Origin of the sequence: Paraburkholderia sp. RL17-373-BIF-A, from assembly GCF_046030175.1 — a bacterium.
Taxonomy (GTDB): Bacteria; Pseudomonadota; Gammaproteobacteria; order Burkholderiales; family Burkholderiaceae; genus Paraburkholderia.
Map to the genome: position 1 here is coordinate 57,543 of NZ_JARESO010000030.1, position 53,503 is coordinate 111,045.

42 protein-coding genes and 2 pseudogenes (1 of these 44 running past the window's edge) are annotated in these 53,503 nt (G+C 56.8%); 16 read left to right on the plus strand and 28 right to left on the minus strand.

What is annotated here, in order from left to right:
- On the minus strand, nt 1-925 hold the 5' portion of the coding sequence (locus P0D80_RS30500) for a metal-dependent hydrolase family protein (RefSeq protein WP_408289390.1). Its footprint begins 335 nt before the window's first position; only the first 925 of its 1,260 coding nucleotides appear in the window; its start codon is at nt 923-925; its stop codon lies beyond the left edge, outside the window.
- Between the two features lie 313 nt (nt 926-1,238).
- Between P0D80_RS30500 and P0D80_RS30505 the strand changes: the two genes are divergently transcribed.
- The gene (locus P0D80_RS30505) at nt 1,239-1,427 is read left to right on the plus strand and encodes a hypothetical protein (protein WP_408180348.1); all 189 of its coding nucleotides are present in this window, start codon (nt 1,239-1,241) and stop codon (nt 1,425-1,427) included.
- Between the two features lie 482 nt (nt 1,428-1,909).
- Nucleotides 1,910-2,161 carry a hypothetical protein gene (locus P0D80_RS30510; protein ID WP_408180347.1) on the plus strand — a complete coding sequence of 84 codons (252 nt, stop codon included), beginning with the start codon at nt 1,910-1,912 and terminating at the stop codon, nt 2,159-2,161.
- Nucleotides 2,162-2,603: 442 nt separating this feature from the next.
- Here the strand turns inward: P0D80_RS30510 and P0D80_RS30515 are convergent, their stop codons facing one another.
- Both P0D80_RS30515 and P0D80_RS30520 read right to left on the minus strand, forming a co-directional pair.
- The gene (locus P0D80_RS30515; RefSeq protein ID WP_408289468.1) at nt 2,604-2,789 is read right to left on the minus strand and encodes a GGDEF domain-containing protein; all 186 of its coding nucleotides are present in this window, start codon (nt 2,787-2,789) and stop codon (nt 2,604-2,606) included.
- 196 nt (nt 2,790-2,985) lie between these two features.
- Nucleotides 2,986-3,918: a LysR family transcriptional regulator gene (locus P0D80_RS30520; protein ID WP_408289394.1), complete on the minus strand. Its 933-nt coding sequence runs from the start codon at nt 3,916-3,918 to the stop codon at nt 2,986-2,988.
- Between the two features lie 78 nt (nt 3,919-3,996).
- Here P0D80_RS30520 and P0D80_RS30525 point away from each other — a divergent pair, with 78 nt between their 5' ends.
- The 3 genes from P0D80_RS30525 (at nt 3,997) to P0D80_RS30535 (ending at nt 6,980) form a co-directional block, all read left to right on the plus strand.
- On the plus strand, nt 3,997-4,992 hold the full coding sequence (locus P0D80_RS30525; protein ID WP_408289397.1) for an LLM class oxidoreductase: 996 nt from the start codon (nt 3,997-3,999) through the stop codon (nt 4,990-4,992).
- A gap of 172 nt (nt 4,993-5,164) precedes the next feature.
- Nucleotides 5,165-5,671 (plus strand): nuclear transport factor 2 family protein, encoded by a 507-nt coding sequence (locus P0D80_RS30530; protein ID WP_408289400.1) that lies wholly within the window; start codon nt 5,165-5,167, stop codon nt 5,669-5,671.
- 178 nt (nt 5,672-5,849) lie between these two features.
- The gene (locus P0D80_RS30535) at nt 5,850-6,980 is read left to right on the plus strand and encodes an alkene reductase (protein WP_408289403.1); all 1,131 of its coding nucleotides are present in this window, start codon (nt 5,850-5,852) and stop codon (nt 6,978-6,980) included.
- 132 nt (nt 6,981-7,112) lie between these two features.
- On the opposite strand, the gene P0D80_RS30540 is transcribed toward P0D80_RS30535, so the two are convergent.
- From P0D80_RS30540 to P0D80_RS30565, 6 genes and pseudogenes are all read right to left on the minus strand, one after another.
- Complete coding sequence (locus P0D80_RS30540) at nt 7,113-7,802, minus strand: EthD domain-containing protein (protein ID WP_408180342.1); 690 nt, start codon at nt 7,800-7,802, stop codon at nt 7,113-7,115.
- 49 nt (nt 7,803-7,851) lie between these two features.
- The gene (locus P0D80_RS30545; RefSeq protein ID WP_408180341.1) at nt 7,852-8,562 is read right to left on the minus strand and encodes an ABC transporter ATP-binding protein; all 711 of its coding nucleotides are present in this window, start codon (nt 8,560-8,562) and stop codon (nt 7,852-7,854) included.
- Nucleotides 8,563-8,573: 11 nt separating this feature from the next.
- Entirely contained in the window at nt 8,574-10,358 is a 1,785-nt protein-coding gene (locus P0D80_RS30550; RefSeq protein WP_408289408.1) for a branched-chain amino acid ABC transporter ATP-binding protein/permease, read from the minus strand.
- Nucleotides 10,355-11,263: a branched-chain amino acid ABC transporter permease gene (locus P0D80_RS30555; RefSeq protein WP_408289471.1), complete on the minus strand. Its 909-nt coding sequence runs from the start codon at nt 11,261-11,263 to the stop codon at nt 10,355-10,357. Before P0D80_RS30555 ends, P0D80_RS30550 begins: the two co-directional genes overlap by 4 nt.
- 231 nt (nt 11,264-11,494) lie before the next feature.
- Nucleotides 11,495-12,532: pseudogene (locus P0D80_RS30560) on the minus strand (ABC transporter substrate-binding protein); the annotation flags it as partial.
- Nucleotides 12,533-12,595: 63 nt separating this feature from the next.
- A complete protein-coding gene (locus tag P0D80_RS30565; protein WP_408289411.1) occupies nt 12,596-13,807 on the minus strand; it encodes a porin in 1,212 nt (403 codons plus the stop codon).
- Nucleotides 13,808-14,350: 543 nt separating this feature from the next.
- Here P0D80_RS30565 and P0D80_RS30570 point away from each other — a divergent pair.
- Nucleotides 14,351-15,127: an SDR family NAD(P)-dependent oxidoreductase gene (locus tag P0D80_RS30570; RefSeq protein ID WP_408180338.1), complete on the plus strand. Its 777-nt coding sequence runs from the start codon at nt 14,351-14,353 to the stop codon at nt 15,125-15,127.
- 96 nt (nt 15,128-15,223) lie between these two features.
- Here P0D80_RS30570 and P0D80_RS30575 read toward each other — a convergent pair whose 3' ends face one another.
- The 3 genes from P0D80_RS30575 to P0D80_RS30585 form a co-directional block, all read right to left on the minus strand.
- Nucleotides 15,224-15,487 carry a BON domain-containing protein gene (locus tag P0D80_RS30575; RefSeq protein ID WP_408180386.1) on the minus strand — a complete coding sequence of 88 codons (264 nt, stop codon included), beginning with the start codon at nt 15,485-15,487 and terminating at the stop codon, nt 15,224-15,226.
- 586 nt (nt 15,488-16,073) lie between these two features.
- Nucleotides 16,074-16,868, minus strand: a complete 795-nt coding sequence (locus tag P0D80_RS30580) for an IclR family transcriptional regulator (RefSeq protein WP_408289415.1) — start codon at nt 16,866-16,868, stop codon at nt 16,074-16,076.
- Between the two features lie 175 nt (nt 16,869-17,043).
- Entirely contained in the window at nt 17,044-18,804 is a 1,761-nt protein-coding gene (locus tag P0D80_RS30585) for an FAD-dependent oxidoreductase (RefSeq protein ID WP_408289418.1), read from the minus strand.
- A gap of 425 nt (nt 18,805-19,229) precedes the next feature.
- Between P0D80_RS30585 and P0D80_RS30590 the strand changes: the two genes are divergently transcribed.
- Nucleotides 19,230-19,883, plus strand: coding sequence for an EthD domain-containing protein (locus tag P0D80_RS30590; RefSeq protein WP_408289421.1), 654 nt, complete (start codon nt 19,230-19,232; stop codon nt 19,881-19,883).
- Nucleotides 19,884-20,531: 648 nt separating this feature from the next.
- Here P0D80_RS30590 and P0D80_RS30595 read toward each other — a convergent pair.
- From P0D80_RS30595 to P0D80_RS30620, 6 genes are all read right to left on the minus strand, one after another.
- Complete coding sequence (locus P0D80_RS30595) at nt 20,532-21,875, minus strand: MFS transporter (protein ID WP_408289425.1); 1,344 nt, start codon at nt 21,873-21,875, stop codon at nt 20,532-20,534.
- A gap of 261 nt (nt 21,876-22,136) precedes the next feature.
- Nucleotides 22,137-23,204: a porin gene (locus P0D80_RS30600; RefSeq protein WP_408289428.1), complete on the minus strand. Its 1,068-nt coding sequence runs from the start codon at nt 23,202-23,204 to the stop codon at nt 22,137-22,139.
- 256 nt (nt 23,205-23,460) lie between these two features.
- Nucleotides 23,461-24,396, minus strand: a complete 936-nt coding sequence (locus P0D80_RS30605; protein WP_408180331.1) for an ABC transporter permease — start codon at nt 24,394-24,396, stop codon at nt 23,461-23,463.
- Nucleotides 24,397-24,485: 89 nt separating this feature from the next.
- Nucleotides 24,486-26,960: an ATP-binding cassette domain-containing protein gene (locus P0D80_RS30610; protein WP_408180330.1), complete on the minus strand. Its 2,475-nt coding sequence runs from the start codon at nt 26,958-26,960 to the stop codon at nt 24,486-24,488.
- Nucleotides 26,961-27,103: 143 nt separating this feature from the next.
- A complete protein-coding gene (locus P0D80_RS30615) occupies nt 27,104-28,225 on the minus strand; it encodes an alkene reductase (protein WP_408289475.1) in 1,122 nt (373 codons plus the stop codon).
- A gap of 135 nt (nt 28,226-28,360) precedes the next feature.
- A complete protein-coding gene (locus P0D80_RS30620; protein ID WP_408180328.1) occupies nt 28,361-28,867 on the minus strand; it encodes a nuclear transport factor 2 family protein in 507 nt (168 codons plus the stop codon).
- A gap of 688 nt (nt 28,868-29,555) precedes the next feature.
- On the opposite strand from P0D80_RS30620, the gene P0D80_RS30625 reads away from it, so the two are divergent.
- Complete coding sequence (locus P0D80_RS30625; protein WP_408180327.1) at nt 29,556-30,506, plus strand: helix-turn-helix domain-containing protein; 951 nt, start codon at nt 29,556-29,558, stop codon at nt 30,504-30,506.
- Nucleotides 30,507-30,678: 172 nt separating this feature from the next.
- On the opposite strand, the gene P0D80_RS30630 is transcribed toward P0D80_RS30625, so the two are convergent.
- From P0D80_RS30630 to P0D80_RS30645, 4 genes are all read right to left on the minus strand, one after another.
- Nucleotides 30,679-31,437: an SDR family NAD(P)-dependent oxidoreductase gene (locus P0D80_RS30630; protein ID WP_408180326.1), complete on the minus strand. Its 759-nt coding sequence runs from the start codon at nt 31,435-31,437 to the stop codon at nt 30,679-30,681.
- A gap of 103 nt (nt 31,438-31,540) precedes the next feature.
- Nucleotides 31,541-33,052 (minus strand): aldehyde dehydrogenase family protein, encoded by a 1,512-nt coding sequence (locus P0D80_RS30635; protein ID WP_408180325.1) that lies wholly within the window; start codon nt 33,050-33,052, stop codon nt 31,541-31,543.
- A 104-nt stretch (nt 33,053-33,156) separates the two neighbouring features.
- Nucleotides 33,157-34,800: a GMC family oxidoreductase gene (locus tag P0D80_RS30640; protein ID WP_408180324.1), complete on the minus strand. Its 1,644-nt coding sequence runs from the start codon at nt 34,798-34,800 to the stop codon at nt 33,157-33,159.
- Nucleotides 34,801-34,964: 164 nt separating this feature from the next.
- Nucleotides 34,965-36,233 carry a substrate-binding domain-containing protein gene (locus P0D80_RS30645; protein ID WP_408289436.1) on the minus strand — a complete coding sequence of 423 codons (1,269 nt, stop codon included), beginning with the start codon at nt 36,231-36,233 and terminating at the stop codon, nt 34,965-34,967.
- A gap of 186 nt (nt 36,234-36,419) precedes the next feature.
- Here P0D80_RS30645 and P0D80_RS30650 point away from each other — a divergent pair, with 186 nt between their 5' ends.
- A complete protein-coding gene (locus P0D80_RS30650; protein ID WP_408289439.1) occupies nt 36,420-37,601 on the plus strand; it encodes an MFS transporter in 1,182 nt (393 codons plus the stop codon).
- Nucleotides 37,602-37,796: 195 nt separating this feature from the next.
- Here the strand turns inward: P0D80_RS30650 and P0D80_RS30655 are convergent, their stop codons facing one another.
- From P0D80_RS30655 to P0D80_RS30670, 4 genes are all read right to left on the minus strand, one after another.
- Nucleotides 37,797-38,924, minus strand: coding sequence for an alkene reductase (locus P0D80_RS30655; protein ID WP_408180322.1), 1,128 nt, complete (start codon nt 38,922-38,924; stop codon nt 37,797-37,799).
- A gap of 129 nt (nt 38,925-39,053) precedes the next feature.
- Nucleotides 39,054-39,557, minus strand: a complete 504-nt coding sequence (locus P0D80_RS30660; protein ID WP_408180321.1) for a nuclear transport factor 2 family protein — start codon at nt 39,555-39,557, stop codon at nt 39,054-39,056.
- 81 nt (nt 39,558-39,638) lie between these two features.
- Entirely contained in the window at nt 39,639-40,727 is a 1,089-nt protein-coding gene (locus tag P0D80_RS30665) for a substrate-binding domain-containing protein (RefSeq protein WP_408289444.1), read from the minus strand.
- Nucleotides 40,728-41,135: 408 nt separating this feature from the next.
- Nucleotides 41,136-41,972, minus strand: a complete 837-nt coding sequence (locus P0D80_RS30670) for an IclR family transcriptional regulator (RefSeq protein ID WP_408180319.1) — start codon at nt 41,970-41,972, stop codon at nt 41,136-41,138.
- Nucleotides 41,973-42,078: 106 nt separating this feature from the next.
- On the opposite strand from P0D80_RS30670, the gene P0D80_RS30675 reads away from it, so the two are divergent.
- Nucleotides 42,079-42,888 (plus strand): IclR family transcriptional regulator, encoded by an 810-nt coding sequence (locus P0D80_RS30675; RefSeq protein ID WP_408180318.1) that lies wholly within the window; start codon nt 42,079-42,081, stop codon nt 42,886-42,888.
- Between the two features lie 2 nt (nt 42,889-42,890).
- On the opposite strand, the gene P0D80_RS30680 is transcribed toward P0D80_RS30675, so the two are convergent.
- Nucleotides 42,891-44,648 (minus strand): FAD-dependent oxidoreductase, encoded by a 1,758-nt coding sequence (locus P0D80_RS30680; protein ID WP_408289449.1) that lies wholly within the window; start codon nt 44,646-44,648, stop codon nt 42,891-42,893.
- A 318-nt stretch (nt 44,649-44,966) separates the two neighbouring features.
- Between P0D80_RS30680 and P0D80_RS30685 the strand changes: the two genes are divergently transcribed.
- The 5 genes and pseudogenes from P0D80_RS30685 to P0D80_RS30705 all read left to right on the plus strand — a co-directional run bounded on the left by P0D80_RS30685 (nt 44,967) and on the right by P0D80_RS30705 (nt 51,568).
- Entirely contained in the window at nt 44,967-45,923 is a 957-nt protein-coding gene (locus P0D80_RS30685; RefSeq protein WP_408180316.1) for an MBL fold metallo-hydrolase, read from the plus strand.
- A gap of 79 nt (nt 45,924-46,002) precedes the next feature.
- Nucleotides 46,003-47,412 carry a homogentisate 1,2-dioxygenase gene (gene hmgA / locus P0D80_RS30690; protein WP_408289453.1) on the plus strand — a complete coding sequence of 470 codons (1,410 nt, stop codon included), beginning with the start codon at nt 46,003-46,005 and terminating at the stop codon, nt 47,410-47,412.
- Entirely contained in the window at nt 47,412-48,794 is a 1,383-nt protein-coding gene (gene fahA / locus P0D80_RS30695; protein ID WP_408289478.1) for a fumarylacetoacetase, read from the plus strand. Before hmgA ends, fahA begins: the two co-directional genes overlap by 1 nt.
- Entirely contained in the window at nt 48,791-49,438 is a 648-nt protein-coding gene (gene maiA, locus P0D80_RS30700) for a maleylacetoacetate isomerase (RefSeq protein WP_408289457.1), read from the plus strand. Before fahA ends, maiA begins: the two co-directional genes overlap by 4 nt.
- 137 nt (nt 49,439-49,575) lie before the next feature.
- Nucleotides 49,576-51,568, plus strand: a pseudogene (locus tag P0D80_RS30705) (acyl CoA:acetate/3-ketoacid CoA transferase).
- Nucleotides 51,569-51,779: 211 nt separating this feature from the next.
- Here the strand turns inward: P0D80_RS30705 and P0D80_RS30710 are convergent.
- Nucleotides 51,780-52,286 carry a phasin family protein gene (locus P0D80_RS30710; RefSeq protein ID WP_408289460.1) on the minus strand — a complete coding sequence of 169 codons (507 nt, stop codon included), beginning with the start codon at nt 52,284-52,286 and terminating at the stop codon, nt 51,780-51,782.
- A gap of 279 nt (nt 52,287-52,565) precedes the next feature.
- Here P0D80_RS30710 and P0D80_RS30715 point away from each other — a divergent pair, with 279 nt between their 5' ends.
- Nucleotides 52,566-53,312, plus strand: coding sequence for an esterase/lipase family protein (locus P0D80_RS30715; RefSeq protein WP_408289463.1), 747 nt, complete (start codon nt 52,566-52,568; stop codon nt 53,310-53,312).
- Nucleotides 53,313-53,503 lie beyond the last annotated feature (191 nt).

Here is a 53,503-nt window from a genome sequence, read left to right on the forward strand (position 1 = left end):
GCGCAAGTGCCTGCCGGCCGACGGAGCGTGCTCCCTCAATCTTTGCGAGCGACTCGGCGGGGAAACCAAGCGCGGGACCTTGTTCAACGAGCCGGTCAAGAGTAGCGATCGTGGGCACAACCGCCACGCCGCGCTCCGCCAGCAAACGGGCAGTCTCCTCGTCGATGAGGTTGCCGTGCTCGATACATTTCACCCCGCACTCGACGGCGCGCCGGACGGCGCGAGCGGTGTAGGCGTGCGCCATCACGTAAGTGCCGGCAGCCTCCGCTTCCTGAACCGCGGCACGGATTTCATCTTCCGAATACTGCGTGTTGGTGATGGGGTCGTTGGGCGAAGCGACACCGCCCGATGCCATTATTTTGATCTGTGAGGCCCCTTTCAGGAGTTCTTCGCGTACTGCCAGACGCATCGCCTCAACACCGTCGACCACCCGGGCAATCGCTCCCTGGCGCCCCAGGCACCCGCAGGCATCGTCAAGCTTGTCATTGCGTTGACGGAAGTCGCCGTGCCCGCCGGTCTGCGACAGTGCCTTGCCTGAGGACAGGATGCGCGGGCCCCAAAGCACACCGCTGTTGACCGCATCGCACATGCCAAAGTCAGCGCCGCCTGCATCTCGAACGGTGGTGAACCCGCGGTTCAACATGCCGCGCAGGATGGGCAACGTCTTAAGCGCAGCCAGGAAGTTTGGCATCATGGCGTTGGCGCCCAGATTCGCATTCGACGCGACGACGTGGACATGCAGATCGATGAAACCCGGCAGGACGGTGTGCCCTGGAAGGCTCATTCTGCGGGCATCGACAAACGACGACGGTATCTCTCCTATTGCCGCGATCTTTCCGTCGGCGATGCAGACATTGACGTTCGTCCGGCGTTTCTTCGTTACGGGGTCGAAAACGTTGACCCCTTCGATTACCAACGTGTTCATGTGAATTTCCTCAAGACCGGTATGGCTTCATCAGCAACATGCCGAGCAGGCTAGGTCTTGAGAAGCATTGGCGGAAGGTTCAAATAGCAAAACTGACTTCAAGGGTCGACGCACGCAACGTCCCCAACTAGACGAGATAGTTTCGCAGGCGCTATGACTTGTGATGCATCCAAGTCGATGCTTTGCACGGCGCATTCCAGTCGTAGAATCGCCATTCACGTTTGTCGCTCAAGGACCGCTACGTTGATGCCGTAATCAACGCTAGCCGGTCGAGGCATGGGGAAACAGGATGTGTTTGTTCCGGGAAACGACAATGAAAGAAAAGGCAGTATCGGCGGAAGCATCGGCCCTCGAGCGCCTGGAAGCGCACTACGCTCAGGCACCCGATGAACAGCCCTCGACTCTTGAGCTGGCACGGTTTGCCACGGCGATGCAGGAGCTAAAAGACGCGCGAGAAGCCTTTGACGCATTAGTCACCAAAAGAAGCGCACCATCGCCATGAGCAATCTTGTATGGCTCGTCTAACATCGACTCGTCTCGCCTTATCGTTTCCACGAAGGACCTGATGATTTGAGCGCCTTCCTGCTTGGCGGCCAGCGCGACACCTTTCGGCCGCAGGTAGCCGGTAACCAGTTACATATCGGTTCCGGCTCGGTTATCCGCCGCCGTGCGGGCCGGGGCAGTGCAAGGTATTTTCGCATTACATCTTGTGCAGCAGGCGGTTTGTCAGCCCCACCCCCTATAACAAACCTGCAGGGGCGAGATGCGTCGGCGAGTTCACAAGTCCCGTCGATATCGCGATTTCGCGCCCCGATGAACTTCGCTCCGTACCTCGGCTCGGCGCACTGCGCATCAGCATCAGCTACCCAATAGTGCCCGCACCTGACCGTATTCGTCGCCCTCCCAGGGGCGTGAATCCGGTGGAAGGGTGCGCGAATAGCGAAAACCCTAAGGAATACAGAAGGTGGTTACAAGGAGTGAATCATGAAATCACAGTTGATGGTCGTGCTTGCTGCTGGCGGATTGCTGGTCACGCCGGGGCTCGCAAACGCCCAGGACACGATGCCGGCGCCGCAAGCCCAGCAGCAGCAACAGAACCCCGCTACGCCGGCCGCGTCCTCTGACATGAACTCGCAGTCGTATGGTGGAGTGCCCGCCACAAACACACAAAGCGGCAGGCGCGCCGCAGAGAAATGCAGGTTGGACCCGCAATGCAATATCTTCTTCGGTAGCTGAGCGATTTCTGCGCTGTGCATCGGCTCATCAAGTAGACCTGTAGGTGCTCCCGGTCGCCGGCTGCCTGAAGCACTATCGGTTATCGTGTCGGCGGGAAGCCCCCGAGGGTCGTCCCAATTTATAACAACGACGGCCCCAAGCAGACACGCTGCATTGATAACTTCTCGTACACTGCAAACAGCATTAGCCTGTCGACGACGGGATTCGAACTATATGCATTCAACGCCTCGCTATCGACGCCAGGCTACGACCTGCAATTGCGTTAAAAAACCATTGGCACGCTGGGCGGATACATCGTGTTGAACGGGACAGCGACGGCCTGGGGCGACGCAACAAAAATCAGTCAGTGCGACGCTCACCATCACGCTTCAACCCCACACTGAGGGGCCGTAGAGGTGAATGGGGAGGTGGTGACCGCTGTGCCGTTCGCGGTCGACGACGATTAGCCTCGCTTGACGCGCAATACAGACTCTGTCGGCTCCTGCTCATCGACGCCTGCGACGCATATGCAATTCCTGCCTTGCTGTTTGGCGGCATACAGCGCGCGGTCGGCGGCTCCGACGAGCATCGCAGGGTCGCTGTCCTGTCTGGCCTGCGTTGCAGCGACACCGACGCTAATCGTGACGATGGCCTAAGTTGCAATCGTCAAGCGCTTTGTCAGCGCCAGCATCAACGTGGTAGTGATGCTTCCTACTCCCTCGCTGACCATGTGCATCGCGACTCTCGAATTACATAACAGCGAATTGAAACAAGCAGTCCGCTGGAAAAAGCGATGCATTCGCGAGTCGATGATTGGTTCGATGGGGCAATCTGGGTCGCTTCCGCTAAGCTTTGAAACCAGAGTCCCCTTCACTCGACAAGCGTACGAGTTCGTCAATAACAACCCGCACGCGCGGCTGAATATATTTCGTCCGTGGCCAGATGACGTGTATTGGCATCTCGCCGCGGGTCCACTCATCAAGGACCTGCACTAATGCCCCGCTGCGTAAGTGTTCGCCCACAAGCCACGTTGGCAGCTGCGCCAGCCCGCATCCAGCAAGGGCGGTGTTTAATATGGCTTCGCCATCACCCAACTCATGTCTCACCTTCACATCCACCGGCTCGGATACTCCTTGCTCGTTTCTTAAAAGCCAAACTGCCCGCTGGGTTCTGCGTAATCCACCAATGCAGTCATGGACAAGCAAGTCATCTTTCGTTTTTGGTATTCCATTGCGCTTCAGATAGGCTCGTGACGCGCAAATCACCAGTCGCTGTTCGCCCAGTCTACGTGCAGCAATATCCAAATCGTCTTTCAGCACGCCGATTCGAACTGCAACGTCAATGCCCTCGGCAATCAGGTCAGCTAGTCGCTCACTGAAATTCGCCGATAGGTCAAGGCGTGGATGTCGGGTGGATAGCTCTAGCAGAGATGGCAGCACGTGCCTACGCCCGAACGTCGCCGGCAACTCCACTCGTACCCGCCCAACCGGCTCGCTCCGCCCGGTCGTAAGGTAGCTCTCCGTCTCTTCGAGTTCATTGAGTACACGAAGGCAACTTGACAGATATGCCTCTCCTTCGTTCGTCAGCGTCAGGCGTCGCGTCGTGCGATGGACCAGCTTAGTGCCAAGGCGCTCTTCAAGGCGCGTCACGGCCTTTCCGACAGCGCTGCTCGTCAGTCCAAGTCGCAGGCCGGCCGCCGTAAAGCTGCCCTCCTGCGCCGATAGAACGAACTCATTCATGCCCGAGAATCTGTCGCCGGCCACTATATTGGAATCCAAGGATTAAGTCATTGGAATTTTACGTGGTTTTTCGCCTCCGTGGATGAAATTACAATTTCACCATCTACGGAGGTTTCGATGGAGTCACGCGTTCAAAATCCAGTACACGACCATTTCGCCTTGGCGCGGCAGCCCGCTTATGCGCGCCTCTTCGCGCAGGGCAAACTGACGGTGGGCCTGATTCTGCCGCTGGAGACGCATCCAGACAGCCCCGCGCCCACGATGCAGGACCATGTAGAGATGGCGCAGAAGGCAGACAACTTGGGTTTCGCGGCGTTGTGGATGCGCGACGTTCCTTTTTACGACCCGAGCTACGGCGACGTTGGACAAGTCTTCGACCCAATGGTCTACATCGCATATCTGGCCGCGTACACGAGTCGGATAGCGCTCGGCACGGCGGGCATTGTGTTGCCAATGCGAGAGCCGCTCATCTTGGCGAAGCAGGTCGCGTCGCTCGACCAGCTCTCGCGTGGCCGAATGGTAATCGGGATGTCGTCCGGCGACCGTCCCTCTGAGTATCCGCTGTTTGGAATCGATTTCGAAACGCGAGGCGACCGATTCCGCGACGCCTTCAGCGTCTACAAAACTGTCATCGAAGAAAGCTTTCCGCATTTCGCGTCGCCTCGTTTCGGAAGCGCATGGGGGACGCTCGACCTCGTTCCGAAGCCCGCTTACGAAAGAACACCAGCCATCGCGGTCGGGCACGCACAGCAGAGCCTCGCCTGGATTGCAAAGAACATGGACGGCTTCATCGGCTCCTCCCCTGTTACGCACCAGCTACCAGCTTTTGCAACGCAGTGGCACACGCTAGTCAGTGAGTCGTGCGGCGCTGAGCAATTCAAACCGCTTGGCATTGGTGGCTTCCTTGACCTGGTCGAAGACCCGAATGAGCCGCTAATTCGAACACGAGGAGGCTTCCGCTCTGGAAGCAAAAGCTTGGCTAGCTTTCTTCATAGCGCACAGAATGCGGGGGTCAATCACGTAGCGCTCAACCCGAAAGTCAGTCGGCGACCGTACTCGGAACTCATGGACGAACTGGCTGCAGACGTACTACCGCACTTTCCGTCTCACTGAACAAAAAACGATTCCAACGGAACACGAACTGGCTCGTTTGACCGTACGTCATTTTTGAGCGCCAGCTTGCAAGACCATTGATTGCCGACGCCCCGATGACTGTGACCACGTGACTCGCCTGATACGAGTCGACTCGAACGTGCCGACCCCAACGCCTTTGTTTAGGAGCATCATGAACTACCATTTATTAACCGTAGAACAACGCATCACCAGACTTGAAGACACCGAGGCCATCAAGCAATTAAAGGCTGAGTACGCACGCAATCTCGACCGCCAGTTCGACGGCGACAGGCTTGCAACTCTCTTTGTTGAAAACGGCCTTTGGTCCATTAAAGGGGTTGGAGGCGACGCAAGGGGTCATACCGGCATCAAACAGCACTGCAGGAATTTAAGCAAAGGCATCAGTTGGGCGCAGCACAATATCTTCTCGCCCATAATCGACATCAGCGCCGATGGTCTCCACGCGGACGCCAGTTTCTATTTGCAATGCCTTCTAACGACGAAGTCATCTGAGGAATCTCCCAAAGAAGAGGCCGTAGTCCTATCCGGAAAATACGCCGACAAGTTCGTGAAAATTGACGGCAAATGGCTATTTGAGGAAGTCACCGGAATCATCGAGCAGTCGGCACCCTGGACGGAGGGTTGGGTTAAGTCTCCACTCGTGAAGGAATCCTGGTAATTCGCGCGAATTCGAGAAACCAAGACAGTACCGACGCCGTAACGCCCACCAAGGCGCACTCACCAACGACCAACCCACGCAAAAACGCCTAATGCTTTGCGCATCGGCCCGCTCGCACATGCGGATTCAATGCCCGACGCACGGCGTCACAGCACTAACGGAAAATTGCCATCTCGCTATGAAAGACATCTTCGACGCATTCAACCTGTCCGGCATAGTTCTCAAGAACCGCATCGTCATGGCGCCCCTGACCCGCGCACGCGCCTTACGCGACATCGCAGACGAGCATACAGCGCTCTATTACACGCAACGAGCTACCGCAGGCCTGATTGTCAGCGAGGGCACGTCAATATCCCGTGAGGGCCAAGGATATCTGTTCAATCCGGGTATTTTTACGGCCGAGCAAATCGCCGGCTGGCGCCTGACCACAAACTCGGTTCACTCCGTCGGTGGTCGAATCTTTGCCCAACTCTGGCATGTCGGCCGCGTTTCTCATCCGTCGATTCAAGAAGGCGGAAGGCTGCCTGTGAGTGCAACTTCGAAACAAGCTACAACTGCAAAGGCCTTCGGATATGACGCGAGCGGAAAGCCAAGCCCCGTCGACACACCACCGCCACGTCCTCTCGCAACAAAAGAAATTGCGCGTATCGTAGAGGACTTCGCTCAAGCCGCGGATAACGCAATCCATGCTGGCTTTGACGGCATTGAGATTCACGGCGCAAACGGATATCTGTTCGAGCAATTCATGAATCCGCTTGTCAATGACCGTACCGATTGCTACTCCGGCACCACTCTGGCCAATCGGCTACGGTTCACCCTTGAAGTTATCGATGCTGTAACGTCACGCATCGGTGCTGAGCGTGTGGGCATCCGTATTTCGCCCTATGGGAAACTCTTCGATATGCCTCATTACCCCGAGATTGAAAGTACATACATCGAGCTCTGTCGAGAAATCGGAAAGCGAGGGCTCGCCTATGTACATGTTATGAATCAGTCAGGGTACTCTCGTTTAGACAGCGCCTTGGAGCCTGAAGCGGAATCTGGTTTTTATAAACTTCTGCGGCAGATGAAGCCGCTTTTGCAACAGACTGCGCTGATTCTGGCCGGAGGGATGACGCGTGCACGTGCTGAACAAATGATTGCCGATAACATCATCGACCTCGTCGCGTTCGGCGCAAGCTACATCAGCAACCCCGACCTAGTTGCCCGGCTACAAAACAATTGGCCGTTGACTCCAGCGGACCCGAACTCCTTCTACGGTGGCGGCGCAGAGGGCTACATCGATTATGCACCGTACGCAGGTTCCTAATCTCAAAACGGTCACTCTCCCCCGACCGAAGGGAAAAGTGTCTAGGCATTTTCGATTCCTGTCTGAGCACAAACGTTGACAACGTGGGTGGCCAGCGTCGCCGCGTATCGCTGGCCGACCCTCGTTGGCCCTTCAAATGATTCGGTGCTCCTTCACGAGAAAGGCTGTGATTCCGGATAAAAATGTCTTCGCGTGCGCCATTGTTTTGAGACCAGCCTCCGAGGTGAAAGCCTCCTGCAATGAGTCTGCGTCTTCAAACCAGAACTCGACGATTCCATCGATAGGCATGTCATCGTAACTGGCTGGTACTCCTTTGTGTACCTCGCGCTGCACCACTGCATTCTGACGATACCCAAGCACCCCTGGCATCGTGCAAACCCAGTCCGCGTGCACTTTCCATTCATTCAGGAAGTCCTGCTCGGAAAGTTCGGGACGACGTCGAATCAGAGACATTCTCTTCTTCACGCGGCACCGGACCTCATCGCTCGGGACGTCGACGACCGTCGTCTGTTCAACGGTCACGATGTTGAGCGTTCCGAGGAAATGCTTTTCATCAGCGCGAATCTGCTTGGGAAGTTCGCCATCGCCAAACGGCTTACCGGGGTCAGAAAGCCAAAGTTGGGAGAAACCGTCGAACTCCCAGGGCTCCCGCGCGAAATCGATACCTCTTTGCACCCTGTCTACAACGTGGTTTTGTCGGTACTGACTGAGGCCGGGTGCATTCTTCACAAGCGGACCATGGTGGTTGAGCCAATGCTGCTGGAAATGCTCGATGGACCAATCAGGCTTCCTTGAAATCAAGCCCATTCTGACCGTACTCATTAAATCTCCCAGATGTGTAAAGGTACGAAGCCGACTGATGTGGCCGCTCTCAATGTGAGCCGAGGTAGGCGGCCTTGACCTTGGGGTCATTCAGCAGCTCGCGGCCGGACCCTTCCAAGGTGATGGTTCCGACCTCGAGCACATATGCTCTGTCAGCCACGGCAAGAGCCTGCTTGGCCATCTGCTCAACGAGGAGAATTGTGAGTCCCTCGTCGCGCAACTTTCGAATCGCAATGAAGATGTCCCGGATGACAAGCGGCGCCAGTCCCAGCGAAGGCTCATCGAGGAGGAGCAAGCGCGGTTGACTCATCAGCGCCCGAGAAATGGCGAGCATTTGCTGCTCGCCGCCTGAGAGAGTTCCAGACAGCTGGTTCTGACGCTCGCGCAGCCGAGGAAAGCGGTCAAACTCTCGCTCAATAGCCTCCCCCGTTGTCGCGGCAGACTGCTTCCGAGAATACGCACCAAGTAAGAGGTTCTCGCGCACCGTCTGGTCAGGGAAAACTCCGCGCCCCTCCGGCGAAAGTGCGATACCCAAGCCCAGCCTCAAGTGCGGCGGCAATTGAGTGCAATCGCGACCACCCACCGAAATACGGCCGGACGATACCGCCTGCAACCCCGCGATGCTCTTGAGAAGGCTGCTCTTTCCAGCGCCGTTCGCGCCGATGATTGTCACCACCTCCCCTTCGCGAACCTCCAGGCTCACTCCTTTAACAGCATGGATGGCGCCATATGACACTTTGACCGAGTCGATTTTGAGCATAGGCCCTCCTTTTACGCTGCTTCAGCTTCGTCGACGCCCAGGTAGGCTTCAACGACTCGCGGGTTGGTCTGCACATCGGACGGCTTGCCTTCGGCAATCTTGACCCCGTAATCAAGCACTATGACGTGGTGAGATATGGACATGACGAGGTCCATGTGATGTTCCACCATAAGAATGCTTACCCCTTGCTTGCCTATGCGAAGCAAGAGCTGGCCAAGTTCGGCGGTCTCCTGCGGATTCAGGCCCGCTGCTGGCTCGTCAAGAAGCAACAGTTGAGGCTCAGTGGCGAGCGCGCGCGCCAGTTCGACCCTCCGTTGAAGTCCATAAGACAAGCTGCCGGCCGGTCGGCCCGCCAGATGACCAAGTTCGACTAGCTCAAGCAATTCGAGCGCACGCTGCCTCGTTATCTCTTCCTCGCGGCGAGCATGGGGCGACGCGACGATTGAAGCGAAGATACCGTTTTTCATGCGGCTATGACGCCCCAGCATCACGTTGTCGAGCACCGACAAGTCGGCGAAGAGCCGCAAATTTTGGAACGTACGTCCCATCCCCAACCAGCAAATGGCGTGGACCGGCTTACCGGAAATTTCCACCCCATTGAATTTAATGGAGCCAGAATCGGGTCTAACGATTCCTGTCACCATGTTTATCATCGTGCTCTTACCCGCCCCATTTGGACCGATGAGCGCGTGAATGTGACCGCGCTTGAGAGAGAACGAGATTTCCTGCGCCGGTTTCACGCCTCCGTAGGATTTCGAGACGTTCCCAACCGATAGCAACTCCTCGCCGCTCGACCGAGCGTTCCTCAGAAGTGTGGTCACCTGACTAGAAGGACGAGAATGCAGCGAGGAATTGTCTGCCGACGCTTTGCGAGCGAACAAACTCGACACCGTACCGACCACGCCATGAGGCATTGCATAGAGCGCGAAAAGTAATAGCAAGCCATACAGCACATGCTGAACCGACGGCCAGCGTGCAAGCAGCGCGTCCAACAAAGTCAGCATCACTGCGCCAACGACCGGGCCAAGCCTCGTTCCTGCTCCACCGAAAAGGACTAAGAGAAGAATGAAGATAGAAAGTTGAAACGACACGAAGTCCGAGTTGATGTATTGGTTTTGCTGGGCAACCATGGCACCGGCAAGACCGCACGTGATTGCCGCGATGACAAACGCGATGACCTTAGCGCGATACACTCGGACGCCCACCGCCGACGATGCAATCTCGTCTGCCTGAAGTGACAGGAATGCCCGACCGAATCGTCCACGCAAGAAATTGCGTAGCAGCAAATGCGTAATCGCACAAAAAGCGACCGCTACACAGACCCATTGTGCCGACGTCATTGGCTGACCGTTCCACTGAGGACCGCGTACTCCGTAAATGCCTTGAGCGCCTCCAAAAACATCGGTCCAGTCGCTCACCAACCGCTCGATAACAATCCCGAACGCGAGAGTGACCATTGCGAGGTAAGGTCCTTTAACTCGAAGTGAGGGCAATGCAATGAGCACGCCGCAGGCTCCGGCGACCGCCGTAGCGAGTGCCATCGCAATCCAGGGATGGAGTCCGGTCTGTGATGTCAGGAGCGCCGCCGCGTAGGCGCCGGCACCAAATAACCCTGCTTGCCCTAGCGACTTCTGGCCGGCAAAGCCAACCAAGACGTTCATACCAGCTGCGCACAGGTAATAGACGCACATCATGAATGCAATGTGCAGGTAGTAATCGTTCCCTACCGCCAGCGCACCGGCAATCAAGACGATTGCGATAGCGCAAACCGAAAGGATGTGTGAGTAGCGTTTCATACCTTCTCCACCAGTCTGCTTCCGAAGAGGCCCGTGGGCTTAAAAGCAAGGACGAGAATGACTACCGCGAACACCGCAATCTCACGCCATTGCGCCTGCCACAGATTGACGGTGGACTCAAACACCCCTAAAGCAAAGCCGCCAATGACGCAGCCCCGAGGGTTGTTGAGACCGCCAATCATGGCGCCTGAAAATCCCTTGAGGCCAATAGTCAACCCCATAAACAGCGACGCCTGCGTGATGGGAGCTATGAGGAAACCAGAAAGACCCGCCAACGCAGAGCTGACCACGAAGGCACCAATCATGACGGCGTTTGTGTTGATGCCCATCAGACTGGCCACGCTGCCGTTTGCTGCGACCGCACGCATCATCTTTCCGACCATGGTCTTTCTCATTACCAGGTCAAACACAATCATCACGGCTACAGCCACTCCGAGCAGAACCAATTCTTGAGGCCGCACACCCACACCCATGAACTGGACGACCGAATCTCCCACTGGGGATGGCACGACGACGGGCTTCGGACCCCAGATGGCAAGGCCGATACTTTCGAGAACTACTCCAAACCCCAGAGTGCTCATGACCCACGCCATCCCCGGCTTCCTCGCGAAGGGTCGAACGCCGAGCACATAGAGGAGCCATCCGAGGCCACCCATTACGACGAGGGCCGCAACCAGCGCCAGCAACTGTGCTGTTACGCTGGGAACCGCACCTCCGAAAGTGGTCGCCGTTACCGGTTTCCCCAAAAGCAAGAGCATTGCGCTCATGCCGATAAAGGCGCCAGCCGAAACAAACTCTCCATGCGAGAAGTTGAGCGTCTTGGTCGTAGTAAAGGTGATGCTGAATCCTAGAGACACCAGCGCATAAGCACCCCCGATAGCAAGGCCACTAATGAGCGCTTGCAAAAGCGCTTTCGAAGTATCCGCATTTTGAGGCGTCAGAATCGGAGCAACCCTGACGTTATCAACCGCTTTTTGACTCCTATAATCTACGGCAGTCAGAGAGGCAATGACAGCATCGGCGTAAGGAATCAACTTGCCATCTTTCCAATGAACCCAGACCAGGTCTTTCGCAACCAGCGCCTCGTGGTTTAGCTTGCTAAAGGGTTTGCTGTACGTCTTAAGCAGACCATGAACCGGAGCGTTCAGATTCTCGAGGGCGACTCGGACGTCAGAGCCGACGGTGCTGTGGGCCTGTTTGATGGCTTGCGCCAAAATCAACACCGAGTCGTAACCATGAAGCGCGAACGAAAAGGAGCTCGGTGCCTTCAATTGAGAGCCGACCCGTGCGAAGAGCTTGTCTTGCTCTGGCGTACGATTTTCGCTTACCGTGCGCAGGAAAAGGGGTTTCTCGGCTAGCGTCTTGCCTGCCGCGTCGTAAAAGGTGATGTTGTCGGCAGCCCAGGAGGTCAGGGTTCGCGGGTAGTAGTTGATTTTCTCCATGCTTCGCATGACTTGAGCGATAGGAGTGCCTTGTGCCCAGATAATGACTGTGTCAACTCCAGCAGCCTTCAGTTTATTGAGCTGCGACGTCATGTCCGTATCTCCGACGCCGAACTGCTCGGTACCGACCGGTCGGACACCCTGTAACTCGGCCATGGCTTTCATGTCGCGTAAGCCGCCTTGACCATATCCTGTGGTCTCCGCCATGAAGCCAACTTTTTGCGACGCCCCTGCGCTCTTCCTGACGTACGCCATCAGCGCAGCAATCTGCTCGCGGTCGACCATAGAAACACGAAACATATAGTTTTCTGCGCCAGCACTCATGGGCGCCGTGATGTCGGTGCCTGCGGAGACGTTATCGAGAACCGGAATCTTCTTCTGATTGACGATATGCTTCCATGCCATCGCATTGCCCGAGTTTGTTGGTCCGAAAACCGCTACAACGTTCTCGTTGTCAATCAGGTCGGACATGTTTTGAATGGACTTCGGTGGTTGCGATATGTCGTCTCGCACCACTAAGGCCAGCTTGCGACCAAGCAATCCTCCGCTCGCGTTGATGTCGTCAATCGCTGCCTGCATGCCAAGGACCGCAGCCTGTCCACTTTGCGCCGATGGCGATGCCGACAGGTCACCGTTGAAGCCAATCTTGACGTCTTGCGCTGAAACAGACGAAGCCGCCGCACTGAGGCTCAGAATAGCGAGTGCCACAGCAATGATACGAATTGCTCTCATGATGTCTCCAGCCCATTACCCCTGAATCACAACGGAACACTGGTCCCCTTGTGAGCTCGCTAACTAGAACTTGCTGACAATGCCAAAACTTACCGCCAGCATGGAGGGGCTCGCCCCGGGCGTACCTTGGAAGCTGTCGCCAATCGCAGGTGTTGCATTGATGACGGCGCCCGTTCCCGGGTTACCAAGCGTCTTGCCGGAGGCTCGCTGATACCCCTGGAGCGCGTAAAGACCCGTCCGCTTGGACAGAGCGTAATACTGAGACAGGACGACTTGATGATATTTGGCCGCGTCCGAGATGTTGTTCGCCTTCGAAGCCCAGGTGTAGCTATAGCCAATTGCAAGGTCCAGCGGCGCAGACGGCTTCCAATGGAGCACGCTTCCCGCAGTGTTCCAAACCGCCGTGTCCGTGAACTTCGAATTTATGCCGGGGATATACTGGACATTCGAGTACGCGAACGAAATGTCCCAAGCGTCATTGAAGATGTACCCGCCGTCGACAGCGAAGCGTTGTTGTGCTTGAGCTTGGTTGTAGCCATTCGTGATAGCCGACACTCCCTGCTGTCCGGAGGAATTCACGGCGGATTCAGCTCCGTAGGGGCCGCCACCAGGTGTGGAGTTATTGATTCGCCAAAACCCCGCTGCGAGACCTAAGGAGCCGCCCTTGTATTGAAGGCCAGCACTCCACGTGGACCCTTGATTCAAACTCCCCGGGACGCCTGCAGGCGCGTATTCACCGCTCGCCGTAAAACCATAGAGTGTCGGCGTCGTGTACACAATCGCACTGTTGGCCCGATAGTATGTGTCCAGTCCGTCGAGGTCGCCCGGATGGGAACCGTACCCGGTCTGATAAAGAGCCGGGACCCACGGTGCGAGCATCGTGTAATAGGCACTGTATTGCCGGCCGACTGAGACCGCACCATACGACTTATTGGACAATTCAATGCGCGACTGACGACCGAACATTGCGTTAGTAAATTGCTGTCCACCCGTGGCCAAATTGAAGCCAGACTCCAGAACGAAGAGCGCCTGTGTCCCGCCACCCAAATCTTCGGTTCCGCGCATGCCCCAACGACTGCCATTCCAAACGCCGGACTGCATCCGGACATTCGAGTGTCCCGGCGTCGTGGAGCCTAAAGTCGTCTGGCTGTTTTGATACGTGATGGACGTGTCGACGATTCCGTACAGAGTGACGGACGACTGTGCAAATACAGGCGCTACCGCGAGCCCTGCCACGGCCCCTAGTACGCATATGTGAAACGATTTGGTCAACATCAAATCTCCTGTGATATCGCTGAGTGCCCCGCTCTGTTGCGTCTGACCTAAATTCATCTCGCCCTATGTCAGACCGCCGGCAGGGTTCTCCTCCGGATGTCACGCAAGAATGCGAATGCGCTGAATCGGGCCTCTATATGGTTCAGGGAGGCAAGAAGCCGCTCGAATACCCCACAGGCGTCTTGTGCTAACCAAGGCCAGTAGTGTGCTGTTCAGCATCTGCGGGGCGACCTTCGATGAGCGAATACTACGTCACGAAATTATATATACGCCATATGTTTTGCATAGGTGCAAATACCTATCGAGGGAAAATTTGGGCGAGCAATCTTATGGGGTCAAACCGCCAAGCTCGTGCAGAGGCGGTTGTGCCCTCTTCCCTTGCGGCGTTCGTAAAAGGTTTCGGCAGGCGAAGTAGCGCGGATGTCGGTGCGATTTCTCAGCTATGGTAATTACACCTATACTACATTATATGTTAATGTGTAATATAGATTTGACTCAGCGTGGCGTCCTCGTTGCCACCCTAAAACACCCTAGGGAGAATGTATGTCGTTCAATCGCTCAATCGCCCCGTCTTTACTCGACGGCCGGCTCGCCCTTATCACTGGAGCAGGCCAAGGCAACGGACGCGCACTTGCGCTTGGACTCGCACAGGCCGGCGCAAAGGTTGTTGTCAGCGATATCAATCTCGTTCAGGTCGAAGAGACAGCGTCGCTCATCCGCGCGGAAGGCCACGAAGCATGGGCGTTCGAACTGGACGTGACCAATGACGAAACGTGTTACGCCCTTGCTGCGAAGGTTAGCAAGGAGATTGGCGAGGTTGACCTGCTCGTGAACAACGCAGGCATCATCATTCGGGAGAACTCGTCAAGCCCGAACGCGGCGAAGAACTGGAAGAAGGTTATGGACGTCAATGTGCAGGGCACGTTCAACGTGACACTCGCTTTCATGCCTGCTATCAAGGCTACAAAGGGCGTTGTCATCAACGTTGCATCTATCGCGGCCTATGCAGGACAGGGTGGCAGTCTTGGCTATTCGCCCTCGAAGGGCGCAATCAAGATGTTCACGCAGTCACTTGCCGCCGAGTTGGCACCGTTCGGCGTGCGAGTGAACGCCCTCGCGCCAGGTGTTATTGAAACGCCCATGACAGCGGCGACTCGTGATAACCCCACTCGTCTGGAGGCGTTCATGGCACGCATACCAATGGGTCGCGTTGGGCAAACCGAGGACCTCGTCGGTCCCACCGTCTTCCTCGCGTCCGATATGTCACGCTACATCACAGGCGTGACGCTGCCTGTAGACGGCGGTTTCCTCGCAATCTGACAAGTCGTCCAAAGAAAAAGGGTCCCGAAAGCGGGGACCCTTCAATGTGAGGTGGGGCCACCGCCCATTCACAACGTTCCAGCACCTCCTGTCGCCCTACTGTCCCGGAGACCGTACGGTAAGAACGTTCTTCACCGACGTAACGCCCGACACCCCTTTCGCAACCGCGGCTGCCTTATCGATGTCATCCTGGTCAGGCACCGAGCCCTCCAGAATCACTGCTCCACCATGTGCCCGGACCGTAATGTTGGACGCTGTGACATCCTTGGCCTTCGTTAAGGCCGCACGCACCCGCTTCTGGAGCGCGCGGTCTGCCGACTTGCTCGTTGGGACCTGACTTGCAGATTTAGCAGTTGACATCGTCTCGCTGCCCGACCCGCCCTGGGCACTTACGTTGGCCGATGCGATACCGATTGCCACGCCAATGACTACGCAAATTGTGTCTGTCGTCTTCACTCCATGCCTCCAAACCAACGTATGTTTTTAATTTCCGCGGACAAGCCCTTGCTGTAGGCTTTGCGTGACTCAGGTTCGCACCAATGGACCACTGTATCGCGTCCAGATATGTGCCCCAAAAGAGCGACCCGAGACAACGGTCTTCGACCTCACTGCATCGAACTCCAATAGTTGTAGCCCATCGACTAACGGGTTTCGAAGCCGCGCAACGGAGCCGCTGCGAACGGCACAATCTAGGGCTTTGTTCGCCGGCAAAGAGAATGTATGGCGGCAGAATACTTTCTGCTGGACCTCTCGCGCCAATTTTGATTGTTTGTAACGGCCAAGAGCACGTCATCACCCGAGGAGCCTCGTTCCGCCCGACGGCATGAGACGACAAGGGGCTTCGACAGGCGCGCCGGCAAGGCTATACAGCAACGGGGTTGTCGACTACAACGCCCGCGAGCGAGCGCCGAAGGTGACGGATAGCCGCGCCATGAGGTCTTCAACTCTATAAGGACGAGAGTTCGCCTGCGAGCGTCGTCAATAATCTAGCCGGCCCGCCGTCGCCGGAAATATCAAGGATGCCCGTCTTATCAAATGCGGTAATAGCGAGAACTATCCGACCCGACTGATTGAACACAGGAACGCTTAGGCTACTGACTCCGGGTATCGGCAATCCGTCCGCCCGCGACAGGCGCTTCTCTCGGACTTCGGCCAATAAATGCTCAAGCTCTTCAGGCGTCGGCCCGCTCCCAGCACCATGGCGCTTTCGAACGTCGCACATCAGCATCGGTTCCACTGTCCCCTTCGGCATGAAAGCCGCGAACGTTCGACCTGTACTTGTATGCGCCATCGACATAACCGCCCCGACATGCATGCCCGTATGCAAAGGAACCTCCGGGCTGACGTATTGAACCACGGTTGGCCCGCGGTCGTCCCACACCGCAACAAGCACGCCATATTTCGTTGCCTTCGCCAAATCCAGTGTGCGCTGGAAAGTCTCGCGCAGTGGCGACGTTTGAGCAAGCGCATGCAACCCGAAGGTCAAGGACAGAGCGCCCGGCTCGTAACGATGGGTCAACGCGTCGCGTCTGACGAGGCCCGTGCGCGTCAGGCTCACTAGATAAGTGAAAACCTGATTCATTGGAATATCGGTCGCGACGCTTAGCGCGGCCATGGACATTGGCTGTCCAGCATCGGCAAGTTGGCGTAATAGTCGCCCTCCGACCTCCATCGCATGGATACCCCGCTGCTCTTTGGCGGCGCCCGCAACCTGTCCCGTTAAACGTTCGTTCGCCCCCATGACGAACTCCTCCGGACCGTACGTCCTCTGGTGCGACGATTACCGCGCAGCCGTTGAGCCGGCTTTGCTACTGTAGAGAAATGCCGACTGACGAGGGCGCGAGAAAAAAAAGCCGCCTGGCACACCCTTCTCCACCACGGCAACACTCGCGCCTTGGAGCACCGTTACACGAACCTCAATGATTTACGACGGCAAGCTTTGTCATCGCCGTGTTAGCAACAAGCTCTTGTGTCAAATCGTCAGTCGCTGCGATTGTTTTCCCTGCGATGTAGCCAAAGGTCAGAGCAGGCCCCAGCGTGATGCCAGCTCCCGGGTAATTGCCTCCCATGATGCTGCAGGCATCGTTGCCAACCGCAAACAGCCCCTCTATAGGGCTACCCGTGGTGTCCAGGACGCGACACGAAGAGTCTGCATTCAGCCCAGCGAATGTCCCAATATCGCCAATGCGGATTTTGATTGCATAAAACGGACCCTTCTCGATAGGGGCAACACACGGGTTCGGCGAACGGAGCGCATCACCCTGGTAGCGGTTGTAGGCTTTGCTGCCCTTTCCGAAGACTGGGTCGCGGCCTTGTTCAGCCTCCGTGTTGAACGCGCGCACGGTCTCTCTCAGGCTCAAACCGTCAACACCAATCTTGCTAGCCAGTTCCTCAATCGAAGATGCCTGGGTAAGGTATCCAACACGCAGATATCGACCAATCGGCATCGGGAATGGTGCAACACTTCCCAGACCATATGTGCGTAGCGTTTTGTGGTCGCAGATGAGGTGGGCCGAAATTTCTTCACCTGGAGTCGATGCCTTGACCAAAGCCTGCACAAAATCGTGATAGGAGTTGCCCTCATTCGTAAAGCGACGGCCATCCCGGAGCACGGAGATGACACCTGGCTTTGCACGGTCAATGAAGTGAGGCATGATGCCGGTCGAGCCATCTTTTCGCGTCAACGTCGAAACGGGAACCCAAGCGGCGGCGTTCGGGAGCGTCGTTGACACCTGGCCGCCTACCGCCTCAGCCATGCGAAGCCCGTCGCCAGTGTTGCCACTCGGCGATGGCGAATAATGCTCGTTGCCAGTCGGTGCGTGCGGAAAAAGCTGCTTACGTCTTTCGATGTCGTACGGGAAGCCACCGCTTGCCAGCACGACGCCACGACTGGCGACGACCCTCACTTTGGAACCGCCCCGCTGGAGAAGCGCTCCCGTCACGCGACCATTTTCCTTCGTGAGGTTTATCGCCTTCGTGTTCAGCCAGAGTGGCACATTCAAGTCCATCAATGATTTAGTCAGTCGTCCGGCCAACGCATTCCCGTTGGTCAGAGTCATGCCACGGCCATACTTGATGACGTCGGCAAAATGCTTTGAAAGACGCTTCGTCACGTACCACGCGGACTTGACGGACTTCGTGACCCGCATGAAGTGGACAATCTCCTTGCCCGAACCAAGCATCATCCCAAACACGGTCAGCTCGGGCAGAGCCGGAGCAAGGTCCTTGATAAGGGCGCCGAGCTCTCTACCATCGAACGGCCGCGTCACCATTGAGCGCCCGCCCTGCGTTCCGCCTGGCGCCTCGGCATGATAGTCAGGAAACACGAGTGGCATATCGAAACGGACCGCGGTCTTCGAAGTGAAAAAACTAACGGCTTCGGGTCCATTCTTAATGAAAGCGTCGACGCGCGCGCCATCGAAACTTTCGCCGGCCTCGTGCTGCAGATACGTGCGAGCGGCACCCTCCGGCTCGTGGATGCCTTGCACCTTGGCGAGCGCAGTGTTCGGAATCCACAGCCAGCCGCCCGACCTTGCCGTCGAGCCTCCGAACTTCGGTTCCTTTTCAATAACAAGAACCTTCAGTCCTTCCAAGGCGGCCGTAATTGCGGCTGACATTCCGGAACACCCCGAGCCGACGACAAGTACGTCGCAAAAATATTCGCTGTCCTGATTCATCGCGCACCTCCAAAAGCGAAGACGCGGCAAGCCAGTGCGCCCTCAGTCTGTCTTTCCCAGTTTCCACTGGCATACAACCATGATACGCCACAATTAAATATGTGCCACTTTGTTTGCATAAGTACAATCCCTAGCGGTTTCCACACCCCCGCAACGCACTCGAAGACTGGACTTTTGAGATAACATTAAAACAGGCGATTTTTCACATATGCAGTATCTGTATGCGTGTATGCAATCTCGCATTGACGTCCCGCGGCCGAGCGGCTGCACCGCGAAAGTGTCCCTAATGCTGACCTCTACGAAGCGCGCTACGACCTGGATTTAGCGTCTGCTGCGCGCAGCGTGGAAGGGAAGTAATTGGTTCGATGAACCGGTGCACCATATGGCGGCGCCATTTCGAACCAAATCTCAACGATGGAGACAGTATGATTAAACGCATGACGCTGCTTGCACGCAAAGACGGGACGTCAGTCAGCGACTTTCGTGCGTACTGGGCCGGCTGCCATGCCGAACTCGCTCTCTGTATGAACGGCATCTCCAGCTACACGCAGAACCGGGTAGACAAGGTTCTCTGGCAGCTGTCCGATGACGACGGCTGCTTTCAGGTTGATGGTGTAGTCGAACTATGCTTTGAAAATGAGAACGTCATGCACGAAGCACAATCATCGGCAGTCGGCAGCAAGTACATCCCGGAGGATGAGCCAAACTTCCTGCGTGGATGGTCCTTGTGTGTCGTGGAAAACGACGAGGAGCAGACGGAGCCCAAGGGGGTCAAAGTTATCGTTCTAGCGGTCATGAAAACCGCTGCATCAAAGTCGGACCTCAGAATGGCAGTCAAGGATGCAAACGACGCTCAAAGGTCACCTGCGAGACTCGCTTTCAACTGGACAAGCCGCACAGCCAGTAGGGAGCGGCTTTGGTCAGAGCCAAGCCCCCCAGATGCCCTCGTCTCGCTCTGGTTCGAGAACGTTGCTGATGCTCACGCGGCTTTCGAATCTGGCGGCCGTTATGAGCGGGCACTTCTTTCCGTCAGTGACCGCGCCGCTGCATATCTCATCAATACGCTGGTTGTGAAGTAAGCGGCCCTTCGGTCCTTAGCGGCGAATGCCCTCGCAATAGCGACGCACATTCGCCGCGATGTGCCAGGCTCGAGCCGTCCGTTCCGTGCTTGCCTGCTCGAACCACTATCACCTCCTTCCGGCCTTTCCAATCTGGTGAATAACGGACCTTGCGTCGCGCGCAAATTGTTCAAGGCTGGCAAACAGTGAATTCGGCACACTAGGGTTTTTACTTACTCCAAACGGTCATATAGTTGTGCAACGGGTAAGCGACCCGCGCTCCCGGCAACTTAAAAGGACCGCCCTTCATGAAGTTTCAGCTTTTCGCTGCGGCCATCGCATTGTCAGTCAGTGTTTCGTGCCTTGCTGCGGAACCTTCGTCCCAGTTGACCCGAGCCTAGGTTGTTTCTGAACTGGAAGCGCTTCACCGGGCTGGCTATTCGCCCCAAGATTGGGTGCACTACCCCGACAATATTCAGGCGGCAGAGCGCCACGTCCAGTCTGAGCGCGCGAACAACCAGTTCGAAAAGAAACCCTGACTCGCGCAAACACCAGACATGTGTTGCCTCGTGCTGCGGCTCGGTGACGCACCGGCTTCGTCACCGTGAAAAAGGCTATGGCGGGTCACCGACATTCGGCCACCCGCCTGCGGCAGACGCGCCGCCTCGGTTACGTTTTTTGCAGATGAACCGCGCCTTGTGAGCGGAGCGCGTATGCCATTACTCCACAGCTAATGGCGAGAAGAACCGCGATGAAGTAAAAGGCGTTACTCATACTGCCCGTGTAAGTCTTGATGAGGCCGATGAGATATGGCGTAATCATTCCGCTCGACACCCCCACGCTGCTGACCATCGCGATGCTGGCAGCAGCGCCCGACCCGCGAAAAAATGATGACGGCACCGACCAGAAAATCGGATGTGCTGCGTACACGAAAACTGCGCAGACCGTCAGCAGTGCCATCGACAGGGCGAAACTATTGTTGTGCACCGTCAGTAACGCAAGCGCCACAGCCGCCCCGAGCGCGCATACGATGAAATGCCACTTACGCTCGTTGTACTTATCCGAATGGCGAGCAATGACTATCACACCGACGGCACCGATTGCGTTCGGAATGGCCGAATACAAACTGATTTGGACAATGTCCTGAACGCCAAACTCCTTAATCATCGTCGGCATCCAGAACAACAGTAGAAGGATTGCCGACGTGAGACAGAAGTACACAAATGCGAAGAGGTAAACGTGCGGGTTGCCCAAGGCTTCGCGGAGTGAGTGGCCGGCTTTCCCAACTACTCCTTCACGCGACAGCACATCTTCCAGCCGGCGCTTCTCGTCTGAGGAAAGCCACGACGCCTTCGCGGGGCCATCCTTCAGGCAAAACAGCGCAATCAGGCCCAGGAAAATCGCTGGAGCGCCCTCAATAGCGAACATCCACTGCCATCCGTGAACGCCGTGAACGCCGTTCATGCCCTTCATAATCCATCCGGACACCAACCCGCCAAGCACACCGGCAACGGCTACGCCGGCATAGAACACGGACAGCGGTTGTGCGCGCCGACGCGAAGGAAACCAGAACGTCAGATAAAACACGATGCCTGGGAAGAATCCGGCCTCGAAGACGCCGAGGAGGAATCGAAGCACGTAGAACTGAGTGGTGCTCGAGACGAATACCATCAGGACTGACACCGCCCCCCAAAGAAACATAATTCGCGCAAACGTTTTTCTCGCCCCAAATTTATGCAGGAGGATGTTGCTGGGAACTTCGAACAGCACGTAGCCGCAAAAGAAGAAAACGGCCCCCAGGCTGTACATCGCGTCCGTCAGCGACAGGTCGTGCTTCATCTGCAACTGCGCAAAACCGATGTTGTTTCGGTCAAGAATGGCAACCACATAGCAGATGAATAGAAACGGGATGATTCGCAGCGCCACCTTTCTGAAAAGGTGGTCATCCGCCGCAGCGACAGAGGGCTGGTCCGGCGGTAACGGAACAGCGTGGACCGAACTCGGCATAGTCATGGGTGAACTCCACAGCGCAGTTAATTTCCATACGCCGGCGAACCCGATAGACACATCGAAGCAAGCGCCGCCGCAGCATCGCGGAAGCAATCGCACCGTGGTACGCTCGTCACCCGCGATTTGATAATAACGTTAGACTTCGCATATGTATAATTATCGTTTCTACCTATCGCTGTGCTCGACGTTCCGGCGAGCCGGATGTCGCGCCCCGCGAGCCACCACTACGCGGGCTCGCGAGCTCGGGCTACGCCATGCAATCTTTTAGAAGTAGTGCATCATGCCGAAGTAGCCACCTTGCTGATTGTGGCCCGGAAGCGGCAACTGGTCGGCCGTCTCAACAGGAAACGCTGCGCTGCCACCGTTGAACATGGCGCCGAACGTTGCATATAGGAAGGTACGCTTGGAAAGGTTGTACGTCGTGCCGACGACGCCAAGATTGCCACTTCCGCCGCCGTGATTGACGTTGCCGTGGAACCACGCGGCCTGGAACGCCAAGGCGGCGTTGACCTGATATGTTGCGCCAAGCCATTCTTGCTGGTTTCGGGTCGCGCCGACGGGGTTCGTAGCATCAACGACCGTGTCTTTTCCCGACGAAACCAGTTGTTGGTAGCCCGTGTAGAACTTGAGCGCACTCAGCTGATAGGTCGCACCAGCCATATATTCGCGCGAGGCACTGTAGAGACTTGAGAATTTACCGTCTGCATCGCGGATTTCTTCGTAGACGCCGTAGGCGTTGAACCCACCGATGGAATAGGTAGCGCTCGCGCTAAATTGTCGTCCTCCGCGAAAATTCCCTGCCTCATTGCCGAACCCGTTTTGCAGGCGAAACGAGAAACCAGACCATTTCGGCGAGTTATACGTCACCGTGTTGGCTCGCGAGCCCCACGCGCGACCCTTCGCGAAGTTGGCAATGCCTGTCGCCTGTTCACCGAAAGGGTCGATGTAAAAGCCGGTTTCATCAGTGAGACTCATCACGCGGCCGGCCCAAAGACTGCCGTAGGTCTCATTCGCCAGCCCGACGTAGGCGTAGCGGTTGAACAGACTGGAATCTGGTAGCGACCCCGTGCCAGCCGTGAACATGCTTTCAAGGTTGAACACCGCATGAAACCCGCCTCCGAGGTCTTCGTCGCCTTTCAACCCCCACCAGCTAATCCCGTACTGATTGCTACCGAATCGATAGTTGTTCTTCGATTGACCATCAGCCGTCGCCACATTCGACACAAAGTCGAGGCCGGATGCAACACGCCCGTACAAAGTCACACTGCTTTGCGCGTGCGCGTTGCAAACCGCCAGAACCGTCAGAACCGCAACAGCGATTACCCTTTTCATTTCGTTATCCTTAATATCGAAAAAGAATCTCCAGATTGCCCTCCGACCTCTAAACGGGCCGGTGCAATCACCTCTCCAGCTCAACTTCTCAAATGCACCAACGGCATTCGACAAGGAACGCGGACGCACGTAAATTCCCGGACGTCTGCGTTTATCTTCTTAATCCGCTATGCAATCGCACTAATCTGCAATTCGCCCTTCGGCCGTCACGGAAAAATAGGCGTCATCCTTACTGGATAGGGCGCGCCTGAGCATGTCAGCTCTTGATGGCACGGAAGGTGCGCAGCGCCGCCGGGAGATAGCGCACCGTCGTCGCAAGGAGGATGGCGCAAGCTTGAACAAGCAACTGAACTGCCGTACCTGCTCCGAGCGCAAGCACCATCTGACCTAGTTGGGCCATGAACAGCGCCGCGACCGCGCTAGCAATAACGCTCCCCTTGCCTCCAGTGAACGGGGTGCCACCAACGACCACTGCGGCGATGGCTGGCATCAGATAGTCGTTACCAGACGATTGAGACGCGCTACCGATAAATCCGGCGAGCAGCATGCCCGCAGCAGAAAAACAGACCGCCGACGCTACGTACGCACCAATCTGATATTTCAAGGCCCGCACACCCGCCGCTTCCGCCGCTCGTGGATTGACACCGACAGCGACAAATCGACGCCCGATGCCTGTTTTCCGCGTTATGACCCACGCTGTAATTACGAAAGCGAATGCGAATAGCACGTTCGCCGGAAGGCCCACAATCTGTGCGTGTGAGATGTTCTGCATGATGGGCGGAACGTTGACCGGCACGTTACCGGTAAGGGAACGCACGGCGCCGATAAGCAGCGCATTTACGGCCAGCGTTGCAACAAGCGGCGTAATTGCGAGTCGCGAGACCAACGCTCCGTTGACCATTCCGACGAGCGCGCCAACACAGACCGTGAATATCGCAGCCAGGGCTATCGAATCAAACCCGAAGCCCGTCCTGGCCATGAGAACGCCAGCGAGGGAAACCATTCCCGTCGCCGACATGTCGAGACCTCGCTGTTGGATGACGAGGGTCTGGCCAGTGGCGACGATTGCCAGGATGCCAGCGAACGGCAGCATCGCCAGAATCGAGCCACGGGTCATGGTGCCAGGCGCGACCACCGCACTGATTACGAACAGCAGCACGAGCCCAACCCAAATCCACGAGAACTCGCCCATGGCCGGATGCACCTTCGGGCGCGGTAGCTGTGGAGTCTGATGTGGGAGATGCTGAACCGCCTCAGCGCGATTTTGAGTCGTTACATTTCTCATTTTGCCACCGCCATTTCTCTGCTCTTGGAATAGAGGGCTACCGACGCGAGAATCATCCCGCCCAGCAGATACGACTGCCACGAGTCGCCAAGGTCAAGGAACGATGTAACGACGTTGACCTGAGTAATTAGCAGCGCACCTAGCAATGCGCCGATGAATGACCCGCGACCGCCGAACAGGCTTGCTCCGCCAATTACCACCGCTGCTACGCTTGCCAGAGTGTAGTTGCCCCCTGCACTCGGGTCGCCTGAGCCAACTTGAGCCATCATTGGTACCGCAGCAACGCCTGCAAGGAGCGAGCACCCCATGTACGCAGTCAGCAACGTGAGGTGCGGACGCACGCCGGCCATGCGCGCCGCTTCTGCTCTGGACCCTACCCCACGAAATGCCAGACCAAGCCTCGACCGGAACAGTCCAAATTCCAGTGCGAGCGCGACAATACCTGCGAGAATCGCGATAACGGGCACGAAACCAAGTTGGGTACCGATTCCGTCAACGATTGAATCTGCAATAAGTCCCCCCGGGATTGGCCGCAGCAGAAGTGATACAGCCTGAAGAGCCATATATGTGGCGAGCGTCGCAACCATCGGATGCAACCGGAAGGGGTCCACGAGCAACCAGTTGACGAAACCGACGCATGCGGCAACCACAAAAACGATAATCCATCCCTCTATCTGCTGGCCGAACGGCGCTCCGTCGTTGAGAAAGAAAGACTGGATAACCACCATCAGTCCCATCAGTGGCCCGACCGAGAGGTCGATACCGCCGACAAGCATGAGTGCCTGCTGTCCATACGAGACGATTGCGAGGGTCGCAACCAGCGCGAGCATCCCGCTCAGGTTACGAGTCGACAAATATGTTTCGTTGACATGCGTCGCGTAGACGCCAAGGATGCATATAACGAGGGCGAGCATGACCAGCGGCGCCCAGTCGCCCGCCGCCCATTTCCAGAACGAGGAGATGCTAGCCGAGCCTCGCTCGCGCTCTGTTGTGGCTGTCAGAACCGCGGAGGTGATGTTGCTTTCGCTCACCCCGCCGTCTCGCAATTCCTTGACGATATGACCTCGCGAGAAAATGTGGACGCGGTCGCACAAGCCAGCAACTTCCAGCGCGTCAGACGACACCACAATAACTGCGGTACCAGCAGCAGCGGCTTGCCTAAGCACCTTGTAGATTTCCATCCGTGCGCCGATATCGACCCCCTGCGTGGGTTCATCGACGAGCAGCACCTTCGGTTTGCTCGCGAGCACACTGGAGAGAACGAGCTTTTGCTGGTTGCCACCCGACAACGAGCGGATTGGAGTCTCGATGGTTGGCGTCTTCACAGCGAAACTCGATACGGCTTCTCTCGCCCGACGTCCCTCACTCTTTGGACGTACCAGACCACGCACGGTGTCGAATGACAGACTGCGCAATGAGAAGTTTTCGCGGACGGACAAGTCGCCGAAAATACCTTCGCGGTGACGGTCGCCCGGCAGGTATCGAATATCGCTGCGTGTTGCGGCCTGCGAGTTCGTCAATGAGGCACTTTTCCCGTTGACGGTGACGCCACCTCGACTCTTGTTCAAGCCGGCGAGCGCACGCATGAATTCCCGCTGACCGTTTCCATCAATCCCGGCCAGGCCGACGATTTCCCCTCTCTTGACCTGCAAAGAAACGTCGGAAAAGCCGGTGCCTCGCAATCCGACAACATCGAGAACGATTTCTGCGCGTCCGCCAGTAGCCTTGGGCGGAAACTCCCGGTCTAGTGCACCGCCCACAATGAGCTCGACAATCTGTTGCTCACTCAGATTTGACGCATCGTAGGTGCCCTGACCTTGACCATCGCGGAGCACGGTGAGGCGGTCTGCAATCTGCTGCACCTCACGTATCCGATGCGAGATATACACGACAGCGCAACCGCCTGCGGTTACCTTCCGGATGCGCTCAAAAAGCCGCTTCACGTCCTCGGCCAGCAGATGCTCCGTCGGCTCATCCAGCACCAGAACTTTCGGGTTAGTGGCGAGCGCCTTAACAATCTCGACGATGAATCGCTGCTCCGGATTGAGACTAACCACTCGCTCGGAGGCGTCGATTTCGACGTCATCGCTCCACTGCTCGAGCAGTCGTTGCGCCCATGCCGTGGTCCGCAGGAGCGACGGACGTTGAGCTTCGGATACACCGAGATAAAGATTCTCCGCAACGGTCAAATCAGGCATCAAGGCAGGTTCTTGACGCACGATGGCAAGCCCAAGCGTCCGGGCTTTCTCGGTATCGCCTTTTGTTTCCACACCATTGATTACAACGCGCCCTTCCTCCGGGAGCAACGCGCCTGAGGCGACGGCCATCAGGGTTGATTTCCCTGCGCCGTTTTCGCCGACCAGACCATGCACCTCTCCGGCGGCTACTTCGAACGTAACGTCGTCCAGTGCCTTAACGCCAGGGAAGACCTTCGTTATGTGGCCTACCTGCAGTGCTATCTTCGTTTCCATTTTCCTCTCCTGCCCCTACCTAATTAACCCGCGACTAGGCTGAAAGTTTTTCAACCTTTGCCGACACGGGCACGGCAACTCCCGACTGTCAGTTCCTCAACCCGTAACCACCACCGGTGGAACTTTTCCTGTAGAAACGCCAGTTAATTGGATGCCGAGGTTGACTCGAGTTCCTCGGTGTATGCCGGATAGTCGGCATATCCTTTTTCGCCTCCTGTGTAGAGAGTCGGCAAATCGACCGGACTGAGCGGCCATCCGTTGCGAAACCGCTCGACGAGGTCAGGGTTAGAAACAAAAGGACGTCCATAACCTGCCAGGTCAATGAGTCCGAGCTCGACAAGCTCCTCTCCGGCTTCCTGGTCGAGAGCACCGGTCAGAATTAGCGTGCCCTTGTAGGCGTCGCGAAACTTTCCGAGAAACTCCCTTTCGATACCAGCACCAGTGAACGCTGTCTGGTCACTGAGATGGACATAGGCGAGGTTCCGCCTGCTCAATTCGTTTGCCAACGTCAGCCACGTGTTCTCTTCGTCATCAAAAGGCTGCATGTCATAGAGTCGGCCGAACGGGGATATCCGGATACCAACGCGGGAGCTGCCGATTTCGGTCGCCAAAGCGTCGACGGTCTCGAGGGTGAAACGCAGCCGATTCATGGTGCTGCCGCCATACTGGTCGGCGCGTTTGTTGAGCGCTCCGTTCGTGAACTGGTCAAATATGTAGCCGTTCGCGCCATGAATTTCGACGCCATCGAACCCAGCCCGCATGGCTTCAACGCTAGACGTGACGAAGTCAGAAGTAATGCGTGCGACTTCGGCTGTTTCGAGCGCGCGCGGTTGACTTGCCTGAACAGGGCCCGGTTCGCCGCTTTCACCGTAGGCATAGCAGTTACTGTCTTGTGCGGCGACTGAAACTGACGAGACGGGAGGTGCGCCGTCTTTCTGCAAACTGGAATGGGACATACGGCCAACGTGCCACAACTGGACAAACATCTTGCCGCCCTTGTCATGCACAGCTTTCGTAACCGCCTTCCAGCCATCAATCTGCGCGGGCGTGTAGATTCCGGGCGTGTAAAGATAGCCGGTACCCTCCGCCGAAATCTGCGAGCCTTCACTGATAATCAGCCCCGCGCCAGCCCGTTGGCCGTAATACAAGACTGTTTGCGCGTCAGGCGCCGTGCTTCTTGCACGACATCGTGTCATGGGCGCCATGACTATACGGTTCGCCAGTGGAATATCACCCATGTCGTAGCTATTCAATAGTGGGCTCATCTCAATTCCTTCGTTCGCTTTGACTGAATATCTGGTCACTCCACGCACGTCGTATGACGCGATGGTTGGTACCTGCTGTTTGGACGCCTTTGGGAGCAGACACGAGCCGCCGCCCACGCGCATGCTCATGCTTGGTCACCAAGTCTCCTTGACGAAGGGGTTTTTCACCCAGCCGTCCGTCCATGGAGATGACTGTTGAACGACGCCGGTGATTTCTTCGAAATACCATTTGCCATCGATTTTGATGAGCTTGTCTTTGTATTTGCCCGCAATGAAGACGGCTTCGCCTTGGGGATTTTGGTCGCTGGGCGCCATGGAGACGAAACACACAAGGTAGAACGACGCGCTCGCGTGACGACCGTCTTCGTCGATATCTACAGCAGGCGAAACGATGTTGTGCAACGCCCAGGTGATGTTTGCCGACAAGTTGCGACAGTGCTCCTTGATTGCTTCTTTACCCTTGGCTTCGCCACCGACGCCCTTGATGACCCACAGGCCATCGTTCACAAACAGCGACGCAACACCTTCCGGGTTGTAGCCGTCATCCAGGTGCTCGGCATATTTGGCTTTCAGATACTTGATGGCTTCGATGTCTTCGAGCCTTGCCAAGCGCTGTGCTTGTGTGAACTGGGACCCTTCCATGACTGTCTCCTAGTTAAACAATGGTTGTCGCATACAGGCACTATTGCCTTGTCCGTAACCGGTGCGGGTCGAAGCGATGCACCTAATTGCGATTCCAGCCGGCCGCTCAGCACGCAAACGCGCTGGCGAGTGAGGGACGCTTCAAACTAACGAACGAGTGAGAGGTACAAGATTGGCGTTGTGTGTGACCGCCCAAACAAGCGAGGGGACAGTGACCACCGGGCCATGGATTTGCTGCATGCGCACAACGGAACGTCGAGCCCATGCGGGCGTTCCGCATTGCTGATGCCCATGTGAAGTCGCACTTTCGTCTCCTTGTATACGAGACGGAGTCCTGCTTGCGCGGATTCCTGCTCTCTTTGTGACGAATATATGAGACTTGAATCGCCCGTTCGCGACTGGGCACGACAGATTTGCTGGACCGATTGCGCCACCCAGGAAGCCTGTGGACCGCTCAGACTCGCCTGGCTCGGTTTGGGCAATTGTCCGGGACCACCGGGACTGCGACCCATACGCGGGACTGCCGTCACCTATCGACGGCTAGCCCGGGTAAGCGGACGCTCCAGTCGGTTATTCAGTCCGGGTTTGCTCGAATATGAAATTCAATTATTTCAATCTAATTTGTATATATGCAAGTTTTCTGTTCGCGACCTGAAGTCGCGAGAGCTCTTTAGAGGTGTGCCCGGCTATGATTGAACAGTTCGACACGTCCGCAGTGCTGGCCCGCGAACGACTGGCCTACTATCATGACGTCATCTGCCGTCTCTACTGTCACGTCGACCTGCCGTCGTTCCAGGACGCTGTTGACGTCTTCAGCGCACGCGTTGTCCAAAAGCCGATTGGCAATATTGGCGTGGGCGACATCGCGGCACCTGGGCTTCAATATGTGAGGACGTCCAGCGACCTCAGCCGGAGCCCGAGTGATGAGTTTCTGGCGAGCCTGCTTGTGCAAGGCAGCGCGTCGCTCGAGCAAAGCGGTCGCCATACGGCTCAGAAGGTCGGCGACATCGTGCTCTATGACACGGCGCGCGCTTTTAAATATAGTTTTTCCACCGACTACCGAATCATTCTGCTGAAAATTCCGCGCAAGCAGATGCTCTGCCGACTGTCTGCTGCCGAACGACTCACCGCCATTGCGCTTGACGGGCAGTCGACGATGGGAGCACTCGCGGCAGCCGTTATCAAGGGCGCTGCCAGCGTGGACGCAGACCTGGAACCTTGCGCAGCAGCCAAACTATCTGCTTCTGTTGTCGACATTTTCGCGGCCTCTGTCGAAACCGAGTTCCGTGGCGCAGAAGGGATGCTGGAACGCCACGGAAATGTCCTTCAACGGGCGAAAGACTACATTCAGGCAAATCTGAGTGACTCAGAGCTGGACGTTGAGAAGGTTTCCGATGCGATAGGGGTGTCACGTCGCACGCTGAACAGAATTTTTGCGGCCCACGGTACGACTGCTGCCCGTTGGCTCTGGCAGAAACGGTTAGAAGCAAGTCACACGTCGCTTACTGAAGGCCGAGCTCAGCACATCGCCGACGTTGCGGTAGCGTGCGGTTTCAGCGACTTCTCTCATTTCAGCCGGGCGTTCAAGAGAACATACGGAATCGCGCCGAACACGTTGGTCAAGCAGCGGGCCGCCTAGGCGAATGGAACAAGCACGGGAGTCGATAGGCGGCATCTTGTTGCTTGCCGCCTCTTCGATGCCCGCTTGCCATTTTTTGCAGTCAGCAATCGCTGGTCAGATGCTACGCGTTGCGGCTTCCGTGCGGCCGAGAAATGCCAGACGTGAACACGCCTGGCACTTCACGCCAGCATCAAACCTTGTCGTAGCCGCCGTCTACCAACAACGTTGTGCCCGTACATCCGCTCGATAGGTCTGACAGGAAGAAGGCAACTGCGTTAGCGACCTCTTCCGGCCGAATCAATCGTCCCATCGGCACCTGTGACATCCACATGGCAACCATCTCAGGAGACTCATTGGCGAATCGCTCAATCATCGGAGTCTCAGTACGACCAGGGCCGACCGCGTTCACTCGAATTCCATCGCTCGCCCATTCAACCCCAAGTAATGCGGCGAGATGCTCTACTGCTGCTTTGGTCGCACCATACGCGGCGCACTTCTCAGGCCGAATGACCGTTCGAGCCGCAATTGACGAAATTAGAACGACACTACCGCCGCGCCCACGCATGTGCTTCGCGAAAGTCTGTGCGGTGAAAAATGCTCCATCGAGGTTGACCGACATCGTTTTTCGCCATGACGCCTCGTCATAATCGAACGCCTCCGACAGAACCGCAATCCCTGCATTGGCCACGACACCGTCAACGCCGCCGTGTCGACTCACGACCTGGGCGGCGGCCCGACTTAGGGATTCGACGCTAGTCACATCGATGGGCAAGAAATGGACCATGCGTCGCCCTTCATCCACATCCATAGCCAGGTTCTCACCGTTGCTGGATGGCATGTCCGCGATAATCACTCTGCTACCGGCCGCTACGAGACGCTTTACCGTCGCGAGCCCGATGCCTCCCGCGCCCCCGGTCACAACGATTGTCTTGTTGCTCAATCCTTCCATGCTCTGCGGCTCCATCTTCTTAGATTCGCATATCGAACAATGAGTCCCGCGCTTCCCGTCCGTGGCAACGTCGAGCGGGAGCGGGGAACCTGCACAGCAACTTCTAGCCGAGATAGACACCTACGGACTTGAGTTCCGTATAAGCCTCCAGGCCCGAGAGCCCCATTTCCCGGCCCCAACCCGACTGTTTGTAGCCACCAAACGGCAGCGCCGCGTCGGTCTGGTTGTGATTATTCACCCAGACAACGCCGGCACGAATCCTCGCCGCGAGCTTATGGGCCACACTTAGGTCTCTTGTCCACACGCTTGCGGCAAGACCATACACCGTGTTGTTCGCTTCGCGCACGAGTGCATCGAGATTGTCGCCGCTCATCTTCATTGCCGAGATAACGGGCCCAAAAATCTCCTGCTGGTACACGCTCATGCCTGGCTGGACATTGGTGAGAACCGTCGGGCGATGGAAGAAGCCGGCACCATCAGGCTTGCCGCCGCCAGCGAAGACCTTCGCACCTTCGTCGATTCCCGCCTGGAGGATTTTGGACACGCGCGAGAGTTGGCGCTCGGAGATGAGCGGTCCAAGATTGGACTCCGGGTCGAGCCCATGACCGAGTTTGAGCGAGTTCGCGTATTCCGCGACTCCTCCGACAACCTTGTCGTAGATGTCTTCGTGGATATAAAGGCGGGACCCTGCCGTGCAAGCTTGCCCACTGTTGAGCAGTACCGCTTCGGCAACACCCGGAATAGCACGCTCCAGGTCTGCGTCAGGAAATACGAAAACCGGACTCTTTCCGCCTAGCTCAAGCGTAACCCGTTTGAGATTTCCTGCAGCTGCACGAACGATTGCCTTGCCCGTGTCGGTGCTGCCGGTGAAAGCCACCTTGTCCACGTCAGGGTGTTCGACGAGTGCCGCGCCGGCAACGCCATCACCCGTTACGACGTTCAGGACGCCCGGCGGCAGACCGGCTTGTTGACACAATTCCGCGATGCGCAGAGCAGTCAGCGGGGTATCTTCCGCAGGCTTGAGTACGATGGTGCAACCTGCGGCCAAGGCAGGTGCTAACTTCCATGCAGCCATCAGGAGCGGCACGTTCCACGGAATAATTTGCCCGACCACTCCGATTGGTTCGCGTACGGTGTATGCATGCCATTCACCCGGCATGTTCACGGGAACCGTACTGCCGCCAATTTTCGTAGCCCAACCTGAGTAATAACGGAAATGTTCCGCACCCAGCCGCACGTAAAAATTCCTCACGATGTTGTACGGAGACCCTTCATCGAGCACTTCCAGTTGCGCGAGTTCTTCCGAGTGTTCGTCGACAAGATTACCAATATTCCAGATAATCTTCGCGCGTTCTGCCGTGGACATGGAGCGCCACGGGCCGTGCTCGAAGGCTTCGCGGGCAGCTCTTACGGCGAGGTCGACGTCTTTCGCATCGCCGTTCGCCATGGTCGAAATCGCCGCTCCGGTTGCAGGGTCGAGGACTTCCCGGGTGGCACCCGAGGAGGCAGTGACCCATTCACCGCCGATGAACAATCGATGTTTTCTGGCAAGGAACCGCTTCGTGCTTTCTGAGAGTCGAGCGGAGGTATCGAATACTGCGATTGAAGATGTCATTACTCGTCCCTGTGACTGTTAATTGAAACGTACGCATGCAAGTCAGAACTCTCCCCCGACACACCGAAGAGACGGGTGAGAGAGAGCGCTCATAGCGCGGAGCTTCAGATTCCGAGATGTTCAACCTGCTGGTCGAGCTTGCTGCTAGCGCCGGAGCTGTTAGCGACAGCGTCGTACAGAATCATGTCTGCGGCTTTTTCCGCAATCATGATTGTTGGGGCGTTGGTGTTTCCGCTCGTGAGCGTCGGCATAATCGAAGCATCGACAACGCGCAGACCGCGTACGCCGCGCACGCGCAACCTTGCATCAACCACCGCGTCGTTGTCCGAGCCCATTTTGCAAGTCCCGACCGGGTGATAGACACTTTCACTCTTGTTCTTCAGGTATTCATCGAGGTCCCGGTCCGACTGCACTTCCTTGCCGGGGCCAAACTCTTCGCCTCGGTAAGGGTCAAAGGCTTTCTGGGCCATCAGCTCACGCGAGATGCGAAGCCCATCGCGCATCACACGGATGTCGTCAGGCACAGCAAAGAAATTCGGGTCGATTTCGGGCAATGCCAGCGGGTCTGACGAACGGGCCAACACCGTGCCGCGGCTTTGCGGACGCGAGATATTGAAGTACGGCATCACGCCCTCTTCATGGAAAATCTTTCGGCCGTGGTCTTCATACATGACCATGTTCAGGTGGAACTGAATATCAGGGGCCACAATGTCCGGCCGCGTCTTGACGAATGCCAAGGCTTCGACACCGTGGTAGGCGGCAGGCCCAGTCTTCGTCGCCATGTACTTGGCGACCGCCGAGGCCGAATTCAGAATGTTGAGGTGCTTGAGCAACGACAGCGGTTGCGTAATTCTCTGCTTCAGGCCACATCCCACATGGTCCTGCAAATTCTTGCCGACACCCGGGAGCTCGTGTACGGTCTGCACGCCGATGGACTGAAGGTGGTTGGGGTCGCCAACTCCGGAAATCTGGAGCAGATGCGGCGAATTGAAGGCGCCCCCACAGAGGATGACCTCCTGCGACGCGTAGATTTTCTTCAACTTCTTCCCAGCGAGATATTCGACCCCGACGGCGCGGTCACCGTCAAAGAGGATGCGCGAAGCGACGGCATCGGTGATGGCGGTGAAGTTCTTCCGGTCGCGAATCGGTGCGATATAGCAGCGTCCAACGCTTGACCGAACGCCGTCTGCGAGCGTGCTGTCGCAGGGGCCGAACCCTTCCTGATTACCCCCGTTCAAGTCATCGTTGTACTTGTACCCGGCTTGCTTGCCGGCCTCGATAAAAGCTTGGCAAACCGGATTGTGGATGCCAAATCTGCTTGTCTTCAACGGACCGTTACCACCATGAACCTCCGTTTCGCCACCCGACCACGTCTCCGACTTTTTGAAGTACGGGAGGATGTCCTCATAGCCCCAACCTTCGTTGCCAAGGTCGCGCCACCGGTCGTAATCCGTGCGGTCGCCGCGCGTATAAATCATGCCGTTGACGGTAGTGCAACCGCCAATGCTCTTGGCACGAGGAATGAACATCTCGCGATTGTTCATGTGCTTCTGAGCCACAGTGTGATAGCCCCAATCAAGCTGGCCAGTTTGCATCAACCGGAAATAACCGGCCGGCATATGAATGAAGGGGCTCTTGTCCCACCCGCCCGCTTCCAGCAGCGTCACATTAACGCTAGGGTCGGCGGTCAGTCGATTTGCCAACACGGCGCCGGCCGAGCCCGCACCGATGATGATGTAGTCAGTCATGTCATGCCTCCATTTTTTTCCAATTCGTACGCGTATTGCGCGATGCAACTTATGCTTGCAACCCTTCGCACTCGGTTTGTTGCGGAACCGACCTCAAGAAAGGCGACGTCAGGGAGAGCGCCCAGGCGTTTATGCGCGATGTAGACGTCGTCGACTCAGGAGGCTTACTGCTGGAAGACCGTTTTGAGCTTTTCCGGCGGAAGGGCCGAAGAGAAGTCCGCGTCGGGCGGTGCCGTAGGGTCGCACTTGGGGTCCATACCCTTGACGCTGTCCGCGTACGGATAGGGAAACGCCGCCAACGGCTCGTCGTTCTTTGTCCCTTGGAAGTCTGCAACCCCGCGACGGCCGGCGAATCGAATGACGGAGGTCGTGCCGTCAAGCGAGAAGTACGGGAATGCCTTGCCCGATTTCTTTAAGCTGAGATATTTGCAGTTGAGTTCGTTGTTACTGGCGTTTGTTGCGATTGCTGGAATCGGAAGGCTCGCCTGCTCAAATGCTTTGACCGTTGCGAGCGCAGTGACGCCATAATCGGTTGCGACGCCATCGATGTGCGGGTACTTAGCGATAAGACCCGACACTGCTTTCTGAGCGTCGACTGGATTCCAGTTGGTCACTATGAAATTGTTGTCCAGAAGTTTCAGGTCCGGATACTTCGAGAGTTCCGTCTTGAAACCATCCAGGAAGATTTGCGACGACATGGCTCCCGGGGCACCGCCGAGAAACAGCACATTTCCCTTTTTGAGGTTGTGTCCAAACCAGTCGGCCCAGACCTGCCCCATCCGGTAGACGTCTTCGGTCACATTCGCTGCGTAGTCCTTTCCAGCATTGCCAGATATTTTCGCTAGATACGGGACGACGGTTACGCCGGCCTTGGTTGCCGCCCGCATTGCGGGAATCTGAGCCGCACCAAAGTCCGGGAACACGACCAACACGTTCACGCCCTGCGCGACCATACTGTTGATGTCCGAATTTGCTTTCTGCTGGTCACCGTTCGCGTTCGTGTACATGAACTTCTTTACGTTCTTGCAACGGCTAACCTCGTCTTTCAGCTCAGCGGCGGCGGTCTTGCGCCACGTCACACCTCCATAGCCGTCGGACAAGCCAACGACCATCGGCTTCGTGCCGCACATCGCACTGATGTCGCCCTGATTAGTTACCAAGGCCGAGTCGGCGGCCATCGCCGGCATGGATGCAGTAGCCGCCAACAGGCTGACGGCAAGCGTACGCATGGAAAACAGGTAGAGATTTTTCATCGTCTCCTCATCTTTTATAAAGTCGGTAAGCCCTTCGATGAAGCTATCTTCATCAGACTTACAGCCAATATATGAGAGGGAAAACGGGCGTTCGCGACTCCTCGCGACATAATCAATGGCCTGTTTGCGCCAAGGATTTCCCTCCATGCCGGTAGCGAAAGCGATTTGCCCCTGAATCAACGCTCTCCAGCCGCCGGCTACCTGACCCAGGGTTATGTTTTATATACGCGTACGTAGTCGCGTATGTATAATTTCCTTCATTCGGAGGACGGGGTCGTGAGGGATGTTTGGTCTGACGACCATCGGCGCCGGGCGCGTTGACCTCATCAGAAATGCACCCGAATTAATTCTCGCGGACACTCAAACATGGAAAGCAGGCTGTCACAACGAGTTCTATGGCTTTTGAGCACTTGCTGCTTTGCGAGCATGGCGTCGATGAGGGTCTGCGATTCCTTGCTCCCATCGCTTGAGTCCGAGTTCCGCGTATCCATGGCTAGCGCGGCACAAACTATTTCCTCTTTCGCACTTGCTTACGGAGTGATGCAGCTCTTCTTTGGTCCCTTGGGCGACCGGTTTGGCAAGATTCGCGTTATCGCGTTGGCTACCCTTGCATGTACCGTAGGAAATTTCGGCGCAGCTATTTCGCTCCATTTGGGTCAGATGGTCGGTGCACGAGTGTTGTCCGGCGCAGCAGCGGCCGGAATCGTTCCCCTAACAATGGCATGGATTGGCGATACGGTGCCCTACGACAAACGCCAGGAGATTCTTGCCAGGCTTCTGGGCGCAACGGTATTCGGAATGATTGCCGGGCAATGGTTGGGAGCGCTGGTCGCCGACACATTCAATTGGCGCATCTCGTTCACCTTATTGGCGATGATTTCCTTGTTCGCGGGGCTCTTCGTGATGCGCGAGGACAACGCATCAAAAGTCAACAATGTCGCCACGGGCAAAGGGTTTGGCCACCGGGCTTTTGAAGTCCTTTCGATTCCTTGGGCTCGAACGGTGCTCATAATCACGTTCATTGAAGGCTCACTCGCATTCAGCACCCTTTCCTTCATCCCGACTTACCTACACGCGAGTTTCCACATGCCGATGGCGAAGTCCGGCAGCATCGTTGCGTTGTACGGAGTTGGCGGCCTACTCTATAGCCGCTGCGCACGCGTTCTGGTTCGACGACTGGGAGAATCCAATCTTGCGAGGCTGGGCGGGGCGTGTCTCGCAATATCGTATACGGGGCTCGCCATGTCGAACGACTGGGTGTTTGCGCTTCCAGCATGCTTTCTGGCCGGGTTCGGCTTCTATGCATTGCACAACACACTGCAAACCCACGCTACGCAAATGGCGCCGGGGGCACGTGGCACCGCGGTGTCGCTCTTCTCGTGCTTTCTCTTCTTCGGCCAATCTCTGGGCGTCATTTGTGCCGCCTGGTTTATTGACCGATTTTCGGCCCCCCCCGTTTTCGTAGTATCAGCGGCGGGCCTGCTCTTGCTAGCATTGACCTTTTCAGTTCAGGTATCGAAACAGACTCCGAATCTGGTCAAAACCTAACGTCTGCTCATCATAAATCTCGACGCGTTTTGTCAGACGTCTGAGTCGAAAGAAACAAATAGGAATCTTGATTGCTATATTCGACATATCGCACGAGTTCCAGCAATATCCCCGCAAGCTCGACATGATGCAAAAGAAAAGGTCGGATACCCGGCAGGAGGGTAGGTCCGACCTTGGGTGCGGTGCCCAACTCGCCTAAGCTTCGTTGTCGACGCTTTCTCGATATGGCAGATAGTCGATATACCCCTCGTCCCCACCGCCGTAAAAGGTTGCCGGGTCGAACGGCGCGAGCGGCCAGTTGTTCCTGAAACGCTCCACCAGGTCCGGGTTCGAGATAAACGGACGACCAAAGCCTGCCAAGTCGGCAACCCCGCTATTCACCAGTTCCTCGGCAGTCTTTTGCGTAAGTGAACCGGCAATCACGAGCGTCCCTTTGTACACGTTGCGGAACTTCCTGACAAAATCTTTTGGAATGGCAGCAACGGTTGGGTCAATGTTGCACAGCGACTCCTGGTCGCTGAGGTGGACATATGCAAGGTTTTTCTCGCTGAGCTTTTGCGCCAACGTGAGCCAGGTGTTTTCCTCGCCGTCGAAACTGTGCATATCGTGAAGGCGGCCATACGGCGCCAATCTGATGCCAACTCGACTGCTTCCGATAGCTTCGGACATCGCGTCGACCGCGTCCAGAACAAAGCGCAGCCTGTTCATCGTGTTGCCACCGTATTCATCCGTGCGCGTGTTACAACCGGCATTGATGAACTGCTCGAACAGATAGCCGTTAGCCCCATGGATTTCAATTCCATCAAATCCCGCTTCTATCGAGTTCTTCGCGGCCGTGACGAAATCCTCCGTCACCCGTGCGATGTCATCTTTTGTCAACGCTCGAGGTGTACTCACGGGTATCGGTCCTGGTTGCCCTTGCTCGTCGTACGCGAAGCACGTGTAACCTTTGGCAGGAGCGTCAACCGACGAGACCGGCGCGACACCATTCTCCTGCAGGCTGACGTGCGAAATGCGGCCGACGTGCCAGATTTGGATGAAAATCTTGCCACCCTCTTCATGCACACCTTTTGTTACGGCTTGCCACCCTCTGATTTGTTCGGGCGTATGAATGCCAGGGGTGAAGAGGTAGCCCGTTCCCTCGATTGAAATCTGCGACCCTTCTGTAACTATCAAGCCGGCACCGGCTCGTTGACGATAGTACAGTGCGGTCCTGGCATCAGGAACCGTGTCACGGGCGCGTGACCTCGTCATTGGTGCCATCAGAACACGGTTCGCCAGTAACGTGCCATTCATATCGTAACTTTTCAGTAGCTTGCTCATCGCTATCCCTTCAATCGCTCTGTTCCATACATGAAAGTTGCGCGAACAGGCTGAACGAGGGGAAGCACATTGCACTCCTCTCATGACCTGCCGCGCAATACACCGACAAGAAAAATGTCAGCTAGGAAGTCACCAAGATTCCTTTACGAACGGAGACTTAACCCACCCTTCCGTCCACGGTGATGACTGGTCGATGGTTCCCGTGATTTCTTCGAAGAACCATTGGTCGTCAATCTTGACGAGCTTGTCACTGTATTTGCCGGCAAGAACAAACGCCTCGGCCTCCGGGTTTGCCGGCGAAGGTGCCATCGTCAGCAAGCAAACCAGATAGAAGGTCGCATCCGCGTGCTTTCCGTCCGGAGCAATTGTGACGACCGGCGAGGAGATGTTGTGCTGGCCCCAGGCGATACCCTCCTTTAGATTTCGACAGTGCTGCCCGATTCCAGCCCTGCCTTTCGCTTCACCGCCGACGCCCTTGATAACCCAAAGGCCTTCCTCAGTGAACAGCGATGCGATTCCTTCCGGGTTGTAGCCATCGTCGAGATGACGCGCGTATGTTGCCTTCAGCTGTTTGACAGCTTCGATGTCCTCGATGCGATTGACGCGCTCTTCCAAACTAAGTTCATGACTCATGTTGCCTTCCTATGGTTAGCTTAAAAACACTTTTTAGTAGTACATATAAATTAATTGGCTCATAAGATTTTGTATGCCAAGTTACTGCTTAAAAACTGCCTTCAGCTTGTCAGCGGCCAGCACGGAAGAAAAATCTGCGTCAGGGGGAGCAGATACATCGCACTTTGGCGTAACTCCGGCACCGCTATCGGCGTATATATAGGGGAACACCTTCAGGGGTTCGTTATCCGTTGTGCCCTGATACGTCGCGACCCCACGGCGAGCAGCGAACCGGATAACAGAAGTCATGCCGTCAAGCGAGTAGTACGGGAAAGGCTGGCCAGCTTCCTTCATCGCTACGTACTTGCAGCTGAGCTCGTTGTTGCTTGAGCCCGTCGCAATCGCGGGAATCGGCAGATGTGCCTGCTGGAATGTCTTGACGGTTGCAAGCGCCGTGACGCCATAGTCGGACGCAACACCCTCGATGTGTGAGTATTTGGCAATCACACCTTCAACGGCTTTCGGCGCATCGATAGGATTCCAGTTAGTAACGACGAAGTCGTTCTGGACCAGCTTGAGGCCGGGATATTTCGCGAGGTGTGTTTTGAAGCCATTGAGGAAAGTTTGTGAGGCCGGTGCACCCGGGATGCCGCCAAGAAAGACGACATTGCCGTTCTTCAGATTCTGGCCGAACCAGTCTGCCCACGCTCCACCAATACGAAGAAGGTCGGCGCTCACGTTCGCCGCATAGTCCTTCCCGGGCGTTCCCGGAATCTCGGCCATGTACGGAATGACCGTCACGCCGGCTCGAGTTGCTGCTCGCATTGCCGGAAGTTGAGCGGCGCCGAAGTCTGGGTAAACGATGAGGACGTTAACCCCCTGAGCGACCATACTGTTGATGTCGGAGTTCGCTTTTTGCTGGTCGCCGTTTGCGTTCGTGTAGATGAACCGTGTCAGGTTCTTGCAACGGCCGACTTCGTCCTTCAATTCGGCGATGGCTGTCTTTCGCCAGGTGTTACCTCCATAGCCATCTGAAAGTCCAACAACCATGGGCTTGGTCCCGCACATGGACGTGATGTCGCCCTGGCGCTGAACCGATATCGAGTCTGCCGCCATGGCTGCCGATGATGCAGTTCCTGCCAGCAAGCCTGCGGCAAGAACGTGCGTGGAATATCTGATAAGTTGCTTCATCGTCTCCTCTCCTTTTTTGAGCCCGCAATCCAATGACCAATGCCGCCTTCGATATCCATGAGGCGACTATAGGAGCGCAACGACGTGCCTTCACGACTTGACGCGCCATTTTGATTGGCCTGATTACGCCAGGCGCGTGCGGGATAGGTAACTCGTCAGTGCAGAGGAATTCAGACGGTATTCGGCATTTCCCCGGCAGGAGTGCGTTTCAGCGTTCGGTCGCAGGTACAGGAGGCGCGGATTACACGCGCGTCTGTTGGCCGATAAGGGAATACGCCGAGATGGCGGCCACTCTCGGTGGCCGTGCAGCAAGACGACTGCGAAGCGTCTGGTGCCGCAAGGCAAGCGTGGACTGTGCGAAAGGAGGAGTTAGGCCCTTTGGGCAGGTTTCATGAAGAGGCCCTGCGGCTAGGCGGAGGGGACCGCGGGGCTGACATTCAGTGCCGTTAACTCCCTGGTAGTCTCGAGCAAGCTCGTCGCAAGAGTACCCTTCCAGGCGACGTCGAACGTGGCTCCCACACCAAACAGGGTAAGCACGAGAACGATGTCACCACCACCGTCGAAAACCGGGGCGCTGATACTATTGATGCCAGGAATCGGCAGGCCTTCACCACGTGCGATGCCGCGCTTGCGGACATCCGCGAGAATCGCTTCGAACTGCGCCGCCGACAGGTGTGAACCCTCCGGCGTTTGTAGCCCAATATCGGCTTTTATGAGGTCCCGAAGATTGGGCGTTTGTTTATACGCAGCGAAAACACGGCCAGTCGTCGAATGCACGAGCGACATCACCGTGCCGACGTGCACACCTGCGTGTAACGATGCAGAAGGTTCGACGCTCTGAAGCACGGTCGGACCGCGGTCACCCCACGCGGCTAACAGCACGCTTTGCCCGGCCCGTGTCGCAAGGTCAAGCGCAGGTTGCATGGCGTTGCGGACTGCTGGCACCATCCGGAGCGCGTGCAGCCCTAGTCGCAATGATAGTGGCCCCGGTTCCAGCCGTGATGTCACTGGGTCTCGTTTGACGAGGCCTGTGCGCAGCAGGCTCACCATATAGGTGAAAGCCTGATTCGTTGGGATGCCGCTGAGAGCACCTAGCTCCGCGAGCGTTAGCGGCTCGCCAGCGCTGGCCAGATACTCAAGGAAGCGGCCGCCGACCTCCATGCTCTGGATGCCCCGCTGCTCCTTGCGACCATCGGATAGCTGCTCTTCTGAGCGCAGTTTTTTTGCCGGCTGCTTCGTTACCATGCAATCCTCTGCCGTACAATTGTGTTGTGATTATATAATTTTACCGGCTTCTGCATTCTCGTCGGCGGTAACTTATTTTTTAGGTTTTTTCAATCCGGACAGGCGCATGGATACCGAAAGCAGCGATAAATCCCAGCGGGGAATCCAGTCTGTTGAAGTAGGAAGCGAGATTCTGCTTGCGCTCACCTACTCCGATTCTCCCATGGTACTGAAGGAAATTGCGGGGGTCACGGGAATGCCTCCCGCGAAACTCTTTCCGTACCTCGTAAGCCTTATCAAACTGCAGCTGGTGCAGCGTGTTGAGCCATCAGGTGGCTACGCGCCGGGCCCCCTAGCGTTGCGTTTAGGTCTATATGGCCTGCAGAGACTTAACCCGCTGCGAGAAGCCGAGGCGGATGTGCTCGCACTCGCATCGAAGACGGGTCAGAGTGTGTTCGTGACGACCTGGGGACCGAACGGCCCTGTCGTCGTGCGCCAGGAAGACCCCCCATACCCCCTCCATTTGACCTTGCGTGTCGGAACCATCATGTCGTTGGTAAACACGGCGACGGGACGGCTGTTCGGCGCATACATGCCCGAATCACTCGTACGTAAAGCCTTGGAAGACGAAGGTATTCGGTTGAGCGGTGCAACCGACTTGAAGGCGCAGGACAAGCAACGCCTTTTCAAGGAATACGAGCAGATTCGTGAAGACGCGATGACCCGAACCACCGGTCATCCTCTTCCTGGCGTCAACGCAATCGCCGCGCCTGTATTCATGTTCAACGGCACGATTGCACTGGCAATCACGCTGGTCGGCCCTGCCGGCACTTTCGACACGCGGTGGGATGGCGAACTGGCGCAGACCCTACGCCAGACTGCCACCGACCTCTCATATCGACTGGGCTACGCGACGTTGCAGGGCAGTGAGACTTGATATTAAGGGTGGTAAGCGAGGCTACCGACCGGCGTTGAGCCAACGGATGAGCCCGCTCCTACCTTCGATTCCACGATTGCCGAGCCAGCGATAAAACCAAACGTCAGCGCCGGCCCGAGCGTGATACCCGCTCCTGGATAGTTTCCGCCCATGATGCTGCATGCGTCGTTCCCAACAGCAAAAAGTCCCGGAATAGGCGCAGCCTCTCCGTCCAGCACACGGCAACTCGCGTCAGCCTTCAGGCCAGCGAAAGTGCCAATGTCGCCAATCCGCAGCTTGAGCGCGTAGAACGGGCCGCGTTCAATCGGCGCAACGCAGGGATTAGGGCCGTGGAGAGCGTCGCCCTGGTATCGATTGTATGCCTGGCTGCCTTTGCCGAATTCGGGGTCGCGACCGAGCTTCGCTTCCTCGTTGAACGCTGCCACAGTTTTCCGCAATCCATCTACGCTTACGCCGATGAGTCGGGCCAGCTCCTCGACGGTTTTTCCCCTGGTAAGGTAGCCGATTCGCAGATACCGACCGATGGGCATTGGAAACGGTGCTGCACTTCCCAAGCCATAGGTACGCAGTGTTTTGTGGTCGCAAATCAGGTGTGCCGAGATTTCCTCGCCTGGCTTCGATGCGGCGACAAGTGCCTGCACAAAGTCATGGTATGAGTTGCCTTCGTTGGTAAACCGTCGACCGTCTTTCAGCACCGCGATTACGCCAGGCTTCGCCCGGTCGATGAAGTGAGGCATGATGCCCGTCGTGCCGTCCTTTCGCTTGAGGGTCGATACCGGCACCCACGCAGCCGCGTTTGGAAGTGTCTTTGCAACCTGAGCTCCGACGGCCTCAGCCATACGCAAACCATCCCCCGTATTCCCCGTCGGCGACGGAGAGAAATGCTCCATGCCCGTCGGAGCATGCGGGAAAAGTTGCTTGCGCCGCTCGATGTCGTAAGGGAATCCGCCGCTTGCCAGTACCACCGCGCAACTAGCCGTAGCACGGACCGCCCTACCCTCGCGGATGAGCGTCGCACCGGACACCCGGCCATCATCAAACGTCAGCGAAGTTGCCTTCGTATTCAGCCAAAGCGGCACGTTGAGGTCGAAAAGCGACTTTGCCAGCCGGCCAGATAGGGCGTTGCCGTTCGTCAGCGTCATTCCACGGCCGAACTTCATCACGTCGGCGAAGTGCTTCGACAACCGCTTGGTCACATACCACGCCGACTTCACAGATTTCGTCACTCGCATGAAGTGCACGATTTCCTTGCCCGAACCCAGCATCATCCCGAAGACTGTCAGTTCGGGCAGCGCCGGGGCCAAATCGCCGATGTGCTTCCCCAGCTCACGTCCGTCGAAGGGTCTGGTTACCATCGAACGCCCACCTTGCCTGCCCCCGGGAGCCTCGGCGTGATAGTCAGGAAAAACTAGCGGCATGTCGAACCGCACTGCCGTCTTCGTCGTGAAAAAATCCACCGCTTCCGGGCCGTACTTGATGAAAGCATCCACGCGGTCCGGGTCGAAGCTGTCCCCAGCCTCATGTGCGAGATAGGTGCGCGCCGCTCCCTCCGGTTCATGAATTCCCTGCACCTTCGCCAAAGAGGTGTTCGGAATCCACAGCCAGCCGCCGGAGCGTGCCGTCGACCCACCAAATTTCGGCTCCTTCTCAATAACCAGCACCTTCAGACCTTTCGACGCGGCAGTAATCGCCGTCGACATGCCAGATGCGCCTGAGCCGATAACCAGGACATCACATTGATATTCACTCTCTTGCGGCATTGCTTTCTCCGGTGATGGTTCGTCCCATGACGCACCAAAAAATGGATGGCGGAGCCTCAATGTCTCCTTAAGCGAATAGTACGTCGCAATTTACTCCTTGCAAACTTAATTGCATAGGTAAAATCCCGTAGAAGTATGCGGGCAGTAGCGCCGTTTACATCAGATGTTTTCGGGTTCCGCTCGAGGGACGAGGGAAATTATCTATATGCGATTTCATTCTCTTCTGTATAATTTTAAACATCCGACCACGCATGTGGCCTTTCCCATCGGCGGGCGACCGCTCAGTCCGACTTTCGAACCACCAACAGAGGTTTCGCCATGACGTCACAGAAGAAGTTCGCTTCCCACGCGGATACTGAAGAGAAAAAGGTCACGTTTGAACAGCTTTCCGAGCACGCGTACGCCTACACGGCGGAAGGCGACCCCAATACCGGCATCATCATCGGCGATGACGCGGTACTGGTCGCTGACACCCAGGCAACGCCGGTCATGGCTCAGGACGTCATTCGCCGCATCCGCGAGGTGACGGACAAGCCCATCAAATACGTGCTCCTCACCCACTATCATGCTGTTCGCGTGCTCGGCGCATCGGCATACAACCCGCAACAAATCATCGCGAGTCAGGACACCTACGACCTCATCGTCGAACGTGGCGAGCAGGACATGAAGAGCGAGATTGAACGCTTCCCGCGACTGTTCAATGCCGTTGAGTCCGTGCCGGGGCTGACATGGCCAACTTTGACTTTCAAGAAGGAAATGACGCTGTGGCTGGGCAAGCTCGAAGTGAAAATCCTTCAGCTTGGTCGCGGACATACGAAGGGCGACACCGTCGTGTGGTTGCCGCAGGAAAAGGTCCTTTTGTCGGGCGACCTCGTCGAGTACGGCGCTACGCCGTACGCCGGCGACGCCTACTTCCAGGACTGGCCAGCTACGCTCGACGCCATTGCCGCGCTGAAACCCGAGAAGCTGGTTCCCGGCCGCGGTGCCGCGCTGAAAACGCCCCAGGAAGTCGCCGACGGTCTGGCTGGGACGCGTGCATTTGTCAGCGAGCTCTACAACAAGGTCAAGTCCAGCTCGAGCGAAGGGAAGGACCTGAACGCCATTTACAAAGACACCTACGCAGCGTTGAAGCCGAAGTTCGGCGACTGGGTCATCTTCGACCACTGTATGCCGTTTGATGTGACGCGCGCCCACGACGAAGCCACGCAGTACCCCGACCCGCGCATCTGGACCGCGCAGCGCGACAAGGAGATGTGGGAAACGCTCGAAGGCTGACCTGTATCGGCGGACCGCGGCTGTTTGACACAACGCCAGGGTCTCCGCTTTCAAGATGAATCCCCCCTGGAGTCTCAACGTGCAACACCCGACTGTCGAAACGAAGGAAAATCGCGAGACTGCCCACGCAGCTTCGCTTCAGAATTCCAGCCTCAAACGTGCCTCGTCGGCATCGGCTGCTTTTTCAGCGCACCCTACCGGATATCAGTCCGGCTTCGGTAGCGAATTTGCGACCGAAGCGCTTCCTGGCGCCCTGCCTGTGGGCCGGAATTCACCACAGCGAGTCGCGTACGGCCTTTACGCGGAACAATTTTCCGGAACGGCGTTCACCGCGCCGCGCTCGCACAACCGTCGCTCATGGCTTTACCGGATACGCCCTGCCGCCGTCCATAAGCCATTCACGCCATTAGGCAAGAGCAAACTCGTTAGCGACTTCTCCAACGTCCCGCCGACGCCGCCCAATCAGCTCCGCTGGGACCCATTACCGCTCCCCCAGGAGCCCACCGACTTCATCGACGGTCTGGTAACGATGGCGGGCAACGGCTCGGCTGAGTCGATGACCGGTTGCGCCATCCACATGTATGCAGCGAACCGGTCGATGCACGACCGTTTCTTCTATTCTGCCGATGGCGAGCTACTGATTGTTCCTCAACTCGGCACGCTGAGCATTGGGACCGAATTTGGGCTCGTTGAAGTCGGGCCACAAGAAATCGCTGTTATTCCGCGCGGCACGCGTTTTCGCGTTGAACTGCTCGACGGGGATGCACGGGGGTACGTCTGCGAAAACTTTGGCGCCCTCCTCCGGTTGCCAGACCTCGGCCCAATCGGCTCAAACGGACTTGCCAATCCGCGTGACTTCCTGACGCCGCAGGCCGCCTACGAGGTGCTCGAAGGTAATTTCGAGCTGGTCGCAAAGCTGAACGGCCAACTTTGGCGCGCCGACATCGACCACTCGCCGCTCGACGTCGTCGCGTGGCACGGGAACTACGCGCCTTATAAGTACGACCTACGCCAATTCAACACAATTGGCTCAATCAGCTTCGACCATCCAGACCCGTCAATCTTCCTGGTCCTGCAGTCACCCAGCGACACGCCTGGCGTTGACAGCATTGACTTTGTTATTTTCCCGCCGCGCTGGCTCGCCGCCGAGGACACCTTTCGACCGCCCTGGTTCCATCGCAATGTTGCCAGCGAGTTCATGGGTCTCATTCATGGCGAATATGACGCGAAGGCGGAAGGCTTCCTCCCAGGGGGCGCAAGCCTGCATAACTGCATGTCCGGCCACGGGCCTGACGCCGGCACATTCGACAAGGCATCAGCGTCTGACACCGCCAAGCCGGCCAAGGTCGACTCCACCATGGCCTTCATGTTCGAGACGCGCACGCTCATCAAACCGACGCAGTTCGCGCTGGAAATTTCGCAATTACAGGCGAACTACTTCGAGTGCTGGCAGGGGCTCAAGAATAACTTCAATCCGGAAGTGAAATGATGACTGCGATGACAGACGAAGCTTTGGCGCTGCCGCGGACAACCAGTCCGAACCTGAAAAGCTGGGTTGAATCGGCCAATACGGGCGACACCGACTTTCCCATCCAGAACCTGCCCTTTGGCGTCTTCTCAGACAACAATTCCGGCAACCCCCGTGTCGGCGTCGCAATTGGAGAATTAGTCGTCGACCTCGCTGCACTAGAATCGGCCGGCTTGCTCTCCGTGCCGTACGCGGTTACCGACGACGCGGGCCAACCGAAGAGCGTTTTCCGTCAGGGGCGACTCAATGATTTTGTCGCCTTGGGAAAGGCAGCTTGGGCTAGTGTGCGGACTCAACTCTCGATGCTACTGTCTGCAGACGGAACAGCACTTCGTGACAACGCCGCGGTCCGTGAGCGTGCAGTCGTTCGTCAATGCGATGCGGTCATGCATCTTCCGTTCGAAATTCCGGGCTACACCGATTTCTACTCCTCGCGAGAACATGCGACGAATGTAGGGTGTATGTTTCGCGACCCGAAGAATGCGTTGATGCCAAACTGGCTCGAGATTCCTATTGGGTACAACGGCCGGGCATCGTCCGTTGTTGTGAGCGGCACGCCGGTTCGGCGCCCGAACGGGCAGCGCAAAGACCCGGACTCCGCACGCCCTTCGTATGGGCCGTGTCGCAAGCTGGACATCGAATTGGAAACGGGCTTCTTCGTCGGTGTCGGCAATGCTCTTGGTTCACCGATTTCCGCTGCGGACGCGGATGGGAATATCTTTGGCATGGTCCTCCTTAACGACTGGAGCGCGCGAGACATCCAGCAATGGGAATATCAGCCACTTGGCCCGTTCAATTCAAAAGGATTCGCGACCACCATTTCGCCGTGGGTGGTGACGATGGATGCGTTGGCGCCGTTTCGTGTCGAACAGCCGTCGCAGATGCCGAAACCCCTGGCGTACCTGCGAGGAGCGAAGAACGCTGGCGTTGACCTGCACCTTGAGGTCCTTCTGAAGCCGAAGTCCGCCGCGTCCCCAACAACTATTGCTCGGACTAACTTCAAGCACATGTACTGGTCGATGGCGCAACAGTTGGTGCACCATACGTCCTCGGGCTGCAACACGCGAGTTGGAGACCTCTTGGGCTCGGGAACTATCAGCGGGCCAAAATCAGAGTTGGCTGACGACAATGTTGGAACGTTCGGCAGCCTTCTCGAGCTGACGTGGAATGGACAAACGCCACTCAAGCTTGGCAACGACGAAGTTCGGAGCTTCATTGAGGACGGCGACGAACTGACCCTGCTCGGATGGTGTCAAGGCGAAGGCTACCGCATTGGCTTCGGTTCATGCGTCGGCACCATATTGCCGGCCCTTGAGGTCGCCGCGCCGGAGAGCGATGAATGAAGCTCTACAGCTACTTCCGAAGCTCGGCGTCATATCGGGTTCGCGTTGCCCTCGCATTAAAGGGGCTACCTTATGAATATGCACCGGTGCATCTTCTCAAGGGAGGGGGCCAGCAACTTTCGCCCGTCTACCGCGAGCTCAACTCCGATGGACTGGTGCCAACTCTCGAGGATGGCCCGCAGGTTCTGACGCAATCGCTCGCGATTATCGAGTATCTGAACGAGCTGCACCCGGAGCCGCCACTGCTTCCTGCCGCTCCCGCCGACCGTGCATATGTACGGTCCGTGGCGTTGCAAGTCGCCAGTGAAATACATCCGGTCAACAACTTACGAGTCCTCCAGTACCTGAAAAGACGCTTCGGCATCTCCGAGGAACAGAAATCGGAGTGGTATCAGCACTGGATTGATGTCGGCTTCAGTTCGCTCGAAAGCAGGCTGAAGTCTGAGCCCCGCGTTGGCGACTATGTGTTTGGGAGCGCCCCTACCATTGCAGACCTATGCCTCGTTCCACAGGTCTGGAACGCCCGCCGCTTCGAAATACCTTTGAATCGTTACCCCATCATTTCCCGACTGGCAGCCAACGCGATGAAGTTGGATGCGTTCCGGCAAGCCGACCCCGCCGCCCAACCCGATGCGGAGCCGTGAGTTCTCAGCACCAAACATCGTCATCAGTCACGGATGGCTCATGTAATAGCTAGTACAGCCTCGGTAGAGCCGCCAGCTTGGCTGAACAAACATATTGCGCCGGAGCTCGCCTCCATGGTGCGGATTGGAGACTAGACATGAGTGCAGGATTTCACCATCCGTTTCCGGTGGCAATGCAAAGCGTTGGACGAGGAAAAATCGTCAACGCCCTGGACGCAGTTAGGCTAATTCGCGAAGGCAACACTGTAGCGACAGGCGGCTTCGTTGGAATTGGCTTTGCGGAGGAAATTGCTGTTGCACTCGAACAGCTGTTCCTCGACACCAGTAGTCTGGAAAACGATGCGCCGCGGAACCTGACGCTTGTCTATGCTGGCGGACAAGGGGACGGTGCGTTGAAGGGGCTGAATCATTTCGCCCATCACGGACTCGTTCGGAGAGTAATCGGCGGGCCATTGGGGCCTTGTACCGGGCCTTCAACGGCTGGCTGTCGAAGGTCACATCGAAGCCTACAACCTCCCGCAAGGTGTCATCTCTCAACTCTTTCGAGACATCGCGGCGCACCGACCTGGCCACTTGTCGACCGTCGGGCTCGACACGTTCGTAGACCCGCGAAACGGCGGCGGCAAGCTCAATGCAAAAACTACCGAAGACTTGGTGAGCCTTATATCTGTCAACGGCGCTGACTGCCTTCTGTACAAGACATTCCCCATCGACGTCGCTATCGTACGCGGTACCACGGCCGACGCAAACGGGAATATAACGATGGAGAAGGAAGCGCTCACCCTCGAGTCGCTTTCCATTGCAATGGCCGCACGTAACTCTGGGGGCATCGTAATAGTTCAGGTAGAGCGAATTGCAGAGTCTGGCACTTTGAATCCTCGACACGTCAAGATACCCGGCATCCTGGTCGATTGTGTTGTGGTCGCCAAGCCTGAAAACCACTGGCAGACCTTTGCTGAACCGTACAGTCCCGGCTTTGCAAGTGAGCTTCGCGTTTCAGCCGGTTCGATTCTCGCAATGGCCTTGACGGAGCGAAAAGTCATTGCACGACGGGCCTCGTTCGAACTGATGGCCAACAGCGTGGTGAATCTTGGGATTGGGATGCCCGAAGGCATAGCGAGCGTCGCAAACGAGGAGAAGGTATGCGACCTTTTCACAATGACGACCGAGCCGGGTGTCATTGGCGGAATACCTGCGGATGGCCTGAATTTTGGCGCGGCGACCAACACCGATGCCATCATTGACCAGCCCTACCAGTTCGACTTCTATGACGGTGGCGGACTGGATATAGCGTTTCTCGGACTGGCTCAGGTCGACCGGGAAGGCAATCTGAATGTGAGCAAGTTTGGACCGAAGCTGGCTGGCGCCGGCGGCTTCATCAATATTTCCCAGAGCGCGAAGAAGGTGGTCTTTCTTGGCACGTTCAACGCCGGCAAACTTGATTTAAGTATCAAAGACGGCCGGTTGACGATTCTTCGAGATAGCGTCTGCCGAAAGTTTGTGAACGAGGTGGAGCATCGCACGTTCGGTGGTCGCTACGCAAGTGAACGCCGCCAGCCTGTTCTGTACATCACAGAACGATGCGTCTTTTCTCTTAGCCCGGGCGGTCTTGAGCTTGTCGAAATCGCACCCGGAATCGACTTGCAGAGAGACATCATTTCACAGATGGAATTCGTCCCAATCATAAAATCGCCGCCGCGTCTCATGGACGCCCGAATTTTTGACAGCAAACCGATGGGCCTGCGAGCCATGCTTTTGCGATTGACACTCGGAGAAAGGTTCAGCTACGACGCGGACAAAAATATGTTCTTCATCAACTTCGAGGGGCACAAGGTCACGTCCGCTGACGACGTGGAAGCTATCCGTGCCGAGGTTGAGTTGGCGCTGTCCGGACTAACGGTGAGACTTCACGCCATCGTAAACTACGACAACTTCTCGATAGCTCCCAAAGTCATCGACGCCTATTCAGACATGGTTACTGGTCTCGTCTCCCGCTACTACTCGGACGTCACTCGATATACGACAAGCAGCTTCCTTCGAATGAAACTGGGAGAAGCGCTGCACCGGCGCAGCGTCGCGACCTATATCTACGAAAGCCCCGAAGAGGTAACGGCGCACGAGTCCCGTTAGCAGACAGACTCTTCTTCCGGTGCCTACACCGTCGAACTTAAGCGCCACGACGTGTTTGCACACGCAGACCGCTATTTTCACTCGTTCCATTTTGGGTTGTCCCGGTCTTTCGACCGGGACTCCCTTCTACTGCTCAACGTTGAGCTTACTCCGTCGCGCTCAGCGCAAGATTTTTCGGCACATTATTAAGGTCTCCAACCGCGAGCAATTACTACGCGTCGCTGACCGCGGTTTCACCGACCTTTTTAGTCGCTTTCGTGGCAGCCGCGTACGCCACGCTAGCTGTCTGGCCCGCTGCGCCGAAAGTGGACTTCCAGAAGGCAGTAATCGCGTCACCGCCAGGCAGTGCATTTTTCGACATGATGTCGAACCACGCCTTCGCGTCAAATGAGGGCTGTTTGAAGACCGCTTTGGCCACCGCCTCGAATTCAGCCTGGGTGCTCGACACGATTTCCTTCACGTGCGTCCAGTAGGCCTGAGTCTTTTGAACACCGGCGCGCAGCTGGTTTTCCTGAACTGCAAAAGCTGCTTGCGGCGCCTTGCCAATTAGGGATTTGCCAGCGAATTCTTGCGCCTCGACAAGCGTCGTCTTGACCGTCTGCGCATTGAGCTCGACGAGTTTTTCGAACGCGTGAAAAGCCTTGCTCGCGAGACCGAAAGTCGTGTCAAGGCTTGCCTTGGTTGCAGTAATCGTTTGTTCCGGGATGAGGGTGTTCATGTTCGACTCCAATAAAATAGGGCCGTATGTCCCCGATTTAAATGCTGCGTCGCAGCAATTTGAGTTCCATCATAGCCGCAATTTCGATGAAGTCAAATTCTTATTTTGCGCATCTGGAGCTCCATCGTGCGCCCTCGTCCCTTGTCAGCAGGGCGTGACACGCTTTTCGCCGAAACAGCGGGACATCTGAACTGTGGCACCTGATATATTTACGCTGCGGTGCAGCAATACGGGTGCATACTTAAGGTGCCCTGCATACATGCCCCCTCTGGAGATGCAATGAAAAGCGTTGAACTCACGCCACCCTCAGCAACACTTCTCGTTCTTGAACCGCTTCGCGCGGCAGCCGACTACGTTGCCGGTATGACTCCGCTGGCTGCCCCGCTGCCGCCCGGTGACGGTCATCCGGTACTCGTATTTCCCGGGCTGGGTGTCAGCGGGGCCGCGACGTCGGACCTGCGCAAGCGCCTGCAACAACTCGGCTACGAAGTTCACGATTGGGAACAAGGCGTGAACTTCGGGCCGGCTGCTGACAATGACCTGATGCTAGAACGTCTGGGTGACCATCTGCGGCAGATACATGCGTTGCATCGGCGTTCGGTTTCACTGCTCGGCTGGAGCTTTGGCGGCGTCTACGCCCGTCAGTTGGCCGCGAAATATCCGGAACTGGTGCGCCAGGTCATCACGCTGGCGACACCTGTTGCCGACAACTCGGACGCCACTCATGCCGGATGGATGCTGAACATGTTGAGCAGTGGCATACCTCCAATAAATCACGCTCCCACGCGGTGTTCAGATGCGACTGCGCCTGTTCCGTCCGCTTCGGTCTACTCAAAAACGGACGGAATTGTCGCGTGGGAAGGATGCGTCTCGACCGGGTCAACGAACCACCGCAACATTGAGGTCGACGACGTCAGCCATCTAGGCATGGTCCATCACCCGGAAGTGCTGCGCGTGCTGGCGGACCTCCTCGCCCAGCATCCGGACGGTCCTAGACAGGTCGTAATGCGGGCCGCAGGCCAATAGTGCCTCCGAGTGCGAAATCATCTTCGAGCATCGTGAGGACGGCGGGCTAAAAGCCCGCATCTCAAAACTAGCTCCGCGTTGCTCCGACGCATGTCAGAAACGGCCAGCCGGCTGCTCTGATTGAACGCGGTGCAGCTCGGCCGCCGCCTCGGTATTCGACTACTTGCGAGCTCCGTCTCCGACTATCCGGC

Coding starts and splice junctions, on each gene's coding strand:
- P0D80_RS30505 (WP_408180348.1), top strand. CDS start 1,239: ATGAAAGAAAAGGCAGTATCGGCGGAAGCATCGGCCCTCGAGCGCCTG.
- P0D80_RS30510 (WP_408180347.1), top strand. CDS start 1,910: ATGAAATCACAGTTGATGGTCGTGCTTGCTGCTGGCGGATTGCTGGTC.
- P0D80_RS30525 (WP_408289397.1), top strand. CDS start 3,997: ATGGAGTCACGCGTTCAAAATCCAGTACACGACCATTTCGCCTTGGCG.
- P0D80_RS30530 (WP_408289400.1), top strand. CDS start 5,165: ATGAACTACCATTTATTAACCGTAGAACAACGCATCACCAGACTTGAA.
- P0D80_RS30535 (WP_408289403.1), top strand. CDS start 5,850: ATGAAAGACATCTTCGACGCATTCAACCTGTCCGGCATAGTTCTCAAG.
- P0D80_RS30540 (WP_408180342.1), bottom strand. CDS start 7,802: ATGAGTACGGTCAGAATGGGCTTGATTTCAAGGAAGCCTGATTGGTCC.
- P0D80_RS30545 (WP_408180341.1), bottom strand. CDS start 8,562: ATGCTCAAAATCGACTCGGTCAAAGTGTCATATGGCGCCATCCATGCT.
- P0D80_RS30550 (WP_408289408.1), bottom strand. CDS start 10,358: ATGAAACGCTACTCACACATCCTTTCGGTTTGCGCTATCGCAATCGTC.
- P0D80_RS30565 (WP_408289411.1), bottom strand. CDS start 13,807: ATGTTGACCAAATCGTTTCACATATGCGTACTAGGGGCCGTGGCAGGG.
- P0D80_RS30570 (WP_408180338.1), top strand. CDS start 14,351: ATGTCGTTCAATCGCTCAATCGCCCCGTCTTTACTCGACGGCCGGCTC.
- P0D80_RS30575 (WP_408180386.1), bottom strand. CDS start 15,487: ATGTCAACTGCTAAATCTGCAAGTCAGGTCCCAACGAGCAAGTCGGCA.
- P0D80_RS30580 (WP_408289415.1), bottom strand. CDS start 16,868: ATGGGGGCGAACGAACGTTTAACGGGACAGGTTGCGGGCGCCGCCAAA.
- P0D80_RS30585 (WP_408289418.1), bottom strand. CDS start 18,804: ATGAATCAGGACAGCGAATATTTTTGCGACGTACTTGTCGTCGGCTCG.
- P0D80_RS30590 (WP_408289421.1), top strand. CDS start 19,230: ATGATTAAACGCATGACGCTGCTTGCACGCAAAGACGGGACGTCAGTC.
- P0D80_RS30595 (WP_408289425.1), bottom strand. CDS start 21,875: ATGACTATGCCGAGTTCGGTCCACGCTGTTCCGTTACCGCCGGACCAG.
- P0D80_RS30600 (WP_408289428.1), bottom strand. CDS start 23,204: ATGAAAAGGGTAATCGCTGTTGCGGTTCTGACGGTTCTGGCGGTTTGC.
- P0D80_RS30605 (WP_408180331.1), bottom strand. CDS start 24,396: ATGGGCGAGTTCTCGTGGATTTGGGTTGGGCTCGTGCTGCTGTTCGTA.
- P0D80_RS30610 (WP_408180330.1), bottom strand. CDS start 26,960: ATGGAAACGAAGATAGCACTGCAGGTAGGCCACATAACGAAGGTCTTC.
- P0D80_RS30615 (WP_408289475.1), bottom strand. CDS start 28,225: ATGAGCCCACTATTGAATAGCTACGACATGGGTGATATTCCACTGGCG.
- P0D80_RS30620 (WP_408180328.1), bottom strand. CDS start 28,867: ATGGAAGGGTCCCAGTTCACACAAGCACAGCGCTTGGCAAGGCTCGAA.
- P0D80_RS30625 (WP_408180327.1), top strand. CDS start 29,556: ATGATTGAACAGTTCGACACGTCCGCAGTGCTGGCCCGCGAACGACTG.
- P0D80_RS30630 (WP_408180326.1), bottom strand. CDS start 31,437: ATGGAAGGATTGAGCAACAAGACAATCGTTGTGACCGGGGGCGCGGGA.
- P0D80_RS30635 (WP_408180325.1), bottom strand. CDS start 33,052: ATGACATCTTCAATCGCAGTATTCGATACCTCCGCTCGACTCTCAGAA.
- P0D80_RS30640 (WP_408180324.1), bottom strand. CDS start 34,800: ATGACTGACTACATCATCATCGGTGCGGGCTCGGCCGGCGCCGTGTTG.
- P0D80_RS30650 (WP_408289439.1), top strand. CDS start 36,420: ATGGAAAGCAGGCTGTCACAACGAGTTCTATGGCTTTTGAGCACTTGC.
- P0D80_RS30655 (WP_408180322.1), bottom strand. CDS start 38,924: ATGAGCAAGCTACTGAAAAGTTACGATATGAATGGCACGTTACTGGCG.
- P0D80_RS30660 (WP_408180321.1), bottom strand. CDS start 39,557: ATGAGTCATGAACTTAGTTTGGAAGAGCGCGTCAATCGCATCGAGGAC.
- P0D80_RS30665 (WP_408289444.1), bottom strand. CDS start 40,727: ATGAAGCAACTTATCAGATATTCCACGCACGTTCTTGCCGCAGGCTTG.
- P0D80_RS30670 (WP_408180319.1), bottom strand. CDS start 41,972: ATGGTAACGAAGCAGCCGGCAAAAAAACTGCGCTCAGAAGAGCAGCTA.
- P0D80_RS30675 (WP_408180318.1), top strand. CDS start 42,079: ATGGATACCGAAAGCAGCGATAAATCCCAGCGGGGAATCCAGTCTGTT.
- P0D80_RS30680 (WP_408289449.1), bottom strand. CDS start 44,648: ATGCCGCAAGAGAGTGAATATCAATGTGATGTCCTGGTTATCGGCTCA.
- P0D80_RS30685 (WP_408180316.1), top strand. CDS start 44,967: ATGACGTCACAGAAGAAGTTCGCTTCCCACGCGGATACTGAAGAGAAA.
- fahA (WP_408289478.1), top strand. CDS start 47,412: ATGACTGCGATGACAGACGAAGCTTTGGCGCTGCCGCGGACAACCAGT.
- maiA (WP_408289457.1), top strand. CDS start 48,791: ATGAAGCTCTACAGCTACTTCCGAAGCTCGGCGTCATATCGGGTTCGC.
- P0D80_RS30710 (WP_408289460.1), bottom strand. CDS start 52,286: ATGAACACCCTCATCCCGGAACAAACGATTACTGCAACCAAGGCAAGC.
- P0D80_RS30715 (WP_408289463.1), top strand. CDS start 52,566: ATGAAAAGCGTTGAACTCACGCCACCCTCAGCAACACTTCTCGTTCTT.